This is a genomic window from Enterobacter sp. JBIWA008 (genome assembly GCF_019968765.1).
Lineage (GTDB): Bacteria > Pseudomonadota > Gammaproteobacteria > Enterobacterales > Enterobacteriaceae > Enterobacter.
Window position 1 is genome coordinate 1 of sequence record NZ_CP074152.1, and the last position, 57671, is coordinate 57671.

Sequence of the window (57671 nt, forward strand, 5' to 3'; positions counted from 1 at the left end):
GTGAATGACAATCAGATTTCTGTTCACTGGTCAGATCTACCGAAAGATGAGCTAACCCGTTTCTGGCAGGATGTCGATGCCGGCACTCAGGGTAATTTCCTCATTGCACCGGTAAAAAAACTGACCCGCCGCAAACGCGGTGAGCATTCTACAAAAGCCAAATGTGAGAACCCGGCCTGGTATCGCCCGGAGCATTATAAAAAGCTCTCCGGACAGCTCGGTCATGCATACAATCGCCTGGTGAAAAAAGACAAAGAAACCGGGCAGGTCAGCCTGCGCATGCATGTTTCTCGTCACCCTCTCTATGTCGCCGGCCGCCGTAAGGCAGGACGTAAATATGGCTTCCGTCCGGAACGTCAGCGCCTGCTAGATGCGCTCTGGCCAGTGCTCATCAGCTTCTGTGATGCCGGCAAGCATACCGTCGGCATGTGTATCTCCCGTCTTGCAAAAGAGCTGAGTGCAAAGGACGCCAAAGGCAATGTCATTCCGGAAACGGAGGTGACGGTGTCACGCCTTTCACGGCTTATTGAGGAACAGGTACGGTTTGGCGTTCTTGGCCTTGTGGAAGAACGCACCTGGGATCGTGAATCCCGCTCCTGGCTGCCAACGTATGTCTATATCACCCCCGTGGGATTTCAGATGCTGGGCGTCGATATGGGCAAGCTGTTTAAAGAGCAGGAGAAGAAGCTCCGCCAGAGCGCCGAGCGTGAGCAGCTGATCCGGGAAGGGGTAATGAGCGAACATGATGATGTTCAACCCCATTGCGCGCGGAAATGCTGGTCCGGCCGTAAGCGCCGGGAGGCACTCGTTTACCGCCGCAAAAAAGGCGCGGAGCGTAAACGTGCCAACAATCTGATTAAGCTGCCGGCAGATGAACGACTCCATGCAATATCTGAATGGATTTACCGCACCCTGCCGCCTGACGAAGCGTACTGGTGCACATCTGAGCGCCTGAAGGCTCTGGCCATCCAGCATCTTTACCAGCTGGATCTGGCGCTTTCTCCACCTGACTAGTCACAGACGAAACAACAGTTTTCTGTTTACAGGCCCCTCTCCGGGGCTTTTCGTGCTGGTTTTTTTCGGCCATTCTGCTCATTTTTCATCCTTTACTCCTTTCTCCTTCCGGTCACTATGACGTTCTGCCGGTCGTTATGGTTCGCAATGGCCATCGTCTCTTTTTTTTACACAGAAATCCGCAAACAAATAAGTGAAGTAACGCGGAAATGAATAAAAGAGATTCCGCAAAACAATCTTACTTCAGCTTTTTTATCTCTCTGTTCATTACATTCCAGAGTAGATCTTTGTCTTCGGCAACTCTGTGGATAACGTAAAATGCCTTCGCATGCAGCGGCCTCACGGCCGCGCGCTCAGAAGGAAATCAAAAGTACCTCCCGTCGCAAGCGCCGGGCACCGTTCTCGCCAGAACCAGGCACCGCATACATACCTGACCCCTGCTAAACCGACGCCGCCCCGGCCCGAAGGGCCGGAACACCCTCGCTTTAAGAGAGATGTTGTAACTAGAAGTAAGAGCTGCTGCAGTTAGCGTCGCGGCAAGCCCGCTATACACGCTCGTAAGCGCCTCACGGCGCTAACGCGGAGATACAGCCCGTCAGCGGCCTCTGGCCTCGACGGGCTCACTCCGACCGCGCACGTCACCATCAGGCGTGGCGGTTACAGGATATGGCTTTGCAGGGTAAGGGATGGGATAGGCAGAATCTTTCAAACCGCAGCGGCTTACGCCGGTCACGGCGCCCATCGGCATTCTCTCCCTGTCTAGCCTCAGCTGGCGCCTCCATGCCGCGATGCGGCATCAGTGAGTTCTGCAGGACAGCGTGCCCATTTTTTGTTGTCAAAATCGTTTCGGGAATATGCTTTCAGAAACAGATAAGCGAGACGATAAAATGGACACGTTGCTTTTACCCGGCCAGAATCCCCGTGCCTGGGCGGAAACCATGATCAACCTGGAGGCCAGGAAACTGGTTAACACGGCAAACACGGTGGCGGCTATGCATCTCCAGGATGGTTTTATCCGGATTCAGTTTGTGGATGAGATCAGGGCATTCATCATGGCCCAGTTTGAGGCCGCACGCCGGGCAAAAACGGATGATGACTGTATGGCCTGTCTGCGTGCCTTACGGGCTGAAAATACCAGCCTGCTGGAGCAGTCCCGATCGCTCAGAACCGGCTATGCAAAACTTTATGCTGAGGTGAAGGTTGTCCGGGACGATAACAAAATTGTGGGCTACATCATTTCAGCGGTCGACGTCGTGGTGGCCGGTGCGGCCATCTTTGGTGGGACGTCATGATGTCCTCAATGACGCCGGTGGGCGTGGTGGCCGGCGCGGTGATTGTCGTAAATGGCTTTAACACGATTTCACGGGAAGCCGCGCACAACCTCCTCGGTGATAAGCAGACGGAGGGAATATTCGCTGACGGCTCGATGGAGATCGCTGAATTTCTTGGCTTCAGCCGGCAGCAGGGGCTGGGGACGTATAAGGCTGTCACACTATTCAGCGAAGTCTACGGCGCGTATGGCCTGAGACTGAAACCCGAAGCACAACGGCTGTGGTACTGGACCAGGCCCGATTTCTTCAGGAAAGTATCCGGAACGCCACGTCCCGCAATGGCGCTTAAAATTGCGGGATGGGGAGTTAAAGCCAAAGTGGCGCTTGATTTACTGACTATTGAACCTTCCGGGAAATAGTCTTCTGCAGGCGGAATGCTTTCCAGCCCAGTACAGGTGGGAAGGTCACCCAGGCAATGATCAGGACAACAAGGGAACTCATGCTCCCGGAAAGAATGTGTGTCCTGCTGCCGGGAATGAGGGTGACCAGCATAACCAGAACCAGCGCGACAGTGATCCATACCGACACCCGGAAGCGCCGTGAGAGCGCATCGATGAGATGCTGCATGGTGCCTCCGCCTGCTGCAAGCCGGCCCTGTAAATTGTCCACTTCGCTTTTGCTGAAACCTGCCTCAAGCAGCTCTTTCTCACTGATAGCCATCACGTCCTCCCTAATCAGGCGAAAGTATACTGTACCATACCAATAATCCCTAGGTGACCGGCGTAAGCATAATAAAAGAAATTACGCGGCATGAAACGTCTGCGGCCCTCCGGACAGATTTGCCTGCAGAATGAAACCCCTGCCAGGGGGAATGCCAGAGTAGGCAGCGTGGCCAGTAATAATGTTTCTGCGGGCATATCCAGGAGATGTGATAACCCGTTTAAACAAATCAGTGACAGCACGGCAGTGATGGCTGCCAGCCGCTGCACTCCGGGTGTATCGCTGCCAGAAACCGTTGCCATACTGATGGCCAGCGTTATTCCTGCCAGCCCGTAACTTGCCGGCTGCAGGGGCCAAATCATAAGGGCCAGGAGCAGATACCCGGCAAGCATTCCTTTCCGGCCGTGCCGGTACTGCAGGGCAAGCAGCTGCGTGACGCCTGCAAACACGAACAGAATGTTCAGGGCCCACCAGGGCTGTTGATTTTGGAAGGCCAGGCTGAACACCGGCTGCGTTATGACTGCCCAGATCCACAGACGATAGGCTCTCTTCTGCAGTCGTTCCGGGGTACGCTGTACGTTCATAGCCCATATAAGCGTGAACAGGGGGAAGGCCATCCGGCCAAGCGCATACATCACCGGCAAGGCTGACGACAGAAACACCGTATTGGTGTGGTCGATAATCATGGCCAGAAGTGCGAGAAGTTTGACCATATCGAGTGCAGCGGGACTGAGCTGGCTGGCGTTCCGGATAGCGGGAAGAACGTCGGGTAATGAATGATTCATGCTGTATATTCCCCTGGCGACACGCGGTTAACAGCCAGCCCTGAACATAATGCCAGAATGCCCTGCCGGTTTGCGTTGTGACCCTGACCCTGAGTTTCTCCAGAATCTTGCGCACCGCAAATTCTGATTTATCACGCAGCACGCGCATTGCACCTGCCACATCCTTATTCTGAATACAGATATTTAAAATATGAAAATCGTTCATGACACTCCCTTCCTTACTATATATATCGGCAAAGATATTGATATATTTAAATTAAGGAGTGTAATTGTTTATTATTTTACCATAGTTTGTAGGAGCAGCTTTTTATAATTATAAAACATGCTGCTGCAAAATAACTTCATATACATCTCAACCTAAACCTAAACCTAAACCTAAACCTAAACCGATTATTCCTGGCTGATATCCGAAGAGGGAGCAGGATGAAGCTTTGCATAATCTTCTCGAAGCGATTTTGCCGCGGGTTTCCAGGCTTTAGCCCACTCATCATCCATTCTTCCTACACCAACAAACTTCAGTGCGACAGCATAGGGAGTGCGCCCTTGCTGTTTTGAAAGCCACAGGATGTGATCATCAATTCTGTCATCAGGTATATCGTCGATAATGGAATGGATAACATCGAGGTCCTCTGCCAGCCACGGCTTTCCAGTTCGGGGAAACACCAGGTCCGGTTCGCGCGGTTTCTTTACCTTCTCGTTTTTGGCGATCTGTCTGGCTTCTTTCTCCGCAGAAATGAGTCGTAGTCGCTCCTTAAGCCCACCCAGTGTGGCAACCGTTTTAGTTAAATTTTCTCGCTGTTCGCGAGTAATACTTTGCTCATCACAGATCAGGTCGTTCAGGGTATCGATGAGTGCATCCACCCGATTTTCTGTTAATTTCATTTCCAGTTCTCGCTTAAGGCTACAACTCAGCATTCTATTAGATATCTATCTGATTTCGCATCCGTGTTGATCTCATAAATGCAGCCCATAGTCTCGATCACTGAGCATGGAAGCCTGATGCTAAAATGATATACTGATGTAAGAACAAATCTTACATAATGAAACGGAGGGGTTATGGCCCGTACAATGACGGTGGACGTGGGTGATGAGCTGCGTGAATTTATCGATTCCCTGGTTAAGGCCGGTGATTACCGTACCCAGAGCGAGGTCATGCGTGACGCGCTGCGTCTGCTGCGCGAGAAGCAGGCCGAATCGCGCCTTCAGGAACTGCGCGATCTGCTGGCCGAAGGGATCAGCAGCGGCGAGCCGAAACCATGGAACAAGGATGCCTTCCTGAATAATGTCAGGGCCAGGGTGGCAAATGAAAGAGATTGAGCTGACACCGAAAGCTGAAGAAGATCTGGAAGCAATCTGGGACTACAGCTTCCGACAGTTCGGGATTGTTCAGGCGGATGCGTATATCGGGCGTATAGCCGCAGTGTTAGATGTGCTGGCCATGCATGATATCGGCACGCATCGCGCAGAGCTGGGAGAGGATATCTGCTCGCTGCCGGTGGAACAGCACATGATCTATTTTGTGTCATCACATTCGATGGTTACGATCATACGTATTCTCAGCCAGTCTCAGGATACGGCGCGGCATGAACCCTGGAGATAACTGAATAGATAGAATGGCAATTAAATCAAATACTTAGTTCGTGTAATCTATCTTATGTTAAATAACCTCCATAGGTCTTTTACTTCATGGTTCACTCGTGCGGCCACAGAAACAAGCATGCTTTGCAGTTTTATATACCTCCCTTTTTTCACGTGCACACCTCACCCACCTCAGGATTGTCATAGCCTGTTGCGCCGTCTGGATAAGTTCCGAGCCGAGTATACCGAGATCACCATCAATCTCACCTGCTACTTTTAATGCCGATTGACCGCGGTGGTTTATGAGGCCTTCCTAAGATGCCTCTGTGCCTTCCCCTCAAGTTTCATCGATCTGTACATTTATCCTTCTTCTCGCAGCGAAGATCCGATGTCTGGTGGTTCCGGATCTTCACTCCCCGCCCCGGCGACCAGCGGCCACCGCAGGCCATATCTTGTGGTCAATTTCGCTTTCCTTGCGGGATGACACACCATATATTGTGTCTGACATTTCCCCTCACCCTCACATGCTCCACACCAGAAAACGCCGCTTTGCTTATTCTCTAATCATGGTACACTTCCGGAAATCGTGAAATAACGGAAAAGTCGGATCACCATGAAACGGCCATCCGGTAATTTAACACCGTTGTTATATGGCTGCTTATTATCAGGTAAGTGATTTTTACTATAAGCGATAATGAGAAGTGCAATAAATTACGTCAGGGAAAGATAGTTGCAGGTTGGGACTATTAGCGAGGAATTATGTATCCGGGAATAGAAAATGTATGGGGGGCGCTCACTGGCACCTTCAAGCATAAACATTTGTGGCTGGATTACAGAATCTGGCCATCGAAGTACCAGACAAATTTGAGGGCAACAAATTTCCCCGGGCAACCGGTGATTGTCACCGGCCCTGGATTGACTATTGCTGAATGGCTGCCTGGCTACAACTGCTGGTTCCTTGCTGACCTGTCTCAAACAGCAAGAACCGCATTCCATGAACAGTCCGATGAAATTTATCTTTGCCCGCCTTCTGATACTTATCTAGATCACAACAGTATTTATAGTGGTCTCATTTTCATGGGACTGTAACTGGTATTAAGGGAAAAATAATGGCTGGCGGGATTTCTCAATAGAGGAAGGGTTATGTGTGATTTATGCAGGGCGGACAGGAATTACTTCCATACGCCGGAATGTGTGTATGACCAGCTGGTCAGTGAGTACCCTGTGATGTGGCTGCGGGACTCGACCCGGATAGGCGCCTGCTACACCCTCCGTGAGCTGCTGTCGCCGGAAGGGATAGTGCTGGCCATACAGAACGCGCCTCCCGTGACGGGATGGCGGCTGCGTATGCGGTATAACGAGGCCACAGATGAAGAGATCGACCCGCAGCGCGGGGACTGTACCGAGCTGATCTCCAGGACGGACGCCCTGCTTGCCTTCCGGTCGCTGCAGGATGATACCGCGTCAGCTTAGACGATCGGACAACGCAACAACCCTTAACCCGGTTAACAGGAAACCAGATGAACAGAACCGATGATGAACCACAGACAGGAACGGACGAGATGGCCACCGCATTGCGCACCATGCGAAAGTACGGCAGTAATATCATCAACGTTACGCAGTTTATGGATACTAATGCTTACGTGAAATCCGATCCGCGGATGCCGAGAGCGCGGCTGCGTCGTTACCTGGGACAGTACGGCCTGCGCGGTGAGGCGCTGAGCACGGAGGTCAGACGTATCGTCGCTGGCCCTGAGCGACCGGATAACACGCTGAAAGCCGGAATCTTCTATACGTGGCCCTATGGCTGGGAGCCTGCGGATTTCACGCCGATGATGCGACGTATCTTTCGCGGAAAGCGTACCCGTCACCTGATGATGTTTGATGAACTGCCTCAGTTGTTTGGCAAATTAGGATAAGCCGGAGTGAACCGGGAAATAATGGCTGCGCAGGCAGCCGGTGAGCTCGTAGAGCAGCTGCATGACAATAGAGGCATAAAATGATGCCAGCACTGCCAGGCCATACCGGGGCTTTTTCCTCTGCTCAGTTGCCGGTGGCCATCGATTACCCGGCCGCGCTGGCACTGCGCCAGATGGCGCTCGTTCAGGACGAACTGCCGAAATATCTGCTGGCACCGGAAGTAAGTGCCCTGCTCCACTATGTACCCGATCTCCACCGCAAGATGTTGCTGGCCACTCTCTGGAATACCGGCGCGCGCATTAACGAAGCGCTGGCCCTGACACGGAGTGATTTTTCGCTGGCACCGCCCTACCCGTTCGTGCAGCTGGCCACGCTCAAACAGCGTGCGGAGAAAGCGGCCCGAACGGCCGGCCGTGCTCCGGCCGGTAGCCTGCCTCATCGTATCGTTCCGCTTTCCGATCCGCAGTATGCCCGCCAGCTGGAAATGATGGTGGCCACCCTGAAAATTCCGCTGGAGCGCCGTAATAAACGCACCGGCAGAACTGAGAAGGCACGCATCTGGGAAATCACCGACAGGACGGTCCGGACCTGGATAAGTGAAGCCGTTGATGCGGCTGCAGCCGACGGGGTGACGTTTTCGGTGCCGGTCACCCCGCACACGTTCCGGCACAGCTACGGGATGCACATGCTGTATGCCGGCATCCCGCTGAAGGTGCTGCAGAGCCTGATGGGACACAAGTCGATTAGCTCAACGGAAGTTTATACGAAGGTGTTTGCGCTCGATGTGGCTGCACGTCACCGGGTGCAGTTCCAGATGCCGGGCGATGAGGCGGTGGCCATGTTGAAGGGTAACTTTTAAGTAGTCAGTTTATATCTAATGTTACAAGCTGGCGCGCCCTTAGTTTTTTTTAAGAAACAGATAATAGGCAATTATTCCAGCACCTATATATACAAGTGCATAAAAGAGAAAGTTATTCATTTAAATCACCATTAAAATATGGCCGCATTCGCGGCCAAAGATAAAAGCTAGTAGAACTAGTTATACCTGATTTGAGAGTTAAGCACTTCTTCAATCTCATCAGATGAGATTGTGTCAATGGTGACGTCATTTTCATGCTTACAGCGCCAGCAAGTAAATTTAGCAGCGTAGGTGTAAGAGGTTAAATTGTTTTCAACTACGCCATTGTAATAACTATCAATATCTGGGTCATTATTGGCATCACACTTCTCACATAAAATTCCCATTTTATATCCTTTAAATCAAATAGTTACAGGTGATAGACTGCTACATCAGAACATCATTTCAACTATTAGGCGGAACGCGTGAACCAGGTCATGTCACCTATCACTCATATGGTATCAATCCTGCGTTTTGCCAGCCAGTAGAACAGGACGGCAACACCTTCCCAAATGAAGTAATGTTGCGGGAATGTGCACTCTTGAGAGGCAGTAGCACATCAATCATTATTTAATGATATCATGATACAATGATTTCATTTTCTTGGGTAAAAGCGATTCGATACTGTCTACAGATGTTCGAGTTGCATCCCATGATAACCAACCAGTTTCGCCATAATTTGCGTTGTACCATCTTTCCTTTACTATCCGATGCTCCTGATAATCAGGAGTATTCATCCCCCATATTTCCACAGGGATAGGTAAATGGTTATCTGTAGAAACATCAGTGAGGCAAAAATCCGCGAGATATTCATGAGTGGATGAATCATAACGTAAGGGTTTGTAAAACGATCGCTCCAGCTCGAACAGCTTTTGTTCAAACGCCCCTTCATTCAATGAATCAAGCGGTATGTAGCGATCACTTACCATCATCAGGGCCAGCTGTCTCACCTGGGCTGATTTTGCGCCAGGAACATCCGTAACAGCTATTACAAATACCTTCATACCTTTTATCCAGCCATTCACCGCAATTGGAAATCTGTCTAACGCAGACTTCCATCTGGCATCATCAAGTCCCAGAAAAGGCATGCCGGAAAAGTCACGTACAGGAAGTCGATTTAATCCATCCATGTAACTTTCAGAGAACTTTGCAAGCTCAGCAATAACTACAAGACGTTGTTTATTAACTTTCGCACGTTCGACAGTCATGCTGTTTCTTCTGCTATCGCTGGAGTTCGTGTAGGCCGGAGTGAGCAGAACGTCAGATAACTTTGTTTTGCCTGCTTCTATCTTTTCTGCCTGCTTAAACAAGTGATAACCCAGTTTGGTGGATGAACGCATACCGTCCATTTTAGGTACCCATGTGTTATAGCTGGTTGTCTCCCAGAGAAAATGTAGAAGACCAAGAATAGAAACAGTGTCGCGTTTATTGTTCCGTGAAGCATCACCAGAACGCAGAGAACTATCTATGGGACTTGACGGACCGGTTACCTGCAACGGGTAATCAAGCTTAATATTGATTGTTCCATCCGGCTTCTCTTTCAATGCGTCCTGTGTATAACACCCCTGCGGCCCTTCAGGACTGAGGCTACTATAGAATCTGCAGTCCTCTCTGTGTTTTATACCCGTGAGTGGGAATCGAGCTAAATGATGTTTCTCCACTCTGAGCCTCACAGAGAGTGGCAATTCTTTACCCGTACATAAGCAAGCGGCATATGAATTACAGTCTCGCGACTTTTTAAGAGCCACCTGGAACGGTGTCGTATTCGATGAATCATCCTGCCTGTCGCCACCAAAATAAGCAGGCGCAGAGTTATCTCCAAAGTAGATTTTCAATGTGTACTGTTTCATAAACTATCCTCGCGCACTTAATCATGAAATCATTACATCATGCTTTCATTGTTTGATAATGTATTACTATCAGTCAGTTACGTAAATCACGCTATAATTATATCATTAAATCATGATTTCATCTTGTTAAGTTGTTCGATTTTGGGCAATATGAGAAGTGGGATGTATGTGTTTAATGAAATCATGATTTAATGAAGGTGGTATATATGGGAAAGGTTATATCGATCGTTGGTCAGAAAGGCGGAGGTTCAAAAAGTACCAAAGCCAGAACACTTGCTGTTGGGTTTACTGAAGCTGGATGGAAGACTCATCTGGCGGACATAGACACGAAGCAACAAACCTCTCTGAAGTGGACAGAACGACGCGAGAACAATGGTCTAAGCCAAATTGACTGCGCTCTTTACCGCCGGGTAGATACAGCTGTCAAAATGAAAGATAGCTGCCATTTGCTTATCATCGATGGTCGTCCTGCAGCAGAGACAACATCACTGGATGTGGCTGATGAATCTGATCTCGTTATCATAACCACTGGGACCACAATTGATGATCTGGAACCCTCTCTGGAACTTGCCCGCGAATTGATTAAAAAGGGCATTGAGAAAAGCAAAATCGTATTCATTGTCGCAAAGTCACCATCTCAGTCACAGGGCGAAAAAGCTCAGGAGACTATCAAGGCGTGGGGCTTCAAAGTTCTCAATACAATCATTCCATTCAAAACCAGTTACGGTGAGGCTCTGGATGCGGGGCGTGCCCTCCATGAAACTCCTTTCAAATCCTTAAACGAAACAGCAAAACAAATGATCGAAGAAATTCATGATATCATTAATTCATGATAGCATGATTTAAAGATTTCATTATTTTGGATATGAGGAGTTCTATGAAAGCCCCAGGAAAATCAATAAAACTTGCGCCTCCTAAGGAGGATGAGCCAACTCTGGATGTTACCGGAAAGGGAGCTGCGCCGGATTCGTCGGTTAAACCTATCCAAATCAAAGTGCCGGTATCTAAGCATAAAGAGATGAAAGCTTACGCGGCAGAACAGGGAATATCGATGACAGATATGCTCCTTGCAGGATATGAAATGTATCGCAATAAAATGAAATGATGAAATCATGATTTCATTTCCAGGTTAACCACTCAGACCCCCGCCTTCATGAAAGGATGAAATCATTATTTCATCCTTTCATCTAAGTATATGCACTCTAATCGCCTGTCACCTCGCTTACTAAAAAGTACAAAGCAACTTAATGATTGCATGAAAGCATGAAAGCATGAAAGCATGACTTCATGCTTTTTTTTAATGGCTGCTACAGATTTTCTTATCTAGTCATATCTCTTTGCCGCACAGCTGGGACTCAAGATTAATCTTTGCAGACTCCGGCCGCAGATCATTCAGCCATAGAATCGGTGTTCTATGGGAAACAGGTCAACTTTGTAGCCCCCCGGAATATGGGAAACAGGTCAACTACACAGACATCCCGGAATATGGGAAACAGGTCAACTTTGCGGACGGCCCGTAATGTGGGAAACAGGTCAACTTCGCAGACGGCCCGGACTGTGGGAAGCAGGTCAACTTCGCAGACGGCCCGGACTGTGGGAAACACATCAACTTCGCAGGCGGCACGAACTGTGGGAAACAGGTCAACTTCGCAGATGGCCCGCATTGTGGGAAACAGGTCAACTTCGCAGACGGCCCGGACTGTGGGAAACACATCAACTTCGCAGACGGCACGAACCGTGGGAAACAGGTCAACTTAATAACTGGCCGGGACTGTGGGAAAGAAGTCAACTTAGAGGGCAGCCCGAACAGTGGGAAACAGGTCAAGTTCGGCATGTAATGTGGGAAATACAGCAAGTTTAGTATCCCCCCAAAAGTAATAAACAGTCCAAGGGGGGATATAGGATAAATTTCAGATTATTGTTTTTTATCAAGAAAATTAAACAGTAAGCGACCATCTTCTTCGGTTGTATAACTTACCTTTAAGGGCGTCTTCTCATTAATTTTCTTCAGCGCAGGTTCCAGGAAGGTACGTTTCATTTCCGCAATATTGTTCTTCTGCGAGGTTGGAAGCATAAACCTTTCACATAACCAGTCATGTGTGGTGATCCAGACACCAGTGCTCCGGAACTGACACAGGCTTTCATAAAGCCGGATGACACGAACACTATTGAGCTGGCCGCAGTCATAGAGAGAATAGGTTGTGAACTGGGAGGTTAAGCCAACAAGGAATGGCATGACCTTGTAGTTAAACTCAATCTGCCAGGAACCCCGGCCTCTCTTCATTCCTGCTTCAGCAAGCCAAGGACGTTTAACTTCTTCAAACTCACCTTCTTTTGGATAGAAGGTAACCGTTGATTCGCCCAAAGCATTTACCCCAGCCTTTACATCACGACTGGCGACAGACGTAGCGACATTGAAGTATTTGACGTAATCGGAAACGCTAATTTTGAAGAGAGGTAATACGTCAGAATCATCATCCTGACTGTCGTTGAAATAGGCCTGCATAAGGCATAACCACAGCACACGTTTTGCCTGAAGAGGCAAGTAATATGCGGCTTCGGTCAATTCGTTAGATTGCTTTATACTGGCGCGTTTTTTAAACGTTTTAGTAGCTGGCAAGAGTGCTTGAGTATCCATTCCAAGGCCTATGGGTAAATTATTATTCACCCATAATGACAGTGAAAACAGAAATTGCAAGCTATCACGTTACTTATCCACCGGGAAAATATGCAATTTATCCACAAGTGGATAATTGAGATCTAAACTTGACCTGTTTCCCATAGCTTGTTGATGCATATCCCATAGCTTGTTGCTATGGAACCCACAGATACGTGATTAATTACCCATAATATGTTAACCAGTTGCCCATAATGAACTCCTCTCAGGGCGCGCTGCATGCGGCTTTCAGGCTCCCTAAAAGGAGTAAAATAAAGAAAAAAGAATTAAAAAAGACTTTATAAAAATATGTCCGTGGATAAGTGGATAAACCTGAAAGAGCGAACCATTAGACTCCGAGCGTAAGCAGAACTTGTCCGTGCAGTTCCCTGGTGCTTCCTCGCTCACTCGCGGGCTTCGCCCTGTCGTTCGGCTGCGGCGAGCACTACTGGCTCTCTCTGAAAGGCGTAATTTAACCGATCCTCGCTATGGGGATATCTTTCCAGCGGGTAGTGTACGCAGGGGAGAGCATATCGCGTTTCATTTGCCATGCAGGCGCAATCCCTCGTCCTGCAAACCAGACCTGTCCCAGACCGGAATGATTAATGCCATCGAGAACCTTCATCAGCTCAGCGCTGTGAGGACGTGGCGGACGTTCGTCGAACAGCTGCAGCTTCGAAACGCCGGAGCCGGTGAAGTCATTCAGCATTACACCGGCTTTGGCATACCGGTGCCCATCCTTCCAGATACGCTCCAGAGCCGTTGTGGCGGCCGCAATAATGTCCCGGGTATCCTGAGTGGGAGTAAGCAGTTTCTCCGTGGCCACGTTGCCGTAGTAAGGCTCTTTAACGGCGAACGGGGACGTTTTGATGAAAACGGAAATATGCCGGCAGTACTGGCGCTCTTTCCGCAGCTTTTCAGAGGCCCGCTCTGCGTACTGACAGACAGCCTGGCGGAGCGAATCGTATTCAGTGACTTTCTCGCCAAAACTGCGGCTGCAGACAATCTGTTGTTTCGTAGGCGGGGCTTCCTCAAGCGACATGCAGCTTTCCCCGTTCAGTTCGCGCACCGTTCGCTCGAGAACGACGGAGAAATTTTTCCGGATGAAGGCCGGGTTCGTCAGGGCCAGATCTAGCGCGGTCCTGATGCCAAGAAGATTGAGCTTGCGTGCAATACGGTTTCCCACGCCCCAGATCTCTTCGACCGGCTGTAGTGAAAGCAGTTTCCGCGTTCGCTGAGGATTCCCCCTGGTCAGGGCGAGCACGCCACGAAACTGTTTCCACTCCTTTGAGGCCCACTGGGCTGATTTTGCCAGGGGTTTGGTCGGACCGGCACCCACGCCGATGGTCAGACGGGTACAGTCATACACGTGCTGGCGCAGCTGCCGGCCAAAGTCCTCCAGGTCCATGCAGTGCTCAACGCCGGTCAGGTCGAGGAACATCTCGTCAATCGAATACTGTTCCACCCTGGGGGCCAGCTCCTCCAGGCAGTTCATGACGCGCGCTGACATCGAGGCATAAAGTTCATAGTTGCTTGAAAACGCGTATATTTTTTCCGGGTACTTTTCGTTTTTCATCTGAAACCACGGCGTGCCCATTTTGATCCAGGGCTTTGCCTCGGCACTTCTTGCGATGACGCAGCCATCGTTATTACTGAGCACCACAACCGGCTTTCCTTTCAAATCAGGGCGGAAAACACGTTCGCAGCTGGCATAAAAGCTGTTCACATCGGCCAGGGCAAACATCAGTACATCTCCCTCGGGCGGTGGATGATGTGCGTGACGACGCCAAAGATATCCAGATCGTCCGGGTCGGGATAAATCGGCGACCAGGCGGCGTTCATTGGCTGCAGCGTCAGTCGTGGCGTCAGCAGAAGCCGTTTAACCGTAAACTCCCCCTGCACGCTGGCCACAACAATATCGCCGTGCCGGGGCTTCTCTGCACTGTCCACAACCAGCAGATCGCCATTGTAAAGGCTGCCGTCGGACATGCTGTCACCGCTGGCACGGAGATAGTAAGTCGCGCTCGGGTGCCGTATGCAGTAATCATGGAGATCCAGGTCGGACTCGACATAGTCAGCGGCAGGGCTGGGAAAACCGCAGCTGGCCAGGTCTGCAAACAACGGATGGGCCTGTGGCGGGAGTGCTTTCCCGGTGCTGAAAAGCTGCAGTTTCATCTTTCCTCCTGACGTCTAAATATACTGGTTATGCATACAGTATATTTAACAGCGCGAGGATAATCCAGATCACCAGCTTCATGAACAGGGTGAGTAACCTAAGTTACTCAAAATGCTATTTATTCTCATTGTGAGATATTTAAATTACTCACAATGAGAAATAAGGCTTTTGTTTTGCCATTTTGCTCTTATAATATGTATCAAATTGAGTTTAATTAACGGAGCATAATGATGAATATTTACTGCGATGATGGTTCAACTAATGTTAAGCTGGCATGGTTTGAAGGAAACGAGCTGCAGACCCGGGTTTCAGCTAACTCCTTCCGGCATGGCTGGAAAGTGGCGGAATTCAGTGCCGCAACGTTCAACTATCAGGTGGGCACGCTGAAATACACCTGGGACAGCGTCAGCCGGGATGCCATCCCGACGACAAACGTGGAATACCAGTACGGTGATCTCAACCTGCTGGCCGTGCATCATGCCCTGCTGAACAGCGGACTTGAGCCGCAGCCGGTGAGCCTGACCGTGACGCTGCCCCTGAGCGAGTATTATGACGGGGACTGCCAGCGGAACGAGGAGAACATCCGACGCAAACGGGAAAACCTGATGCGTGAGCTGGTTCTGAATAAGGGCAGGGCATTTACCGTAACGGACGTGAAGGTGATGCCGGAATCACTGCCGGCGGCGTTCTCCCGTCTCGCCGAGCTGAAGCCCGGACCCGCTGAGACCACACTGATTATCGATCTCGGCGGAACCACGCTCGATGCCGGCGTGATTGTCGGACAGTTTGATGATATCAGTGCGGTACACGGCAATCCGTCTGTCGGCGTGTCACAGGTCACCCGCGCAGCTGCAGGCGCGCTGCGGGCTGCAGACAGCGAAACCAGCGCGCTTATTGCTGACACGGTCATCCGCAACCGCAATGATCGTCAGTATCTGCAGCGAGTGATCAACGATGCCGGAAAAATTGACGATGTTCTGAACAAAATTACAGAGGCAATCACTTCCCTGGGCGCGCGTGTCACCAGTGAGCTGACGGCCTTCAGGAACGTTAACCGGGTATTCCTGGTCGGGGGAGGGGCATCCCTCATTGAAGAGGCTATCCGTCAGGCCTGGCCTCTGGCTCCTGACCGTATCGAGGTTATAGGCGATCCGCAGCTGGCGCTGGCCAGAGAGATTGCCCTTTACAATAAAGAGGACTAAACGTGCCGGACGGCCAGTATTCTTTCTATCTTCACAGCGACGATCGCACCGACATCGCGGCGATGGCGACCATCAGCACCATCTCACAGCCCCTGCGCGGTGACTTCATCCGGACCGCCGCCACCGCCGGGGCGGTGATGTACCAGACGGATGCCCGTTTACCGGCGCTGATCCCGGTGTTCTTTGACGGGCATCTGAGCGCCATCCGGCTTTGTGCCGTGATGGCCCTGGTCTCCGGCACCTGGTCTTCACTCTCAGGACTTCCTGATGAGCCTGATGGTGGCGTGGCGGCTCTGGCCATGTCACCGGAGACGGAATACCAGCGCCGGCGTTACACCCTGACGCTTCAGGATGACCGGAGCAGTGAACGGGTTGAGCGTGTGCTGACGGGCGTGTCATCCCGCCTGCGCGGAGAGCTGCTGAGAAACCTGATTATCACCGGTCTGGCCCTGCATACGACCGCACCGGAGCTGCCGCGTCTGCTGGCCAGCATGCCGGTACCGCCCGGCACGGTCAGCGAGCTGCAGGTTCTGGTTCAGCAGATGGCCGGTACGGCTGACGTGAGTATGGCTGCAGTGCCGGAGAAACCAACAGAGCCTGCCGCACCGGTATCCGGTGAAGCGACCAGGATAAAGAAAAATATGCAACGGGCGTTCGGAGACTAAAACATGTCAGTGATTAAACAGAAGGCAGAGCAGTGCATTCATAACTTTCTGCGTGCCCGGAACGTGCCTGAATCTCAGTGGCCGGATCTGGTCAAAAAGACCGGCAGGGGAATGATACTGGCAGGCGTGGCCGTTGTGGTTCCCGGCGTTCTGGTTGATAACATCTCCCTGCCGGTGACAATTGCGATGCAGGTCTGCTACGCCTCACTGATCGGCCTCGGGGTTCTCCTGGCGTTTGACGATAAAAAGCCGAAGAACCGATCCTGACAGGAACATCATTCAGAATGGTAACCAGACAGCCCGGGAGGGACTGATGCAAAAGGTTAAGAGAGCGGGGGGGACGCTAGGGGAGGCCAGCAAGCTGTTGAACTGTCAGGAAAAAATGAGATGAACACAATGAGGAGGACAAATGAAGTGTAATACTGCAATTTTGTTTGTGGCGCTCACACTGGCAATACCCGGTGCGGTGAATGCCGGAGGTTCATATCTGGTTCTTAACCAGCAAAAGCAAAAGGAACGTGAAGACCAGTTCGAAGCCGTGGAACGTAATGCTTTGGCTCAGCCAGATGCATGGAAAGCATATCTACAGGTGTCTGACGCAGTGCCTGCTGATGCCCCCATCATGCTGCAAAACCGCTACCGCAGCCTCGCCATTTCACTGGCACTGAAGGCTGCAATGGCCTGTTCCCCAGACGCTCTCAAGCTCCTCGGGCGTAACGACGTGATAGAGTTTCGCGTACTCCGATCATCGTTAGTCTCAGCCTGCAAAACAGCTAAATAAGTTTCGTGCCAGCTGCCCACTTCCAGATTCCAATCTTCGGCTGGCATTCTCTCAATCCTGTAAGGGGCGCTGAAAAAAAGGACACCATCCGGGGAGGGGTGTCCTGAAGCCATGCAATTCGTTACAGGTGAAAACCCTTAAGATGTTTTCAGCGCTGATAATCACACAATCACTTCACACTTTCACCTGCCATATATCCGACTCAAAAAAAAGACGTCTCCGGTCGGGGACGTCCTGAAATCAAAGGCACACATGTAAGATAACGGCGCGAATCCATTATCAGTGTGCATTCTGCCATACCCTGTCTGACTCATCAGCTACCAGAACCGGTAACAAAGGATGTCGGTTCCCTCCGCCTTATTGCCGCCAGCCGGCGGCGTGTTCAACGCCGTGCCTTCACGCTAACCCGGCCGCTGTGGTCGCAAGGGTTCACGTTGTCTCCGTCCTCACCCGTTCGCACCTTTCACGGTGCATTCAGCCCGTGAAAGGCTTGCGCTGCGGCTTGCGGCGTCGCCCCTGCGCCCTCCGCTTTTCGCCGGGTTTTTGTGGCGGCACGGCGCAAGAGGGTGCCGCATATCAGAGAGGAGTGTGTCTATGTCCCGTTTTATTCTGGGTGACTGCGTGCAGGTGATGTCCCGTTTTCCGGCGCGTGCCGTCGATTTTATTCTTACCGATCCACCGTACCTGGTTGGCTATAAGGACCGTACCGGCCGCACCCTGGCCGGGGACAACTCTGCCGAATGGCTCCAGCCCGCCTGTCATGAAATGTACCGCGTGCTGAAAAATGACGGCCTGATGGTGAGTTTCTATGCCTGGAACCGCGCGGATCTGTTTCTTAATGCGTGGAAAACGGCCGGTTTCCGGGTGGTTGGCCATATCGTCTTTGCCAAGAGCTACGCCTCAAAATCGACGTTCGTGGGTTACACCCATGAGAGTGCCTACCTGCTGGCAAAGGGAAGGCCGCAAACCCCGGACCGTCCCATCCCGGACGTGATCCCCTGGAAATACACGGGCAACCGACATCACCCGACGGAGAAGCCGGTGCAGAGCCTGCGGCCGCTGATTGAATCGCTCACGCGTCCGGGGGCTATTGTCCTTGACCCGTTCGCCGGCAGCGGCTCCACCTGCGTGGCCGCCGCCGAAGCCAGCCGCCGCTATATCGGGATCGAGATGCTTGAGCAGTACCACGCCGCCAGCGTTCGACGTCTGGCACAGGTTGAACGGGCAAGAAGGATGCCGGCGGCCAATGACGGCGCGTTTTACCCCGACTATCCGGAGGCGGCATGAACTACCCGGGCCTTGAACACCTGCGCGCGGACGTGGCCGCGCTCAGCAATGCCATGTGTGACGTGCGGATGCTGCTGAACCGCCTCGAATCGCAGCACCGGCACGACGCGGCAACGCTTACCGAACGTATGGCTGCGCAGACTCTGCGCCGGATCAACACCCTGCTTCTTGAAGCCTACCGCGAAGCCCTGGTGCTGGACGAAACCTTTCAGGACTGACTGACCCTGCCGGGCTGATGCCCGGCCTGTAGCCCCTTACAAGAGAGAACAAACGATGTACGGAACCCGCGAAGAACTTTGTGTACAGCTTGAAAACATGTTCACGTTTGACGAACCCCTGGTCCTGCTGGTCTGGACGGAAGAGGGGATTAGCGTGGCCTGCCGTGAAGCCCAGCCAGAACCGGACGGGGCTGAAATCCGGAATCTGATGAAGGCGATCGGCGAAATGAAAATGACGCAATACCGCCAGGAGGGGGTAAATAATCTGACTGTCAGCGATCTCCTGGCCCGTCAGCGGGAAGTGGCAAACCGTCAGGTGAGTGTTCCGGCGGTACTCCTGTCCCGCGTTCTGCGTAACTATGAATGTGAGCTGGAAAACCGGATCGGTATGGCCTGGGAAGCCGGGCGGCAGGAGCCTGAATCCGTCAGGAATGAGCTGAAGGACGTTCACGCATTACAGGAGACGCTGGCCGCGTAAGGGAAAGAGCCGGGGTAACGCCCCGGCAACCGGTGGACATCCACAGCGAAAAGGATGTCAGTGCCTTCCGCTTCTATCCGCCGCTGCCCTCCGGGCCACGTCGGGACAATGAAACTCCCCTGAAGCTCCGTGCGGTGACGGCATGCGCCGTGACTTCACTGTAGCCCGGCCGCATCGGCCACAAGGGTTCGCTGACGCCTCCGTCCTCACCCGTTCGCACCCTTCACGGTGCATTCAGCCCGTGAAGGCTTTGCGCTGCGGCTTGCGGCGTCGCCCCTGTGTCCTCCGCTTTTCGCCGGTCTGTCGTGTCGTCACGGCGATGCCGGAACCGAGAATATGTTAACCGTGGAGGATCTATGAACCAGACCGTGACCTGTGATGCTGTTCGTCTTGAGGGTGCGCAGCGCCTGACTTTCCTGCCTGATTTGTTTGGCGGCGATTTTATGACGTCCGAGGCATCCGTGTACGCCTATGCCCAGCGTTACTGCCCTGAGTATCAGGGGGGATTCTGGCAGTTTTACCGGCTGCCGGAAGGCGGCGGATATATGGCGCCTGACGTGGAGAGCCTGACCCTGTGCAATCCGGACAGGGAGCCCGTCACATCGCGAACAGCGCCTGTGGTTACGCAAGTCGTAACTGAAAATCACAGCACGGTGACAGACACTGTCACCGAAGACAAAAAAGAGAACGTCGTTTCACTTCGGTCTTCTCCTCCTTCAGTAACTCGTCAAAAAGAGACTGCGCCCCTCAAACCGGAAATACCTGCAGCACTGCAAAAAATCCGCAGCAGAACCCAGCTGGATGCTCCCTCCGAGCCAGCTGCAGTCGGCGCACTGGGGATGCTGAAACGGCGGCTCAATACCGGAGCCACCTCAGGCGGAGGCGAAGATCAGGCCAGCGAGAATGCGGGCGAATCAATGAACCTGGATATGAAGGTGACGGCACTGCCTGACGGCGGCCTGAGTCTGACGACGGCAGGGAAGTCAGTGACACCGCAGACCCAGGATGAAGCCCACAGCACCCACCGTCAGCTGGCGCAGGAAGAAGAGAACATTTTACTTCACCGTCACGCGGACGACCCGGGTTACGACGAAAACGACCATCACTATTACGAGAGAGAGCATGACCTATGATGTCTGTCGCCCCAGTAGCGTCAGCCGGTGAGGCTGCAGGCTACTACAGCAATTCCGATAACTACTATTTTCTGGGGAGCCTGCAGAGTCTCTGGATGGGGGAAGGTACAAAAGAGCTGGGTCTTGAGGGCAATGTTCGTGGCGATGATCTGACGGCCGTGCTCGAGGGCCGCCTGCCGGACGGCTCACGGCTTGGCAAGGAGGTTAACGGACAGCACGTCCACCGCCCCGGCCATGACCTGACTTTTTCCGCCCCCAAAAGCGTGTCCATTCTGGCACTCATCGGCAACGATAAAGAAATGGTGGAAGCACATAACCATGCCGTCCGCGTGGCGGCCGGCTATGTGGAGAAGCTCATCTCGGCCCGCGACACGAAAGACGGCGTTACGTCCATCGTACACACCGGCAAGATGGTGGCGGCCGCCTATACGCATGATACCTCGCGCAATCTTGATCCGCAGCTGCACACCCATCTCCTGATTGCCAACATGACGGAGTATGCGGGCAAATGGAAAGCTCTGGCCACGGACTATATCCATAACGCCGGCTTTATCGAAACCGTCATGAAGCACCAGGTCACCCTCGGGAAAATCTATCGCAGCGCGCTGCGCGAGCGGGTTGAAGCGCTCGGCCATGAAGTGGAAGAAGTAGGCAAGCATGGGATGTGGGAGATCAAGGGCGTTCCGGAAGAAGTCAGGGACGAATATTCATCACGGGGCCGGGAAATTCAGGGGGCCGTGGGGGCTGAAGCCACGCTGCGCAGCCGGGATGTGGCCGCCAAAGACACCCGCAGGGCGAAAGTTGACCCTTCACGGATGCGCCTGATGGAGCGCTGGCTGGGCCAGATGAAGGAGAAGGGATTTGACCTGAAGGCGTATCAGGAGAGCGTGGTGCCGCGTGATGCAGGTCTTCGTGAGACCGCGCCTCAGCCGGAGCGAGGTCACCAGGCTAAGCCGGTTCCAGCCGGGCCTGAACAGGCTTCTCTGCAGACGTCGTCCACGGCAGAAAAGAGCGTCGACACACCTGCTCAACCCGCAGAACGGGAGAGCCAGTCCCGTCAGCCAGTACCACAACAGACTGACACGCTGAGTCAGCCGGCACAGACCGGTCCCGAAAAGACACCGGCGACCAGGAGCTTACCTGCCGCGCAGCTGGACACTGAAATACCCCGTCCGGAACTGACTGAGGCTGTCCGGCTGGCCATCTCGCAGCTCAGCGACAGTAAAACGCGCTTCACCTTTGGCGAGCTGATGATGACCACCGCTGAGCTGAGTGAACGGCTGCCGGAGATTAAGGATATTCGTGTGGCCATTGATGCAGCGCTGAAGGACGGCATGATTGTGCCGCTGGACAGTGAGAAAGGGGTTTTCACCTCCCGTATTCACCTGCTGGATGAACTCTCGATCCAGGCGCTGAGTCAGGAGCATCTCAAATCCACAAAAGTCGTCAGTTTCACCCGCCCGGCGCAGTACGCGCCGGCGGCGCTTGAAGTTGTGGAGGCCGTGCTGAACGGACTCACCGATGGCCAGAAAAAGGCGACCAACCCGGATGCGGATGTGATCGCCAGGGTCAGAGGTGAGGAAAACACCGATGGACAGGAAATAAAAGCCGCTGCAGGCGTCAGAAGCGAGCTGGAAGGTGCTGACAAGACCGCTGGTGAACAGTCGCGGGCATCGCGTGTGATTGCAGATCTGGCAAACGCTGAACGAGACATGCTCAGGGCGGCAGAAAATACTGAACGCGGCCGCATGCCGGAGCGTGAAGAACAGACCCTCACTCGAACCATTCAGAAAGAACGTTAATCCCCCTTTTAATCATGAGAATCAGGCTATGAAAGCAAACAAATTAGCAGCATTAATAGTTACAACATACATTGGCTTTATTTCAATGGTACACGCTTCGGCCCCTCAGCCCTTATTCAGCCCGGAGCAGGAGGCACGTATCGGCGAAATCGCTGCTGACTACCTGGTGTCGCACCCGGAGATACTGGTGACGGTCAGTGGTAAGCTGCAGGAACAGCAGGAGACACGTAAGCAGAAGATGTTTGCACTCAGCGTGATGGAGAATCAGGCGAACCTTCTGCATGATCCGGACACCCCGGCTTACGGGCCTGATAATGCAAAGGTCGCGGTGATTGAATTCTTTGATTACCAGTGCGTGTTCTGCAGCCGCTTCGCGCCGGAGCTGGAGAAGGTCATGAAAGCGCAGCCTGACGTCCGCTACCTCTTTAAGGAGTGGCCAATATTTGGTGGTCGCTGGGAAGCTTCACTTCAGGCTGCACAGCAGGGGCTGACGGTCTGGCAACAGAAAGGGCCGCAGGCCTATGTCACCTATCACAATGCCATCTACGCCACCGGCCATAATGAAGGCAAACTGACGGCGCAGGATATTCACGGAGCAGCGGCGAAGGCGGGACTGGCCGCCCCAGCTCCTGGCGACCATACCGCGTCCCTTGAGAAAAACAGTAACCTGGCAGAGGCGCTGGGACTCACCGGAACGCCGGGGATCATCGTCATGCCCGTTAGTGGGGCGACTCCCGACACCATCACGGTTTTCCCGGAAGCCGTTACCGCTGAAAGACTCCAGGCAGCAATCCGGAAAGCCTCACGCGCACAGTGACCCCGATCCTGTAGATTGTCTCCCGCCAGAGACTGATCTTCAGATTCCGCGCGTAAATGCCATCTTCCCGTTCCGTTCTCCTGCGCTTCCTCGATCAGGCCTGCCGGCCTGATACTGGGGCGAGCGCTGCCGGTTATAGTCCCTTAAGGACAATTAAGGTTAAGTTTGGAAGCCCGACGCGAGCATGAAAGTGTGGACGGAAAACTACCGGCCATCCAGCTGTTCCAAACCACCCCGGTTCAGAAGTAGAAGCAGGATAACCGGCAAGGCTCACTTTAACTGAAGTAAACCAGTGACGCCATTTCAGACTAAATACTAATCTTTTATCACTCAATCTTATGGGACATTGAACTTAAATGTCGTGAACCACAGCGAAACAGTACATGGATGAGCTAGGTATAGTTAGTATGTGATTTTTTGCAAAAAGTGCTTTCCACGCATTTTACGCATAAAAATTTTTATATGGTTTAAACGCCGTAGAAAGCTCTCAGAGCGATTTTCTGTCTTTTGTAACGGGAATCTTGTTTTACAACTGATGTTGTTTCCTAGAGCCACTGGTTGCAAATACAAGCATAATACAAAGCATTCATGGAACAATGATGTTTAATGAACAGCAGTGAATAGCTATGAATAGGAGTGAGCTTGCGGGGAGTTGTTAGCCACAATAGTATAGTAATCATCAATACTAACCAGACAGCTATTCGTTATGGGTTGGATGGTGTATTGAGACCGGATGGTTACAGGGTTTCAGGTAACTGAATCGCATCCCGCAGCCAGCGATGGTTCGGCCAGTTCCGAAGTAATTGCGACCTGCCCCGTTCATTGATTCGTCATTGATTCGTCATTGAATGGCTGAGGCCCCCGAAAGGGGGCCGCCTCTTTCAACGTCTGTCCTTCCGCCTGTTGCTTGCCTCTTTGGGTTTACCCGAGTTCCGTGGTTTTTTGTCTGTATCCATAGCCACTTTGAACAAACTTAATGGCTTATTAGGTATGACTACCCCAGGAGCTCCAGGGCCTGTACGAACGAAGAATGCTGACAAGATATGCATCCTCAGCAAGCGGTTCTCTTTAAAAAACGCCACACAAATTTTATAGGGCTCTACCTGTTGGGTGGCGCTGTTCATCATATGCAATGTGAAATACTTCTCAACATCGGTGTGATAAAGCGACATTGTTGGGAGGTTTACGAGGATATTGCGGATCTGTTTCGATGCTTCATAACGTTCCAGGCAGATGTTTTTCTCTTCCCTACCATCTTTGTAGAGAACGGGTATATTGTATGCCGTCTCCTCTTTTGCAAAACAGTGAAGCCCATAAGTTACTACGAACGTATAAGTGGCTTTTTCACCTTTGAAGGTGACTTCATGTGCATCAAGATGAGACAGAGAGAACGTGTTTCCACCATGCTCGAAGGGTGGCCAACTCTGAACGGAATCAATATGATATTTTGCCACTTTACGCCTCGTCCATGTACTAATTGCATTCTATCACCGTTCCAAAACATCCGGTAATTTGTATTTCCAAACAACAATAAGCCATTGATTTAAATAATTTTTTGTAAAGTGAAATACTTGTTTTGACTTAGTGTCAGTGGATTTATGGTTACAGTTAATGGAATAGTTCGTAACAGGGGGAGTATTCTTTCATCTCCGCAAAGTAAGGAGATGCTATGAAACCTCAAGACTCCAGCTAAGAGGTAATATGGAATAACTGGGTGTATCGCGTTACCGGGCAGAATTCTGCATATTATTCCCAACCCCCATGCAATCTGATTCGCATCATTAACTTAATAACTTAATAACTTAATAACTTAATAACTGTCAGATCAGGTCAAGGCGATCGCGGGCCGTGCGCAGGCGCGCTTCGCCGCGGCGATCGTACTGCTGGGTGGTGGTGACGCTGGCATGCCCCATCGCGTCCTTTACCGTGATGAGATCCTCGCCGTTATCCAGCATGGCGGTGGCAAAAGTTCGCCTTAAATCGTGCGGGGCGCATTTTGCAATCCCCGCCTGGCGCTGGCGGACCTGCAGGACGTGATACACCGCCTGGTCGGTCAGCCGGTCGTTCGTCAGGGTGTCAAAGCGGCGGATACGGGTGAACAACGGCCCGTCTTTTTCTCCCCGTACGTCATCGATCCACGTCCTTAGCCGCTGCCAGGTGCCGGCCGGCATATAGGCCAGCCTCTCCTTGTTGCCCTTGCCCAGCACCCGGAGCGCCCGCTCATCTGTGACAACGTCACTCAAATCCAGCCCTACCGCCTCCGAACGGCGCAGGCCGCAGCCGAGAATGACGGCCTGCATCGCCGCATCACGGATGCCGATACTGGAACCATCAGTTTCACAGGCTCCAAATAGCGCCCGGATCTCTTCATTCGGCAGGGCCCGGCCGCGGGGCAGGCGGCTGCCGCGCAGGTTGCGCACCGCCCGGATGTGCTGGAAGCTTTCCACGTCCATCAGCTTTAGCATCCAGGCTTCCTTCGCCACCCCCTTAAGTGCCGAAAGATAGGTGTTGACGGTCGCCGTGGCCCGGCCGGTGTCGCGCAGCAGCTCGGTCACGGCCATCACGTGATGACGGCGCAGGCTGCCCCAGCTGCAGGACTCCAGGGACGCGGCGCCGAGCAGGCCGGCGACAATACCGAGGAACGATGCCATCGTCTGCCGGCTGCGGGGGGAATTGAGGGAAAGCAAGTAGGCCCGGGCGGGACTGACCGGAGCATTCTCACCGGACAGCGCCGGCAGGAAATCCACATCTGAGGGAATAGCCACCGGCGACGGGATCAGCTCTGGTTCATCGTCAGGCATCAGTGTCATCAGGGCTCCGTCCAGGCCGGAAAGCCTCCGGCGCGCTGCGTGAAAAATCAGGGGAAATGATTCTGTAACAGCGTACCGCAGAGAGTCTACTTTTTCAAACGTACATTTTAATAAGTAAATAATCAGCAAAAGACAACGTACTTTTTACTCATCGAACCAACGAGAGGTAAAAGGTGTAACAACAAAGCGAACATTACAAAATAGCTATAAACGCGCCACGTGATGTGACTGTCCAGAGTAACTACATATCGATTGAGCAGTTTAGATTGAATCTAGCATCTTTATTCATAAAAAGAACACCCTTGTATAAACTTATGAAAAAACATCAACTCGATATGGGAAGTATTATAGACATAACTGTGAAAGCTGAACTACTATTATCAGTGATATAATATTTTTAACAATTATGAAAAGGTAAACAGCATGAAGATGATAGATAAAACAATAAGTCAGTTTATTGATTATTATAGCGCAATAAATATGCGCCCTCCTCATATACTCAATGAGATATATCACCCTGACGTAATTTTAACTGATCCTTTCGGGTGCTATTACGGTTTGAATAAATTAAAAAAAGCGTTGTCTCCGCTGGTGTTAAACATTAATGTACATTATCTGCTAACAGATGAACCACTGAAAAATGATCGTTCTTTCGCCATAACATGGACATTATACTGGTCACATCCAGTGTTAACGTTCAATGCAATTGAAGAACTAAATGGCTGCACATACGCATGCATATATAAAGGGAAAATAATCTCACAAGAAAATTATTATGACCTAGGTGAATTTCTTTATGAAAAAATACCAATTTTAAAGTGTGCTATCAAAAAAAATCAAGATAAATCATATGGATGAAGATCCTGATGCTGCGTCCAATAGCGATCATGGTTAGTTAAATGCTTTGGAGTCAGAGCGTATAAACAGTCATATATTTGAAACAATGTTAATTTTACTTCCTATAACTTCGAATAAGGAAATATTCCACATGAGAATTAATACGTCATTCATAGACAGAAGATCAATAAATTTCTCAGGGTAATAAGGAGATTTATTAAGGCTAAGATATGTGTAATCTCTGTTTAAGTAATAAACTGATCTACTTGGTTTTATGATCTATAAAAAATGCCCCGTACTTGATTATGATCATTAGCGTGGAACACAAGTGAATGCATATTTACATTATCATATAAAAGCACCTACATCGCAACTAAAGAAAAGGGGAAATTGTACGTTCTAAACCTATAGTTGATGAAAGATCGATATACAAGTGATCCAACTGCACAATCACATGAGCCACTATGGTTGAATTGGAAGCCTTAAACTATAGGGCAGGGTCGTCTACCAGGGGGGGGTGGGCAGTCCATAAATGATTCTGAGGCGCCTAACCTGTGGTGATTCATCAAACCTATAAACCCTCTGTGAGCACCAGTACTCAAGGGTCTTACGAATCAAATAACAACACTAAATAATAGTTTTAAGTTACAAAAAAACAATTGAAGTTTTTTTTAGTGATTTACACGGGTGGGAAATAGAATTATGATTTAGATATTGAATTGTTAATATAGTGAAGTTTAATTATTAAAAATTACAGAGATAATCATAAAGGATTTTATAACTTATGTGTATTCCTGCTTACGTAAAATAATTCTGTTTATCATAAAAATATTGGTGGCGCATTAATGGGTTAAACACATTTACGTGCCAACAAATAGGAAGAAATCAACCTAGTTACAACTTACATTTTAAGCTTATTTAGTTGGCAGTTTCAAATATGAATGAAGGTTTTAATTAAAACCGGGGAATTATTAAACACAAACCTATATGGTAATTTATTAATGATGAACAACAAATTATATAAATTATTTTTGATGCTTATATTTGCCATTAGTCAAGTTTTTTTCGTATCGGCTTTTGCTGAATCTGAAATTTACCCATCAAAAATGATAAGGTTGATAGTTCCTTTTCCTCCAGGTGGTGGTGCTGATATTTCTGGTCGTATAATGGCACAGCATTTATCTCGTGAGTTGAAGGTTAAAGTTATTGTTGAAAATAAACCTGGTGCAGGCGGGAATATAGGGGCGTTTTATGTATCAAAAGCTCGTTCAGATGGTTACACACTTTTGGTAAGCACATTAGGCCCCAGTGTTACTAACAAAATAATTTATCCAAAAGCAGGATTTGATCCTGAGCTCGACCTTATCCCTGTTGCTCTTTATTCCAGAACACCGATGGCTTTAGTTGTAAATAAGTCCTCTCCATTTAACAGTGTACAAGACTTAGTGAACACTTCCAAAAATAGTGATGCAGGACTTGTTTATGGTAGTGGAGGTCGGGGCTCTACTTCACATTTGGGTATTGAGTTGTTAAAAGAGATGACTGGTATGAAACTTACCCATATCCCGTATAAGGGAAGCGCACCCGCATTGATCGATCTCATAGGCGGTCGTTTAGATTTTACGCTAGATAGTCTTCCTTCTGTAACTCCACATATTCACTCAGGCAATATAAAAATTCTTGCAGTTGCCGAAAAATGGCGCCTCAAGGATCTACCAGATGTGCCAGTTCTTTCTGAGATTCCTGATTTATATAACTATGAAGCGTCAGGATGGGTTGGTTTATTTGCTCCAAAAAACACTCCCCCTGAAGTAATATCGGTTATCGCGCGTGCTTTGACTCAGCCAGTCGATAAGATATGGATCAAGGGTAGATTAGAAAATATAGGAGCTATTTATGTTGGTGCTGACACACAGGAATTTAAAGTTTTTTTAAATAATGAAGTTAAAAAGTGGACGCCGCTTGCTGAAAAAAACAGCTCAAAATAATTTCATGTAACTCGAATGGATGGTTTGTAATATGAGTTTAAAAGTGTGTTTACCCTGGAAAAAACCTGGAAAAATAGAAAAAATTACTCGGAATGCTAAAGAGACTGCACATCTTATCGGGCATTTAGCACTATTTAATTCGCTTGAAAAGGTTTGCCGTGAATATGGCGAAGGGAAAATATCTTGCCCTCCACGCACCTATATATCCTTGCCTGAACACGGACATCTTTTTTCGATGGTTGCTAGTGCCCATGATATAACTGTACACAAACTAATCCTCGTTAATCCCAACAACCGCAAGCGAGATTTACCGCTAGTACATAGTGAGGTAAGGGTTTACGATTCAAAAAGTGGCGAATCAATATTATTACTGGATGGGCCTACAGTAACAGAAAGGCGTACAGCGGTATTAAGTGCAGTTGGTATGCGGCATCTCTGTTCTGCTCCGCCTTCTGAGGGAATGTTAATCGGTACGGGAAAACTGGCAATAAGTCACTTACAGGCATTTAATATATTGTTTCCTAATATGAGTTTTTGGATTAAAGCAACAAGTGAGGCTAAAGCTAAAGAGTTTTGCCGTAAACATTCTTCGATTGGTGTGGAATTACGCCCATGCACTAGTAACGTTGTCCCTGAGTCTGTAGATGTAGTTATAACTATGACTAGCAGTACTAATCCTGTTTATTCTGAACCAGCAATCGCTGGACGATTGCTTATTGGTGTAGGAACATGTAATCCAAATGCTTCTGAGATTTTTGCTGATACAGTACGTTCCAGTCAGGTGGTTATAGATGAAAAAACAGGCGGCATAAATGAGGCGGGTGATTTGCTTCAAGCGAAAATTGATTGGTCGGAGGTTCATTCGCTTTCCGATATTTTGACATCTCAACCTGATTTTTCACGCCCCATTTTTTTTAAGACTGTCGGTTGTGCCGCCTGGGATTTAGCAGCAGCTAGAGTTGCTATTGATACAGCTAGATAATTTTTAGCCATAAAATTATGGATAACCCTGATGTATGTATTTTTAATTATTTATAGAATTCTATAAAAGGCGATTGCCAAACAGTCCCTTAACTAAATAAAAAAGAAGAGGACGCCAGAAATGACAAGTCAATAGTATAACACAAAATCTTAACCAATTCTTTTAGATATGTTTTGAAATATAACTTTAACAATAGAGATGGACAGAAAAATTGAAAAGTAAAAAAAGAGAGTGGGCTTCATCAGTGGTTATATTTTCAATCGCTATCATTACTCTGTATGGCGGACTTAGCTACCCGAGAGGAACATTAGAAAATATGGGGCCGGGTTTTTTTCCTTTAATTATAGGTGGGAGCATGGTTGTCATAAGTATAATCATGGTTGCAGTACCTATAAGTCAAGATAAGATCGAAAAAGTCTCCACGCAAGAATTACGAGCTTTCTTCTTCCTTGTTGGTGGTTTTTTAGCTTTCGTGATATTGGGCATTTATTGTGGTCTAGTACCTGCAACTTTCTCGATAGTGTTCATATCAGCACTAGGGGATAAAAATAATTCTCCGTTATCTGCGTTGATACTGTCCTTGGCAAGTGTTATTGCAATGTTACTCTTTGCATTTGCTCTTCAAATTCAGCTTCCATTTTTCCGCGAGATGTAAGTTTTTATGAATAATATTATTAGCCTTTTTGACGGCTTTCTTGTAGCATTAGAGCCAATTAATTTACTATACTCCTTTATAGGGGTTTTTCTTGGAAATGTCGTAGGGGTCTTGCCTGGGATTGGTCCGCTTGCTGCTATTTCTATTCTATTGCCGATTACTTATAATCTAGATCCTACTGCTGCTCTGATGATGTTAGCTGGTCTATATTATGGGGCTCAATATGGCGGGGCAATAACATCTATTTTATTGAATATTCCTGGTGTTACATCGCATGCAGTTACTTGTTTTGATGGATATCCTATGGCCAAAAAAGGTCTTGCTGCACAAGCATTGTTGATTTCAATGTTTGCATCTTTTATCGGCGCATCTGTAGGTATTATTCTCATAATATTATTCACTCCTTTTTTAACAGGTATTGCATTCAAATTTGGAGCGGTAGAATATACTTCTATTTTAATGCTTGGTCTCTTGCTGGCATCGACTGTTTCTGTGAGCTCGCCATTAAAAGGTATTGCGATGATGCTTTTAGGTTTGGTTGCTGGACTCATCGGTACAGATATTAATTCTGGAATTGTTAGGTTTTCGTTTGGGTTTGCAGAACTCAATGATGGGATTGCAGTTGTTGCGATCGCTATGGGACTTTTTGGAATTTCCGATGTCCTGCGTAATGCTAACCGCGATAATAATCGGGAAACCGTCGACTCCAATATATCTATAAAGTCAATGCGACTAAATCGAAATGGGAGAAAAAAGTCAATAATGCCGATTCTCAGAGGCTCAGTAATAGGTTCATTATTTGGTATATTGCCTGGAACGGGCTCAACTATAGCATCATTTATGTCCTATGCAATTGAAAAAAAAATATCATTATCGCCAAGGCGTTTTGGCCATGGAGCAATTGAAGGTGTTGCAGGTCCAGAAGCGGCGAACAGTGCTGCTGCACAAACTGCGTTTATTCCGACTATGAGTATCGGTGTTCCAGGAGATGCTGTAATGGCGCTTATGCTTGGTGCGCTAATGATCCAAAATATTCAGCCAGGTCCTCAATTAATAAACGAGTATCCGTTAATTTTTTGGGGGCTTATAGCCAGTTTCTGGGTTGGGAATTTATTACTTTTAATTCTTAATGTACCTCTAATTGGATGCTGGACTAAGATGCTATCTATTCCTTATAGACTAATATTTCCTATTGTACTCTTCTTAATATGTATCGGTGTATATAGCACGAATGCAAATATTTTTGATGTTTTGATTGCGCTGGCTATTGGCGTTTTTAGTTATTCTTTATCTCGCCTAGGATTTCAACCTGCTCCTTTACTTCTGGGCTTTGTTCTTGGTCCAATATTCGAAGAGAATTTACGGCGAGCTATGCTGCTATCACGAGGAGATGTCGCTGTATTTTTAACTAATCCTATTAGTGTGATGTGTTTATTTATTGTTGTGATTGTATTGATTTATAATGTTCGGAGGAAATTAATCCTCAGCTATGACGTTAAATAACTAATTAAGCTAGTTAGTTTATTTACATCAAAATGGAAAAGACGTTCTGGATCAAAGGAAGAACCAGTTTAATCGGTTGTATTTAGAACGTTGGTCGGAGGTGCTATATTCAGGACCAATATCTGCAGATTCCTAAAAAGAGTTCTAGAGCTTAATTTTTCTTCTAATGACTGACCTGATAAAAGGACATATATATTAATGGAAATTTCAACAGAAAAAATTTCTAACGGCATCGTTCTGACGCTTCGTTCTCCCTCCGACAGTACAAAAAGCCCGGTGATCATTTTGTGCCATGGCTTCTGTGGTATCAGAGAATTTTTGCTACCTGATTTTGCTGAAGCATTTACCCGCGCCGGATTCTCCACCATCACGTTTGATTATCGTGGTTTTGGGGACAGTGACGGCGAACGCGGACGCCTGGTCCCTGCTATGCAAATTGACGATATTATCTCCGTTGTTAACTGGGCAAGAGAACAGCCATCCCTTGATGCCCAGCGTATTGGCCTGTGGGGAACATCATTTGGAGGATGCCACGTATTTGGTGCGGCGGTCAGAAGCCAGGGAGTTAAATGTATTGTCAGTCAGTTGGCTTTTGCAGACGGTGAAGGAATAGTTACCGGGAATATGAATAAGGAAGAGAAAGAAGCTTTTGTTTCAACCCTTGACAAGATGGCTGAAAAGCAGAAGAGCACCGGTAAAGAAATGTTCGTGGGGGTCAATCGGGTACTGAGCGATACAGAATCGAAGTCATTTTTTGAAGAAAATATAACGCAACATCCAAAGATGGACATTAAAATACCATTCCTTACGGTGCGCGAAACTTTTCTGTATAAACCCGCATTTAATGCCTCACTGGTGACGTGCCCAACCCTGATCGTTATTGCTGGTCAGGATACGGTTAATCCACCGGAGCAGGGACGAGCCTTATTTGACGCTGTGGGTGCCAAAGAAAAAAGGCTATATGAGGTAAGCAGTGCACGTCATTACGATTTTTATGCAGGAGAGCATCTTAAGCAGGTTATCAGCATTCAGACAGAATGGTTTAAAACGCACTTGTAATTTTAGATGTCCATTAACGGCGGGTTCAACAGAGCCCACCGTTATGACAAACGTCAAATGCCGCATCCGCATTTTGTAGCTTCAGCTTTCGCTGAGTCTTATTTCACGGTGTTTTTGCCACCGGCCCTCTTTTTTGACATGTACACATGCCAGTAATCACATCCGGCGGTCAGTATCAGGCTGCGCCACTGCGATTTGATGGTGATGGGCGGCTGCGAGACGACGTCTGACCAGACGCCCAAGAGAAATGAATGTGAAGATGCCATTTCATTCGACTTCCGTTGGAAAGGATAGCACAGAAAACGCCGATATACAGCCCGCACTTGCGGGCGGCGTACCGCATGTTATCTAGAGCCAAGTGCCAGAGCGCACGGTTGTTCTTCCAGACCGTCGGTATAATGCTTTCCTATCTCACTTTCTGTCCGTGGCAGATCGCTCTGGCAACCGCATAGCTGCTTTCTCCGATGTTAAGTTAAGTCAGTATAAGCCTGCGGAACGCTTCATCATCAATCAAATGTTTTGTTAATTCCGCCCACTTCAATTATTGCCTGAATCAGTCTGGAGGGGCTTTCACTTTTCAGTAATGAACATACCTGCACCGAGGACCGGGCTTTTCTCTGCTTCAGGAAACTAAAGCTGGTAGGTTCAACGTTCAATTCTCGCTGAAGATGAGTGGGAACACTCATCTGCCGGAAACCGTATGCTGTAGTTCTGTGAGTCGGGTTATGAGGAGTACACGTCCGCATAAACGGCGTGCCAGCAAGCCTCAACTCCCATCACCACAAAATACTTTTTGCGCTGCAGTACCGCTTTGAAGCAAAAAATCGCCCTATTCACGTATTTTTTCAATATCTTAGATAACATATCCCACGGAGTAAACTTTATCCGCCAGTACAGCATGACCACGTCGCTTCTCTGGTGCTGAACACCAATGCAGTCCTGCTGGCTTTCTACGGACTGGCTTTCGTTGCTTTGTCCGAGGCTGAGCACGATATTTAACGGCAGTTCGCTTCCGTCTATCGTCAGATTGGTTTTGTGCCAAAACCACCGCGAGTGCGACCCCGCTCAATATCTCTGGATATGTCAGTATGTTCTTTTTAGCCCTGGCAGCACATCTGATGAGTGCACGGATATTGCTGCTATCCAGCGCTGTCGCTGACCAGTCAACGAAACCATAAGCTTCAGGAGATAAAAGCAACTTATTGAAAGTAATGTTCATCACCGCTGACTTTGAACGCGGGCTGTAAACGGCCTTACCTGGACCATATCGCTCAGGAAATCGGGTCATGGTGCGACCGAACACAGAATACAGAACATATAATGAATATACGGTTTTCTGCCCAAGAGAGTGCTGCCCCGGTGTTGCTGGTTCAGTAGTCTGGATGAGAGCCCATGCTTCACAGGAAAGAACGTAACGAGCAATAGTTCAATATGTTGTGAAAAAAGGCTGTGACAATTAAGAGGCTCAGCCTGGATTATCCGTGGCAATTCACTCAGCCACTTCCTGTGATTCTCGATGCAACTGCCGTACAGCCAGAGCCGCTCGCAGAAGATACGTAAAACGATGTGCCCGGATTACCGCACCCATCAGTAACGCTTATGGTGCTCTGCCGCACTCATGGACAGCCTTGTATCCTGGGTTCGGTGTCTGGTCCGCACTCCACGTTCAGCGGCGATGTTCTGTGCATGAGCCTAAAGAGCGCAAAGAACTGACCGCACCGGGTGAAGTAAATCACAGCCAGCCTTTTATCTTCCTTGATGCAACGCATGACTCTGGCGGGTCGGTAAGGATGGAAACCTCAACCACAGGCTCATCTTTAATAATTTTTTGGGAGATGTCGAAGCTCAATCAGTTTTCCTCTTTCCATGGTAATGTACTGCCCAGCCTGCAGGCTCCTGATAACCTTGTACAGAGTGCTGCGGGAGACGGTTGAACGCTCGCTGATATACCGGTGAAACGATTCCTGCTTCAGGAGGCCCCCGTCACCGTTGCTCAGGGCAAGAAGATGGTGGCGAACGATGTGGTAATTGCTGCCGAACGCACTGATGGCGAGATTATCCCGCACATGCCGCGCATTGTCCGCAAGAATGCTGAAGACATCATGCCACATCCCCGACAGCTCAATTTCCGCAGCAAGGTCAGAAGACAGCACCTGAATAAGACGAGCTGAATCCTGGACGGCCAAGGTTGTATCAGGTTCATGACCACAGAGCAGCTCAAGACCAAGCACCGCGGGCGCCGTGAAGTCGGCGATAATGTAGCCATTACTTTTAAGGCGAAGGGAGGCTCGCCCCTCCTCGAGAAAGAAGACAGTGGGATGGGCGCGCAGTGTCATGGCTATATCTTCCCGCCCGGAGACCATAATGCTCCTTTGTTCCCGGAGGGAGCGAATGATGTTCTCAAGTTTCTGCTGCGGAGTGATTTCAGTATTCATCATAATAAAGTTTATTCGCTTGGTTTAGGGAGTGGAGTACCTGGGCTTTCAGGTACTCCGGTGTTGCCTTTAGTTCGTGGCACCCGCCGTAATAGTGTACGGGGCGGTGCTGATGCCTCCGTCGGCCAGCATGAAGCCGCCCGTCATTAAGGCGCCCTCCTCCGTCGCGGTCGTCGCGATGAAGATGGTGGTCCAGACGCCGTCGTCGACCTGCGTCCAGGTTGAGCCCTCGGCCTGCACGGCGCCCTCGAGGTTCACCAGAATCCCCAGAACTGTAGGATCTATGTTCGTCGGGTTGTTAAACGCGTCGCGCGGGGTGAAGATGACGGTCATCTCGTCTCCAACCCTGAACGTGCCGTTAGCGCCGCCGCTGACGGCAAGGGTGGAGGTGGCCGCAGAAACCGCGCCCGCCGCGACGGAGTACTCGGCGGAGGTGATGCTTCCGTCGCCCAGCGTGATGCCGGCCGTCAGGCCGGTGTCCGCCGTCGTCGCGGTGAAGGTGCGGGTCCAGACGCCGTCGGCCTGCGTCCAGGCTGAGCCCGCGGCCGGCGCGGCGCCCGCCACGGTGATGGTGTCCGCAGTCTCAGCCGTGATGGTCGCCGGGTTATACTGCGCGTCGCGCGGGATGAAGGTGACGGTCATCTCGTCTCCAACCCTGAACGTGCCGTTAGCGCCGCCGCTGACGGCAAGGGTGGAGGTGGCCGCAGAAACCGCGCCCGCCGTGATGGTGTACGCGGCGGAGGTGACGGTTCTGTCGCCCAGCGTGACGCTGGCCGTCAGGCCGGTGCCCGCCCTCGTCGCGGTGAAGGTGCGGGTCCAGACGCCGCCGGCCTGCGTCCAGGCTGAGCCCGCGGCCGGCGCGGCGCCCGCCACGGTGATGGTGTCCGCAGTCTCAGCCGTGATGGTCGCCGGGTTATCCTGCGCGTCGCGCGGGGTGAAGGTGACGGTCATCTCGTCTCCGGCAGTGAACGTGCCGTTAGCGCCGCCGCTGACGGCAAGGGTGGAGTTGGCCGCAGAAGCCGCGCCCGCCGTGATGGTGTACGCGGCGGAGGTGACGGTTCTGTCGCCCAGCGTGACGCTGGCCGTCAGGCCGGTGCCCGCCCTCGTCGCGGTGAAGGTGCGGGTCCAGACGCCGCCGGCCTGCGTCCAGGCTGAGCCCTCGGCCGGCGCGGCGCCCGCCACGGTGATGGTGTCCGCAGTCTCAGCCGTGATGGTCGCCGGGTTATCCTGCGCGTCGCGCGGGGTGAAGGTGACGGTCATCTCGTCTCCGGCAGTGAACGTGCCGTTAGCGCCGCCGCTGACGGCAAGGGTGGAGTTGGCCGCAGAAGCCGCGCCCGCCGTGATGGTGTACGCGGCGGAGGTGATGCTTCCGTCGCCCAGCGTGATGCCGGCCGTCAGGCCGGTGTCCGCCGTCGTCGCGGTGAAGGTGCGGGTCCAGACGCCGTCGGCCTGCGTCCAGGCTGAGCCCTCGGCCGGCGCGGCGCCCGCCACGGTGATGGTGTCCGCAGTCTCAGCCGTGATGGTCGCCGGGTTATCCTGCGCGTCGCGCGGGGTGAAGGTGACGGTCATCTCGTCTCCGGCAGTGAACGTGCCGTTAGCGCCGCCGCTGACGGCAAGGGTGGAGTTGGCCGCAGAAGCCGCGCCCGCCGTGATGGTGTACGCGGCGGAGGTGATGCTTCCGTCGCCCAGCGTGATGCCGGCCGTCAGGCCGGTGTCCGCCGTCGTCGCGGTGAAGGTGCGGGTCCAGACGCCGTCGGCCTGCGTCCAGGCTGAGCCCTCGGCCGGCGCGGCGCCCGCCACGGTGATGGTGTCCGCAGTCTCAGCCGTGATGGTCGCCGGGTTATCCTGCGCGTCGCGCGGGGTGAAGGTGACGGTCATCTCGTCTCCGGCAGTGAACGTGCCGTTAGCGCCGCCGCTGACGGCAAGGGTGGAGTTGGCCGCAGAAGCCGCGCCCGCCGTGATGGTGTACGCGGCGGAGGTGACGGTTCTGTCGCCCAGCGTGACGCTGGCCGTCAGGCCGGTGCCCGCCCTCGTCGCGGTGAAGGTGCGGGTCCAGACGCCGCCGGCCTGCGTCCAGGCTGAGCCCTCGGCCGGCGCGGCGCCCGCCACGGTGATGGTGTCCGCAGTCTCAGCCGTGATGGTCGCCGGGTTATCCTGCGCGTCGCGCGGGGTGAAGGTGACGGTCATCTCGTCTCCGGCAGTGAACGTGCCGTTAGCGCCGCCGCTGACGGCAAGGGTGGAGTTGGCCGCAGAAGCCGCGCCCGCCGTGATGGTGTACGCGGCGGAGGTGACGGTTCTGTCGCCCAGCGTGACGCTGGCCGTCAGGCCGGTGCCCGCCCTCGTCGCGGTGAAGGTGCGGGTCCAGACGCCGCCGGCCTGCGTCCAGGCTGAGCCCTCGGCCGGCGCGGCGCCCGCCACGGTGATGGTGTCCGCAGTCTCAGCCGTGATGGTCGCCGGGTTATCCTGCGCGTCGCGCGGGGTGAAGGTGACGGTCATCTCGTCTCCGGCAGTGAACGTGCCGTTAGCGCCGCCGCTGACGGCAAGGGTGGAGTTGGCCGCAGAAGCCGCGCCCGCCGTGATGGTGTACGCGGCGGAGGTGACGGTTCTGTCGCCCAGCGTGACGCTGGCCGTCAGGCCGGTGCCCGCCCTCGTCGCGGTGAAGGTGCGGGTCCAGACGCCGCCGGCCTGCGTCCAGGCTGAGCCCTCGGCCGGCGCGGCGCCCGCCACGGTGATGGTGTCCGCAGTCTCAGCCGTGATGGTCGCCGGGTTATCCTGCGCGTCGCGCGGGGTGAAGGTGACGGTCATCTCGTCTCCGGCAGTGAACGTGCCGTTAGCGCCGCCGCTGACGGCAAGGGTGGAGTTGGCCGCAGAAGCCGCGCCCGCCGTGATGGTGTACGCGGCGGAGGTGACGGTTCTGTCGCCCAGCGTGACGCTGGCCGTCAGGCCGGTGCCCGCCCTCGTCGCGGTGAAGGTGCGGGTCCAGACGCCGCCGGCCTGCGTCCAGGCTGAGCCCTCCTTCTCCTGTAGCCCCGGACCAGTAAATGTGGCAGAGGCAAGATCCACCTCCGTCACACTGTTGCCGGATGCATCCTTCAGAGTCAGTGTCAGTACCACGTCCTCATGACTGGCATAACCTGTACGGTCTGTTTTCAGGGTTGAAGTGGTCTGCGAGACAGAGCCCGCTTTCACGGTGACGGTGGCCTGCGGCTGCGCCAGCTGGATGCCGTTCACAATAGCGCTCACCGTCACTACGCCCGTCCGCGTGGCGCGCATAGTGGCAGTGTAAACCCCGCCAGCAGACTCCTGCACGTCAGAGAAGGTGACGCCGTCCTGACCGCTGCTGAATCTCACCTTCTGGCCGTTAATCGGAATGCTCGCCTCATCACGCAGCGTAAGCATTACAGGCACCTGCGTATCTGTGTCGGTAACAGGCTGCCCGACCACCAGTGAGGAGTTAGCATCACTCAGAGTCTGGCTGATGTTGACAGTGATGGTGCCGGCGCTGTAGCCGCGCACATACGGAGTCAGCGTGAAGTGCTCCTCCTTCGTTCCCGGAGTAACCGTCAGGTCATAGCTGCCGGCAGAGATACGTACGAAATGCCCCACCCGGGCGAGACCGCGTGCAGCCCGCGCTGCGTTTTTGTTGGTATTATCGCTGCGTTCCGTAACAATCTCACTTTCGTCCACGTCAACCGGATTGCCGGCTGCATCGCGCAGGGTGAGGGTGACTTTCTGCGCACTGGTGCCGTCCGGGACCAGATTAAGCGACGAAAGGCTCAGGCCCGACAGTGCGGGACTGATGGCTGCCTGTGAAACGACAACGCGGGTGCTGGACGCGGCAGAGCGGTTGCCCCGGCTGTCCACGGCAACGCCGCGTACCGTATAGGTATTGCCGTGGACAGCTCTTCCCGGCTGCCAGGCCGGTAGTATAACAGCGTGAGAATACGGGCCGGAAGACATGATAATCCCTCCGGCCGCCTCCAGCTCTGGCGACTGCCACTCAATGCGCTCAGCAGGATGCCGGCTCTTTATCTCCACGCTCAGGGGCTTCTGCTCGCCAGCGTAGCCAGTGACCTGCTCCTGGGTCTTCAGGAATATGACCTCTTTCTTTTTGTACTCGAGGACAATGTTGCTGTTGCGCTCGACAAGGTCATGGCGAGCACCGCTCAGACTACGCAGTGCGGCGACGGAGTCAGGACTGGTCTGATGCGTCCAGGATACACCCGGGGTGTAGCGCAGCTCAAGACCCAGGCGGGAGTCGCTGGCCGAGCCCTTGCCCTGACGCTGCCCGGCGTTCAGGGTGAGCAGCGGGAACGGCGTCCAGTTCAGGCCTGCAGTGGCGGCATAAGGGTCCTTCTGGCGGTTGCTGTGTCCGAACAGGCCCACCTCTTTACCGTAGTAGCGCTCAAAGCCCAGCGAGGCGCCGAGCTGCGGCAGGGAAGGAAGCCAGCCGCGGGCGGTAATGTCCCAGCCGTTTGCAGGACGCTCAAGGTAGTCGGTGACGTCCGGGGAGTCCTTCCAGCCCGATAGGCGCATGTAGCTGTTGGCGCCAAGGCGGAGGTTGTCGCGCCAGTATTCAATACCGAGCCCCGCCCGGGTGTGGCTGCGGGAGAGGTCGTGGTCGATAAAGGCGCTGGCGCCGAGCATGCTGTCGGGCCCGAAGCTGCGCACGCCGAGGCCGAGGGAGGACTGCGTGCGGTCGTCCGCCCGGCGGATACCGCCCTGGGCAAAGGTGAGCAGGTCAGGCGAGTCGTGCAGTGGCACCAGCAGGTCGAGAGAGGAGCCCTTCAGTGAGAAGTCCTTATCAACGTCAATGGTGGTGCGCGCCGTGCCGAACTGGCTGAGCCACTGCTGGACTTCGGCACTGGCGTACCCGCTGGCGCTTGCACTGGCGAGTGATGCAGCGGCATCGGTATCCGGGGCGTTGCTCAAAAAGGTCCCTGCCCGGGATGCGGCCCGGGCAAGGCGTGCGGCTGCCTGATTGTCGTTCACGTCGGCGGTCGCGGTGGTGTCGCGGTTTGACTGAGCGGCAGAGGCAATAGCCGGGGTAAAGGCAACAGATAATGGAGATAAAAACTGCACCAAAAGTGTGGCGAGTGCGGTTTTCCGAATAAGATTTTTTTTCACAGTTTAATATTCTTCCTGAGAGGATGAATGACTGCGGCACTTTATAATTGAGGCGTTTTTTATTGGAATGTAATTTTGTTAATTATGCTTATATTAGTTTTATGTGTGTCAAAGGTTTATTTTTTTTGGATATAAAAACCAGTGGAATGAGTTTTTGGATATAAAAACCAGTGGAATGAGTGCAGGTTGTGGACGGGGCATGGTGACAGGCGGAGTTTATGGTGTATGGAAAAAAAAACCGCCCGGGGAGGGCGGAAAAACCACATCCAGAAAAACAGGGTATGCACTGCAATACAATGTTCAGAAGTATCATGACAGGCTATGCTGGCAATTGACAGGCTATGATGGGATGGCTGGAGTGCAAAATAACACGTATCACTCTGTACATGACGGAGGGGGGCGGAAACCGAGATCAAATATTAGCCATTTATATCACAACCTTTTATCTCTGCAACCGGCTGAACCGTACCGGGTTTCAGGGAGACTAAACTCTCAGTGAAAGGAGAGCCGAAATGTTATCCAAACGAGCCAACTGTTATATACCCCCCTTTGATGAAGGGGGGGCCGTGCGGCTTTGGCCAGCCATTCTGGTTGTGTTATCAGACGCAGCAGCTCTCCTATCCGTCGAGACGGGCTGTTGCTGTCGATGTGGCAAGCTTGCGTTGCATTTCGCTGATTCTCAAAGGTCTTCACCTCATTAGGTCAGTTAGTTCACTTCGCAAACACCTTTAAACTGCTTCCCTTCGCCGTGTAAGGGGCTTTCCCCATCGCTGACTGCTACGGAAGCTCCGCCAGCCAGCGCGTCCGGGCACACCTTAAATAATATTGGTGCCCCAGACCTGATTTGCCCGTAGAACAGTAAACTGCCGCTGCACGCGATTAAAGACAACCACCGAAGGTCCGCCGACGACACGACGCGGAGCTTTATAGCCGTGTACGGCTTTACTTCGGTTCAGGTGCATAATACGACCCATCGGGTTTTTGCAGCAGGTTTCTCCGATTACTTTCAGTACTCCATCAACCCGACGATAGATAGTTAGTGATAGTTTTAATACTAAGCTGTGTCGCTTAATTGTATAATCTTCTGTAAAACAGTTGGTTGCAACCCAGTTTCACCATCGACAGATAGTTCCTCGCCTGAGGGCGTCATTCCAGCGGTCAAAAAGCGCCTCAATTACCTGATTGCCAATGCTGACACATTGTGCAGGTGTTGTTGCACTGGCAAGTGCAGAGGTGGATAAAACGAGGATGGCGCCTGGCAGAAAGAAAAAATAATTCATTTTCTGGCCTCAATTTAAAGACAGCATGTGGAAACCGGACTACTGCTGCCAGTATTACAGTCACAGTGCGGTGGCGTACAGGGGGCAACACATCATGGCTCTGCACTTAGCTGGGCAGTTTTTTGCCATACGGGCTTTTCAGCTATCCTTAAAGTGGGCACCAGGTGCAGGATGTAAACCGACTCAGCCACAGCCAAGGTAAATAAAATATGCCATTATGAGCGCCGCCTGTTATTGATAAAGGCTGATGAAAAAATTTCCACACCGTCGGTACCTGGCGCCACTGCATAAAAACCCCTATTTGGACGGAAAAGGTGCAGAAAAAACATGCCCCCCTCGTGCCGTTACTGGCTATCGTCCGGACGAAGCATCCAGGTGCTGCCGCCGAAAATCGTACCTCCCACCGTTAGTTCCCTGGTTTCAGCTTCCGTCAGGGGAGCCTTAACTTACTAGAAGTCTGTGTGCCTCAATATCAACTCGTTGCGTTCCCCTGGCAGTTCCTGAATGTAGCCATCCGGGATGCGACGGCCTGATTGTCGTTCACGTCGGCGGTCGCGGTGGTGTCGCGGTTTGGCTGAACGGTAGAGGCAATAGCCGGGGTAAAGGCAACAGATAATAGAGAGAGGAGCTGAACCAAAAGTGTGGCGATGCTCCTCGCTCCGACCTGATGTAGCCCCCTGAAACACCAGACAGTAGCTGTATCTCCAGATAAGAGATAGGCTTGAATATATGTCTAACACTAACGCCAATTTTGAGATGACCGGGATCCTGTTAGGGCAAGAAGCCCGCAAACGTAAGACACCTCAGGAGAAAATCGCTATTATTCAGGAGACGATGGAGCCAGGAGTGAATGTCTCCCACGTCGCTCGTCTGCATGGTATCCAGCCCAGCCTGCTGTTCAAGTGGAAGAAACAATACCAGGAAGGCAGCCTCACTGCCGTTGCGGCCGGGGAGGAAGTCGTTCTGCAGCAGCACTGAAACAGGTTCGGGAACTACAGCGTCTTCTGGGCAAGAAGACAATGGAAGTTGAGATCCTGAAAGAAGCAGTGGAGTACGGTCAGTCGCGAAAATGGATAGCGCACGCGCCCTTGCTGCCAAAGGACGGGGAATAGCCCTGGTCAGCCGCACCATGGGCGTGTCGCGTGCGCAGCTGTCACTGCGGATGAACCGTTCTGCCGACTGGCTGGACAGGCGCGGTAACCGGCGTAATGACGAAGCTGACGCTGAAATACTGTCGGCTATCCTCAACATTATCAGCGATATGCCGAGTTATGGTTATCGACGCGTGTGGGGCATCCTGCGCAAGCAACGTCGCTCAGAGGGACAGCCACCTGTGAATGCCAAACGTCTTTACAGGATAATGAGCGAGCATAACCTGCTTTTACTGCACGACAAACCTGAGCGGCCGAAGCGCGAGCATAAGGGCAAAATCGCCGTTGCAGAAAGCGATATGCGCTGGTGTTCAGATGGCTTCGAGTTCGGCTGCGACACCGGCGAAAAACTGCGGGTCACGTTCGCGCTGGACTGCTGTGACCGTGAGGCCATAGACTGGGCAGCAAGCACGGGAGGTTATGAGAGTTCGACCGTGCAGGATGTGATGCTGAGGTCGGTGGAAAAGCGCTTCGGCGACAGGTTGCCCGACACACCGGTGCAGTGGCTGACGGATAACGGTTCAGCGTATACCGCGCATGAAACGCGGAGGTTCTCCAGAGAGCTGAATCTGGAACCCTGCACAACAGCAGTGAGCAGCCCACAGAGTAATGGCATGCCCAAACCGGATGTGAGAACAGCTCTGCGAAACCTTGCAGCAGCGTTCACGCGTTACAATGAAAACCACCCGCATAGCGCGCTGGGATATCACTCCCCAAGGGAATACCGGCGGCAGCTGGCATCGTTAACTTAAGATACAAAAGCTGTCCGGAGATGGCGGGTCAAGATCACTCCTCGCTCCGACAGAACCGTTGCTGATGCTATGCAGCTCAAGTACCTTACTTCGTAATACAGTTCTGCCGTCAGGCTTTTCAGGACGGTTTTCCAGTATTTGTAGCTGCTGCGATAGACCCCGAACACATGTCAGAGAGTGGCCACAGGATCACGCTCCCTGAGCTTCCCGATTATCGAGAACTGTTCATGGCGTTTGACATCAAGAACGCGGCTGTAGATTAAATTTGTCAACGCAGCAGTCATGTGAAAACATGCAATTGTGGAGGATTGTAGGAAGGGACGGACATTTACAGCAAAGGAAAAAGCATTTTTTTGAACTGTGAAAGAACGGAAAAGGCTGCAATGAGACAGCTAATATCCTGGGTTCGGAACTACGAATCATCTTCACTATGTTAAGATATACTGGTGGTATAAAACCTTGGCTGTAGCTCACCTGACGCTATCTGAGCACGAGGAAATACTAGCTGATTTGTCAGCCAAAAAGAGCATTCGTGCGATAGTTGCTGCGCTTAATTGTAGTCCTTCGACTATCTCGGCTGAAGTTCAGCCGTAATCAAGGCAGGCGCTATTACAAAACTGTTGATGCTAATAACCGGGCAAATAAGATAGCAAAAAGAACAAAACCGTGCTTACTGGAACAGAATTTACCGATGTGAGCGCTTGGTAGTGATTAGCTTATGTGGCGTTCATCATAAATGTATTCGCCGGTATTATCATGGCTGTAAGTTTTCACACGTTACCTTGAGCGGCATTATCATCGGCTGCCTGAGTGTATTCCAGCATATTTTTAAACTCATTTAAAGGTACAGGCATACTAAAATAATAACCCTGAAAATGTGTCACCCCCATTGCTTTCAACATCTCTTTTTGTGACTCGTTCTCTACACCTTCAGCTATGATAGAGCAGCCGAGCTTACTACCCAAATTAATAATATTGGAAATAACAAGCTGGGAGGTTTTATCATTTTCAACTCCAAAAGTAAACATCTTATCGATTTTAAGATAGTTAGGTGAGAAAAGTTTTACATAGCTGTAGTTGGCATTTCCTGTTCCGAAGTCATCCAATGACAATCCAATATGACGTTCTTTTAATGACTGTATAATCTCCTGTGTTTCTAGGCTGTCGGTAATTATTTCTCTTTCGGTTACCTCTAAGACAATACGGAAATGATACGGTGAAACATACCGTGAAAAAAACTCACATAATGAAATTATGTCTTTATTTTTAAAATGCCATGCGCTTACGTTAAAACAAATAATGAGAGGAGTATGGCCTGCGATACTGATTTCTTTCAATTCCTTTGCCGTATTCACAAAGCATGTACTAGTAAGTTCTTTAATCGTGCCGTTCTCTTCCGCTAGTTTGATAAATATATCTGGTGCGATAAAATTCTTACCGTTCTCTAACCAGCGAAGAAGTATCTCACCGCCAGCGATCTGCTCATGCTCTGCATCATAAATAGGCTGGATCCAGGGTGAAATTTCATCTTTTTTTATCGCATTATGAAGACGTGCATCAAGCGTTTTACGATAAAGTACGTATCGACCCATAAGAAAGCTGGTCAGAACAGAAAAAAAGATAACTAAAGCTATTGAATCCCAAGAATACTGCAGGAAAGTCGAAAGTGTGTATATCTGTGATATATCCGCTATGACTGAGAAAGGATACAGTGAAGAATGTCGAGAGATCGTTTTCTCAACTCTCGGCTGGGTAATAACGATACCATCCTTGCCCATAAATTTATTACCAACCTGAATATAAAAATGAGATTTACTGTCAATTAGCTTCAGTATATTGTACAGATAATACCCATCGACACCGGCCAGTACAGAATTACCATAGCTCGTAAGGTTACGATAGACAATAAGAGAGCGGTAAGGTGTCAGTTCGTTTCCATTAAGTAGTAACAGTTTTCCCTGAGTGTAATCTTTTCCATCTACGTCAAAATATCTGCTGCCGTAGACAGTTGTACAGTAAATCTGATTGTACTTAGCAAGATTAATAGAACGGACATCAGGAATTGCAGCAACATGTGCCCGAAGATCTGAAAGAACCGAATCTGTGCAGGCACTTCCAGTATACATGGCGCCTTTTTCAGTGGCTGACTTTGCATGCCCTAATATTGCCTCAATTCTCACTACGGCCTGCTCAAGCTGATTGTGTGTCTGTTGCTCAAGGGTTGATTCCATTTTCCAATAACTGAATGCGAGACCTGAAAAAAAGATCACAAAGAAAACAATTGCATTAAAAGGCCATATCGGGCGTTCTAAATTTTTCATATTATCTGGCATCTTAATATAAAGGGCGGTTGTACTTAATAAAGTAGCATAAAAATATGTATGTTGCAGGTTTACAGGATAAAGAATAGTAATTCAGGTTGCCTGATAATATGTAGCCTAATGAAATATTAGGGTATTATGCTACATGTCAGCCTGTTTTCGACCTGTACATCCATCACCACCGCCTCAGTTAGTTTCCTCTGCTGTTACCCCCAGTCACCCGCTCCGTACATCCGGCTCCACTCTGGCTTATCTGCATTCGTCATTCAGATTCTTATAGTGTCTCCCGTCCTCCAGTCACTGCCGCCTTTGTGATATTATATGCTGTTATAATAACTTCTATTGGTTTTATAAATTAATATTTAAATAATTAAAATATTATCTTTCAATGCATGCCATATCCTTCCTATTATCTTTTCGGCAACTGTAGTGCGGCCTAATGCCACGACCCGTAGCCGAATTGCAGCATGCAAAGCCACTCTGCGCCTGCCTTGCGGTTTTTTCAGGCAGATTTGAGGAACACTTCAATCTTGCCCGTTGGGCGTTTCATTTTGTGGATGCGCCCTGAATTTTCCGTACGGCAATCCTGCTTTTTCCTGGCATCAAGCGCCACAAAGATGCGGAACTGCCGGTTTTATTGGCTGGATGCAGGAATGCTGCTTACTGCTTTTACTGACTGGAGTTTCTGGTGGAAAACACCAATATTACCCGCGCGCCACTGTTCCTCGCGCTTATTTTCGTGATGCTTTCCGCAAGCTCAGCGGAGCCACAAACCAAACTGGAGCAGAAGACCACCACCTACTCTGTCGGCCTCAGTGCAACCCGTCTAATCTACACGCCGGGCTCGCCAGGGGCTTCTGTCACTATCAATAACCTGAACGATTGCCCTGTTCTTGCCCAGAGCGAAGTTTCTCCTGATGATGGTGGGAGTTGTGTGCAGTTCTCGGTTACCCCTCCCCTGTTCAGACCTGACGCAGGCCGGCAGATCCGTGTGAGCATCATAATGACCGGCGACAGCAGCGCTAAGGATCGTGAATCCATCAGCTGGTTCTGCGTGACAGGTATCCTGCCTGAGAAAGGGGGCGTCTGGGATGAGCGCAATTATTATTGGAGTGAGCCCGGGAGCATCTTAAAAATAAAAGGATAGCAATGAAAATATTAAACCATCCATGTTAAAAAAGATAAAGACAAAAGAAATAAACAAAAAATAATTTTTCTTTTGAATGCCTTTCACAAAAACAAACAGAGTTTTTAAGCCTGACATTGCGTGGTGCTACAGATAGAACTATCAGCAAAGTAATGAATATTCCTGTAAAAAAAGAAAGCGCATACCGTCGTAATGTGCGAATAAAAATGGAGTTGTAAAATAGGGCTCATTTTTTTCAGTTTTTCAATTTCATGAGGGTAATATAGCGTTCTTGTGCTATAATGCATGGAAAAGATTGAAAAAAAACAAATTTAAATTATACTTGAGGGTGTATACTTCAATAGTAGAATTCGTTATGAACATTATCATCAATAACCAAGTTGTTTTTAACCAAGATGAATTTACACTAACCCTTGTCAGTCAGCCTGAAAACTATATTAAGTTGCAACCAATAACATCGTTAGTCCTTTCTGAGCTACTTGAGAAAAGTAATAACACCATATCCCGGGAGGAATTGCTTGAAAATATCTGGGTTGGCAGGGGGTACGCACCATCCAATGCTAGTTTAAATAATAGCATTGCAGCCATAAGAAAAAGCTACCACACATTGACTAACGATGAGTTGCATTTAAAAACAATACCTAAGATTGGATACGAATTTTATTGTGATAAGTATATATATAATAATAATGATCATGAAATTCCAGATATATTGGAAAATAAAAACAAAAGTCGTTACAAGCCCAGTGCATATGCACACACAATCATAACTTGCTTATCATTGTTTTCTTTGGTTTTTTTTGCTTTGTATTTTTATTTTGAAAGTATTATTTTTGTTGGATTTAAAGACAAACCTTATAGTGAGGTTGAGAGAATAGGTATTTGTACTATTTATGGTTATAACTCATCCGTACCTAAAAAAACCTTTGATAATAACATTAAAAATGAGCTGAATCTTGATGAATGTTACAGCGCTAAAGATGAAAACGCAGTTGACATCTATTTAGATTTCAATACACAAGGCGGCAAATATATTTTTTATACCGAATGTAAAAATAAGGTGGGCGAAGATTTCGAACAATGCATGAATTACAAGGTATCGCACTCAACAAGGTGATTCAAATGAACAAAAGTGGGTTTTTTTTATTTCAAATAACAGTGATATTGATTGCTGTAGTTTTCTTTTACACATATTATTTATTTGTGGGAAGAACATTTACCTGCGTCGCAGATGTTAATTTTATAGTAAATAAAAACAATGAAATAATTAAATTGGATAGTGATTACGATTTTGTTTTGGAACCTAACAGAAAGGCTTCAATTCATATAAATGGCACGCTAACATTTAATGATAGAAACTATGATCTAAATAGGGCCTACTTTATGGAATACTCAAGAAAAAACAATAGCTTTTATTATGAAATGCACATAGTGAACAAAAGTAAACATAAACTTGATAACACTCCTGATGAATTATTTGAGGCATATTTCATGGCGCAAAATTTAAGCGCACCTTTTTATCTTAAAGTGTCGAAGATACGTAATAATTTATACTTGACTGAAGGGCTTAAAAGAACATATTTTACCTGTTTGAGAACGTAATCAGTATTAATCGTCGAATTAACTTAGATGGCGCGTTTGCCTTAATAAATTGAACTATGATACATGAAATCATGTGTGAGGGCGCGCCACTGGACAAAGTAATTGACTCAAAAACCAACCTCTGATTCATCATATACGCAGTAAAATAATGTCATCCGCTGCAGAGGAAGCTTAAGACAGATGGCCAAGTCACTAAGAACTTCACCTAACGAAAATCAGTTTTACCATTGCTCACCGAAAGACTCCTGTTACCGGGCTGGAGAATCCGAGCGTTTGCTAATCAGCGCCTGAGCAGGAGTATTGCCCGGTTAAAATAACGAATTAAAGTCTTCGCTAGATAGCGGAAACGGAAATGTACAATATAAAGCAACTGTGCGGCAGCTGCGAGACTATGATGGCCTGGTAACAGATGCCCTTTTCATGGTACGTGCACTGCACAAAAGACAAAGGCAGGTATGTCAGAAAGTGTTCTTATCGCCTGGAAACATGACACGCTACTGAAATACAAGCCTGAAATATTTTTTATTCAAAATAATAATGTGAAATCATGATTGTGTTTTTTTAAGAGATAGAATGAATCATTTTTCAAATTGGAGTTATATATGAAAGATTTAAAAATTGAATTGACTGTAAATTTAAAAGACTATATCTATGCGCCTGATGCAGGGATTAATCCTGATACAGGAGAAGACCTCACGGAAAAATTGACCACGTTACTGGATGTTAGTAATTCTGCAAAAAAAGGGATCTTCTTTCCGTCTGGAGTTTATCATTTTTCTAATGATGTAATCATGAAGTCCTACAATTCGCTTAAAGGTTCTTTCAGCGGCACTGTCTTCCGCGGTATTTCTGATAGTGGTAATGCTGTGATGTTTGGTGACAGCACATATGTTAATGCAGTCACCACGTTAAGCATCGAAAACATTATTTTTGATAATGCTATTGTGAACTTCTACGGACGTAAAACGAATATAAACATAAGTCATAATGTGTTTATCAACACCATAACATCTATAGATGTCGCGCAGCTAACATGCTCTACGCAACCCTATATAATTAAAGGTAACGTTTTCATGCGTGGTAGGGGTTATGCGGGGGTTGGTCTTAGTACTTATGGAAACTCTCCTGGATTAGTTATCGAACAAAATTTCCTTGGCTCAGTGGCACATATCGATAAAGCAAAACCGTGGCTCGATGATGAAACCCAGATGATGCTCGCAATTTTACTTAAGTTGCGCAACGCAGGTTCTATTTCATTCGACGACGAACAGGGGGATTTTGTTGCTGGCTGGTACTCCACCAGTAATCTGAAGAAAGCCCTATTTCGTAAAAACTTCTTCGTAGGTAGTCAGGAAATGTATCTCTTAAATCCAGCAACAGGTAAAGAGGATATTAGCCGTGACCATAACATATATATCAAGCAGTATGACCAAGTTGAAGTCGTACAAAATTATTTTGGGGGTTGGCCTTGCAATGATCATCCTTCTGGTCAGTTAAAGTTTCGTAACGCTAAGGGTCTGATTTTTGCAGGAAACTATCTGGAAGGTATTTCCTTCAATGCACGACCATATGACGATGTTAATAATGTCTGGTGGATTATGCAGGACACCTATATTTTTAATAACTACATCAATAATGGGATGGTTAGTTACTGGCAAAATTTTGGTGATAGTGTAGAAAAAGCAATTAGGATTTTAAACTATCTGGTGTTCTCTAATGAGTTCATTAATCGCGGAGGTTCTCAGGTATTAATTTCATCACCATCAAGAACTTTTTCACCCAATCAATTTCTGTGTGCAGAAAACCGTTTCGTTGATACTGGGAAGCTAGTGCCGACAATCGGAGTTTTTGTTGAGAAAGATATAAATACATTGCGAGAAATGTTGCCTGACTATGCTTCTAAGTATCTTGAAGTTAAGCCAATAATGCCTTAAATGTTTAATTTAATCTTGCGCTCCCAGGGGTATGAATTATTAGTGCAGGTTTTTCACTGAGTACCTGCACTAATATACACTCATTCTTATATACTACGTAAATTACAGCAGTAATGAATAGCTTTGTTTTTGCTCATCACTACGATATGCGTTGCACTTGAGGATGAATATATTTTGTCTGATATCTATTAAACGTGATATCGGGATTTTAATGTCCATTTAAAAATTTAACGAAAATGATTATCTCAAAAACTTCGTGTAATACATTTTTTATCTCAGAAGCTCATCACTATCACTGTCGAAGAAAATGAGTGGTAGCTGCTAATGGCAGGGGATGAATCATGGCTGTGTTCTATCATGACAGTAGCTACAGCACACTCCATATTAGAACCCGAGAGTTACAGTCCCCCTTTTCCCTTTCTAGCGGATATCCATATAAATACTTTCAATAAGTATCAATGGTGAACACAAAAATTTACTGACAACTATCAACAGCAGTATCCGCTTGTGGAGGAAGGCTCTCAACTGTTCGAGAGCACGTTGGCGCGATGGTCGTCCATGATGAGAGTCACCTCCCCCTGAGTCAGTATATGAAAACATTACCAGAAAGTCTTTTAATCTAACCCCATGAATTTAATCGATATAAAAAACCAGCCCGACGATCAAGTGAAACATATAAAACTAATTTAACGTGGGGTGGAAAATTTTGTACTTGTTTTATTTTCTTTGCAGCTAAAGTTAGCTTGTTCAGTATTTTTAGTTCATGCCACATCTGGCAACCCTCAACACCAATGTACTGTTGAATGGCTTTCATTTACTGAATACCTTGATGCTAACATTACTTAAGGAAGAAAAATGAAACTTAATAAGTTAACGGCCGCGCTCAGCTTTTTATTCATGACGGTTTCTGCACATTCAGCGTATGCTGAAACCGAAACAAACTCATTTAACGTAAAAATCGCTGTAAGCAGCCTTTGTAAAATTGATAATATTCAGGATGTTGATTTTGGTACCGTATCAGAAGCTATTGAGGGTGATGTGGTTAAGGATACGATGCTAAAAATCAAATGCAATGACCAGAAGCCTTATACTATATCACTGACTCCTTCAAATGATTCAGCGGTTGGACAAGGAAAAATGAAATCATCAGAAGGCCATGAAATCAATTACGGCTTGTATTCTAACGAGGCTGCCACGGTACCATGGGGAAGTATGAACCTTCAGCAGCACACTGGTAATGGCATTAAGCAGAATTACCCTGTTTATGTTAAAGTAGCCGGATCTGAATTTGATGCGCCATCAGGCTCCTATCACGATATAGTCAAGGTTCAGGTACACTACTAAAAATGTTACTTTTTATCATGAAAGTATTTAAAATCATGGTAACTTTGTCCGCTGGACTGATGATGTTATTTACCAGTTCAGCGGCAGTAGCGACCGGGTTGCAGGTCACCCCCCTTTCGGTAGAACTTGCAGAAAACACCAAAGCGACTGAAATGTGGCTCCTGAACACGAAATCAACGCCTATTGATGCTCAGATGAGACTATACCAGTGGGATCAAAGAGAAAATAAAGATGTACTTCTTCCCACTTCGTCCCTGATTATCAGTCCACCTTTCACTAAAATTCCTCCGGGTGGAAAACAACTGGTTCGCGTGATTAGGGGGAAGCAGTCAGACAATTCTTCACCCTTGGAAGCCTACAGGATTGTGGTAAACGAACTCCCGGCACCATCAACAAAAGAGAAAGGCGTTGATTTTGTAATGGAGTACTCGCTTCCTGTTTTCGTGCTTCACAGACCTGTAGATAAAACGTCACAAACAACTCTTATATCCATTATTAAGAAAGAAGGGAAACCCTTTATCAGGGTTGCAAACACAGGATCATATATCAGCCATCTTTATGATATTCATTACATTGCTCCTACAGGTAAAAAGTACCCGCTCCGCCTGAATGGACTTGGCTATGTCCTGCCTGGAAAAACAATGGAATGGGATAGCGGTTTGAACTCCACAGTCATACATAACGGAGGGAGTATTCAATTTATGCAGAGCGGAATCAAACATACACAGTTAATAAATTTACGATAAACACAAATATGGTTTTTCCTTCATCTTTCATGTCTAGGCTACTGGCGGGTAGCCTCCTTTTCATATGCTCTAGCTCGATTACTGAAGCAACAGAACATACTTCAGCTGCGCGCCGACAAGAACCTGATGTTTCTGATGAAGCCCTCCATACAGTTTATCTTGATGTCATCATAAATGGCGTCTCTAGGGGCTTTTACCCCTTCGACATACAGGGTGAGAGAATCTTTGCTAATAGTGAAGTGCTCAGCGAAATTGGATTAACACGCGCTTTTTATAATAAAGATACTGTCGAGCTATCTGCTTACCAAGGCGTAAGTATTGAATTTAATCCTCATTTACAGTTGATTAAACTGGAAACTGCAGACAGCAACACGACACTTGACAGAGTGTTCTACGGTATTTCAGACCAGTTTATCCCCGCAGAACCAACTAGTGGTGGAGCTGTGCTTAACTACCAGTTGTTACACAATATGGATAAACAAAATTCCAGCTCGGGGATATTCAGTGAACTCCGTGGCATGAGCAGCATGGCAACTTTTTCTACTAGCATGGTTAACTCATTTGACTACGGCGACGACAGAAAAATTACAACCAAGCGCCTTGATACACGCCTTGATTCTTTATGGCAGGAAACTAACTTCACACTTCAGGCCGGAGATGCAGTGACAGATAATCTTTCGTGGACTCGTCCTTACCGTTTCGCCGGCATTAAAATCTCTAACACGACACCGCTTAGTCCCGGGAGGACAAAAGTAGCACCGCTTGAATTTGAGTTCACGCCTAAAGCCCCTTCCGAAATTGATCTTTTACTCGATGGTTCAAATTCTTTCAGGCAACGTATACCTGGTGGCCCGTTTACCCTGCTGACAATTCCACCGTCAAAAGGCTTCAGTAACGCTGAACTATGGATAACTGATAGACAAACTGGCGAAAAAAAACTAATTACGAAGCCAGTCTATTTCTCTGCAAACCAGCTCAAAGCAGGTGCATCGGAATGGAGTATAGATACAGGTTTTTATCGTAGCCATTATGGTGTTAAATCAAATGCCTATGATGATCAGCTTTTAATCAATGCGAATGGCCGGTATGGGCTCAACCGGAATATCTCTCTGGAAAATCATGCTGAAGTAGCTCAGTCGTTCAGGAATGCAGGTGCTGGCGTGGTGGTCACCCCCCATCCTTATCTCGGAGAGCTTTCATGGAATCGTTCATTCAGTAATTATAATGGATATACCGGTGAACGAAGTGCAGCTACTCATCAGTGGAACAATCGTTTCTTTTATTCAAAGTTTTCATGGGAAACATTCAGCAAAGTGTTTAAAGACATCCCATCCCTTTACGGTAATGATATTGCTAAGCGCAATATCACAGCTTCCATGGGGATCGGTACAGACAACTTCGGTTTTTTTTCGCTAAGTCATACCGATACAATGACTCACACTGACTCACAATATCGGACATTATCGTTATCGTGGCAGAAAGGGATTGCAGACTTCCTGTCTCTTTACATTACGCACCGGATAACTACCGGAAACTGGAATGATGCATCATATTTTGCAGGGGTGTCGGTTCCTCTTGGCAATACGTATGTGGCATATAACTCGCGATACAACGATGGTGCTGTTTTTCATAGTCTCAGCTTGAGTGATAATTCACGGGGTGAAAGCGGGTTCTCATGGAAAGGAAGAATGAGCAGTGCTCCTGCATATAACTTTGCTGACGGAGATATTGAGTACCAGGGGACGTATGCGACCTTCAGCGGTAATGTCTCAACTGAGGGGAGCATCTCGCTTGGAATGGCTGGCTCGCTGTCTTATCTTAATAATAACCTCTACGCAGGTAGACCTATTCAGGATGCGTTTGCCAGCGTTTCCACCTCAGGAATTGGGGGAGTTCCCGTTTATGTGGATAACCGCCTGGCCGGTATAACAAACAGTTCGGGTTATCTTTTCCTTCCCCAACTTTCGTCATTTCAGCAGAATAAAATAAGTATTGATACTCTTTCATTACCTGCTGATTATGAATTTTCCGATATTGAGAAAGTAATTGTTCCGGCTGACAAATCAGGAAACATCATCAGGTTTGATATAAAACCCGCACGTGCCTCCATACTTGTGCTTACGAATCATCATGGTGAATACTTGCCTGCGGGCACAGTTTTAAAAGTCAATTCAGGTAAAGAAGAATTCATCGTAGGTTTTGAGGGACAGGTCTATATTAAAGGGCTAAATAATGAAAATTCTTTCATTGCACACTTAGCCGATGCAGGGGGAGGAATTCCGGGTTTATGCAGCGGTCAGTTCTCCCATCATTCCGACAGCAGAGACGCTGTTCAAACTTACAGGGTGACATGTCTGTAATTGCGTCAATAGGAGATATTTCGTGATTTCATTTTATTCATTACGTTTTTTCAGACTTTTGATCGTCATTTTTTCTCTTCCCGTTTACGGGGACAATATAATTTGTAAGGCTGAAATAAGCGATTTTGATTTTGGTAATATTGTTACCGTGCAGCCGCTATCGAAACAGTCGGCATTCGGATATGTAAAATTCTCCTGTACTAACAGAGATACAATACCGCTGTATGTAGGTCTTTGTTTAAATAGCACACCTTCTTCAAAAGATTTGACAATCGATTCACTTTCCGATAAAGATTACAGTATAATTTTCAGAGACAGAACGACCGGTCTTCCCTGGAGTGAAGGGAGCGCTCCTATACATATTTCGCGTATAGTGAATCCCCGTACAGATATGACTGAAAAAATTCCTGTTTCCGCAGAAATGAATATCGATCCGATCACTTTATCGGGGGGACCAGTAAGCCTGAGGTTTACACTTCAGTCCTCTTCCCTTTCATGGTACGCAAGTTCCGTGCCGTTTAGTAACAGTTGTAAAGAGTCTCTCCCTGCGGATCAGATTTCATTCAACGTCAGAGCAAATATTCCCAAACGTTGTGATGTGACAGCAGACAGTCTTGATTTTGGCAAGATTATTGATATGTCAAGATCGAAAATATTTTCGCAGAGTACAATTAATATAAAATGTACAAATGAAATCATTTATAGTGTATCACTACGCTCTCTTAATGGGAGCAGCACAGGATTTATGATGAATTACGGAACTAACAATAAAATCCCATATACGCTATTCAAAGATTCTGCACGAAACGAACGCTGGGCTGAAGGATTAAATGCGAAAATCGATCGCGGAACAGGGAAATGGCAACAGCATCAGGTTTATGGCCAAGTGAACCTTTCTCCATCAGACGAACCCTCCTCGGGCGATTATACTGATACGGTAATTGTATCCATAAGTTACTGAATGCAAAATGATGTGCACTCGCAGGCAGAGATAAAAACAGTCTTCGCTATCGATATAACATCATCCTCAACCCATTCAGAATGCGAAACCCCATCAGCTCCCCGTAAAAATATAATCCAAGCCTGAATAACACAAGTATAGATGGCAAAGCAATTAATTTAAAAGAATTAAAAAATGCGCCATCGAATATACTGATAGATTATTCTTGGCGCATGAGAATTAATTTAATTGCATCTCAATTATTTATAACTTCCATACACTGCATTTATAGCTATTTTTGCAGCATTTTTAATTACTGCTTCGTCATGTTTGTCGTTTTGATTAGGACGTGTTGTGTAGACAGCCATAACTGCAGGTGAATTAGCGTCTGGCCATAAAATAGCAACATCATTGGCTGTACCATAAAAACCACAGGTGCCTGTTTTATCGCCAACATCCCACTTATCTGGAACCGCAGCTCTAATTCGCGCATTACCAGTAGTGTTGCCTTTAAGCCATTCCTGCAGCAATGATTTATTTTTAGCATCGAGTACTGAACCAAAAGCAATATTTTTAAGGCTCATTGCCACTGCTTTTGGAGTTGAAGTATCTCGTTCATCGCCTGGAATAGCTGAGTTTAATTCTAATTCCCAACGATCAAGCCTGAAGTCAGTGTCTCCCGTTGACCGCATAAATGCAGTCAAACCCTCAGGACCTCCTATGTATCTTTCCATTAATAGATTAGAAGCTCCATTGTCACTATACTGAATTGCTGCCTTGGCCAAAGTCCGCACGCTTGCTCCTGTTTTGCGGTATTTTTCTGACACAGGAGAATGCTTTTCCATAACACGTCCAGAATATTCCATCATATCATCAAGAGAAACAGATTTCTCCTGAGTTTTTTTTAATACGGATGCAGCTAGGAATGCCTTAAATGAACTACATAAAGGAAATCTCTCATCTTGTCTGTAGGAAAATTCTTTCCCATTTTTTGTGTTTAAAATATAAACACCTATCCGCCCCCCAAAAGAAGTTTCCAATTCCCTCATTTGCTCAACACTATTACTTTCCTGAGAGGCGAATGAGTTCAATGGAAGACAGAGCAAAAAAATAAATGTACTTGCACTTTTTCTTAAAAAAAACATATATAACACCTCTAGATGGTTCAATAAATAATTTTGAGATATTAACTCATCATCTTTTTGTATGTTGAAAGCTTAACTAAGAATGTAAGCATAAAAAGAGATTTGCATATTCCCATGGGAAATTAAATTGGCAGTTTTATTGCGCTAGTGTTTAATGAAACACTCCAAGGATAATATTTCGTTAACTGTTAAAATATAAGGTTTAGGGATTGGTAAATGATAAATCATTCCCATTCATATAGACAAAAGTTAAAACCTTACACCTCTCATGAATCTTCAGTTGCTTAACACCTTGAATTTTA

46 protein-coding genes and 9 pseudogenes are annotated in these 57671 nt (G+C 48.7%); 36 read left to right on the plus strand and 19 right to left on the minus strand.

Features of this window, described 5'->3' with window-relative positions:
- Together repA and KGP24_RS24365 are read left to right on the plus strand one after the other, a co-directional pair.
- The gene (gene repA / locus KGP24_RS24360; RefSeq protein ID WP_181368425.1) at positions 1 to 1014 is read left to right on the plus strand and encodes a plasmid replication initiator RepA; all 1014 of its coding nucleotides are present in this window, start codon (positions 1 to 3) and stop codon (positions 1012 to 1014) included.
- A gap of 887 nt (positions 1015 to 1901) precedes the next feature.
- Positions 1902 to 2704: pseudogene (locus tag KGP24_RS24365) on the plus strand (DUF4225 domain-containing protein).
- On the opposite strand, the gene KGP24_RS24370 reads toward KGP24_RS24365, so the two are convergent.
- From KGP24_RS24370 to KGP24_RS24380, 3 genes are all read right to left on the minus strand, one after another.
- Positions 2682 to 3005, minus strand: a complete 324-nt coding sequence (locus tag KGP24_RS24370) for a hypothetical protein (protein WP_223538127.1) — start codon at positions 3003 to 3005, stop codon at positions 2682 to 2684. The pseudogene KGP24_RS24365 and the gene KGP24_RS24370 overlap by 23 nt on opposite strands.
- 14 nt (positions 3006 to 3019) lie before the next feature.
- Complete coding sequence (locus tag KGP24_RS24375) at positions 3020 to 3790, minus strand: TraX family protein (protein WP_223563583.1); 771 nt, start codon at positions 3788 to 3790, stop codon at positions 3020 to 3022.
- Positions 3791 to 4180: 390 nt separating this feature from the next.
- Complete coding sequence (locus KGP24_RS24380) at positions 4181 to 4705, minus strand: hypothetical protein (RefSeq protein ID WP_316045621.1); 525 nt, start codon at positions 4703 to 4705, stop codon at positions 4181 to 4183.
- Positions 4706 to 4846: 141 nt separating this feature from the next.
- Here KGP24_RS24380 and KGP24_RS24385 point away from each other — a divergent pair, with 141 nt between their 5' ends.
- The 6 genes from KGP24_RS24385 to KGP24_RS24410 all read left to right on the plus strand — a co-directional run bounded on the left by KGP24_RS24385 (position 4847) and on the right by KGP24_RS24410 (position 8147).
- On the plus strand, positions 4847 to 5107 hold the full coding sequence (locus KGP24_RS24385) for a type II toxin-antitoxin system ParD family antitoxin (protein WP_223563584.1): 261 nt from the start codon (positions 4847 to 4849) through the stop codon (positions 5105 to 5107).
- On the plus strand, positions 5094 to 5390 hold the full coding sequence (locus tag KGP24_RS24390; protein WP_223538134.1) for a type II toxin-antitoxin system RelE/ParE family toxin: 297 nt from the start codon (positions 5094 to 5096) through the stop codon (positions 5388 to 5390). The genes KGP24_RS24385 and KGP24_RS24390 overlap by 14 nt, the downstream gene beginning before the upstream one ends.
- A 737-nt stretch (positions 5391 to 6127) precedes the next feature.
- Positions 6128 to 6457: a hypothetical protein gene (locus tag KGP24_RS24395; protein ID WP_223538136.1), complete on the plus strand. Its 330-nt coding sequence runs from the start codon at positions 6128 to 6130 to the stop codon at positions 6455 to 6457.
- A 54-nt stretch (positions 6458 to 6511) separates the two neighbouring features.
- The gene (locus tag KGP24_RS24400; RefSeq protein ID WP_223538138.1) at positions 6512 to 6841 is read left to right on the plus strand and encodes a hypothetical protein; all 330 of its coding nucleotides are present in this window, start codon (positions 6512 to 6514) and stop codon (positions 6839 to 6841) included.
- 47 nt (positions 6842 to 6888) lie between these two features.
- Complete coding sequence (locus tag KGP24_RS24405) at positions 6889 to 7287, plus strand: hypothetical protein (RefSeq protein ID WP_161496803.1); 399 nt, start codon at positions 6889 to 6891, stop codon at positions 7285 to 7287.
- A gap of 80 nt (positions 7288 to 7367) precedes the next feature.
- Positions 7368 to 8147, plus strand: a complete 780-nt coding sequence (locus KGP24_RS24410) for a site-specific integrase (protein WP_045890715.1) — start codon at positions 7368 to 7370, stop codon at positions 8145 to 8147.
- Positions 8148 to 8323: 176 nt separating this feature from the next.
- Here the strand turns inward: KGP24_RS24410 and KGP24_RS24415 are convergent, their stop codons facing one another.
- A complete protein-coding gene (locus KGP24_RS24415; RefSeq protein WP_045890712.1) occupies positions 8324 to 8533 on the minus strand; it encodes a hypothetical protein in 210 nt (69 codons plus the stop codon).
- A gap of 219 nt (positions 8534 to 8752) precedes the next feature.
- Entirely contained in the window at positions 8753 to 10036 is a 1284-nt protein-coding gene (locus tag KGP24_RS24420; protein WP_223563684.1) for a DUF1173 family protein, read from the minus strand.
- Positions 10037 to 10242: 206 nt separating this feature from the next.
- Here KGP24_RS24420 and KGP24_RS24425 point away from each other — a divergent pair, with 206 nt between their 5' ends.
- Together KGP24_RS24425 and KGP24_RS24430 are read left to right on the plus strand one after the other, a co-directional pair.
- Complete coding sequence (locus KGP24_RS24425) at positions 10243 to 10869, plus strand: ParA family protein (RefSeq protein ID WP_032300957.1); 627 nt, start codon at positions 10243 to 10245, stop codon at positions 10867 to 10869.
- A gap of 44 nt (positions 10870 to 10913) precedes the next feature.
- Positions 10914 to 11141 (plus strand): hypothetical protein, encoded by a 228-nt coding sequence (locus KGP24_RS24430; protein ID WP_032663682.1) that lies wholly within the window; start codon positions 10914 to 10916, stop codon positions 11139 to 11141.
- A gap of 810 nt (positions 11142 to 11951) precedes the next feature.
- Here KGP24_RS24430 and KGP24_RS24435 read toward each other — a convergent pair.
- The 3 genes from KGP24_RS24435 to umuD form a co-directional block, all read right to left on the minus strand.
- Positions 11952 to 12674, minus strand: a complete 723-nt coding sequence (locus tag KGP24_RS24435; protein WP_029403849.1) for a replication initiation protein — start codon at positions 12672 to 12674, stop codon at positions 11952 to 11954.
- 490 nt (positions 12675 to 13164) lie between these two features.
- Positions 13165 to 14436: a Y-family DNA polymerase gene (locus tag KGP24_RS24440; protein ID WP_223538143.1), complete on the minus strand. Its 1272-nt coding sequence runs from the start codon at positions 14434 to 14436 to the stop codon at positions 13165 to 13167.
- Complete coding sequence (gene umuD, locus KGP24_RS24445) at positions 14436 to 14867, minus strand: translesion error-prone DNA polymerase V autoproteolytic subunit (RefSeq protein WP_045337362.1); 432 nt, start codon at positions 14865 to 14867, stop codon at positions 14436 to 14438. Before umuD ends, KGP24_RS24440 begins: the two co-directional genes overlap by 1 nt.
- A gap of 231 nt (positions 14868 to 15098) precedes the next feature.
- Between umuD and parM the strand changes: the two genes are divergently transcribed.
- The 10 genes and pseudogenes from parM (at position 15099) to KGP24_RS24495 (ending at position 23251) form a co-directional block, all read left to right on the plus strand.
- Positions 15099 to 16070 carry a plasmid segregation protein ParM domain-containing protein gene (gene parM, locus KGP24_RS24450; RefSeq protein ID WP_080336844.1) on the plus strand — a complete coding sequence of 324 codons (972 nt, stop codon included), beginning with the start codon at positions 15099 to 15101 and terminating at the stop codon, positions 16068 to 16070.
- Positions 16071 to 16072: 2 nt separating this feature from the next.
- Positions 16073 to 16735: a plasmid partitioning/stability family protein gene (locus tag KGP24_RS24455; RefSeq protein ID WP_223538146.1), complete on the plus strand. Its 663-nt coding sequence runs from the start codon at positions 16073 to 16075 to the stop codon at positions 16733 to 16735.
- 3 nt (positions 16736 to 16738) lie between these two features.
- Positions 16739 to 17002: a hypothetical protein gene (locus KGP24_RS24460; protein WP_058691307.1), complete on the plus strand. Its 264-nt coding sequence runs from the start codon at positions 16739 to 16741 to the stop codon at positions 17000 to 17002.
- A gap of 142 nt (positions 17003 to 17144) precedes the next feature.
- Entirely contained in the window at positions 17145 to 17516 is a 372-nt protein-coding gene (locus KGP24_RS24465; protein ID WP_223538149.1) for a hypothetical protein, read from the plus strand.
- Positions 17517 to 18110: 594 nt separating this feature from the next.
- Positions 18111 to 18803: a DNA methylase gene (locus tag KGP24_RS24470; RefSeq protein WP_223563685.1), complete on the plus strand. Its 693-nt coding sequence runs from the start codon at positions 18111 to 18113 to the stop codon at positions 18801 to 18803.
- A complete protein-coding gene (locus KGP24_RS24475; RefSeq protein WP_013087144.1) occupies positions 18800 to 19021 on the plus strand; it encodes a hypothetical protein in 222 nt (73 codons plus the stop codon). Before KGP24_RS24470 ends, KGP24_RS24475 begins: the two co-directional genes overlap by 4 nt.
- Positions 19022 to 19076: 55 nt before the next feature.
- Positions 19077 to 19499 (plus strand): DUF1380 family protein, encoded by a 423-nt coding sequence (locus tag KGP24_RS24480; RefSeq protein ID WP_154878171.1) that lies wholly within the window; start codon positions 19077 to 19079, stop codon positions 19497 to 19499.
- Positions 19500 to 19855: 356 nt separating this feature from the next.
- Positions 19856 to 20056: pseudogene (locus KGP24_RS24485) on the plus strand (antirestriction protein); the annotation flags it as partial.
- 572 nt (positions 20057 to 20628) lie between these two features.
- A pseudogene (gene mobF / locus KGP24_RS24490) lies at positions 20629 to 22131 on the plus strand (MobF family relaxase); the annotation flags it as partial.
- Between the two features lie 331 nt (positions 22132 to 22462).
- Complete coding sequence (locus KGP24_RS24495) at positions 22463 to 23251, plus strand: DsbA family protein (RefSeq protein WP_223538160.1); 789 nt, start codon at positions 22463 to 22465, stop codon at positions 23249 to 23251.
- An 881-nt stretch (positions 23252 to 24132) separates the two neighbouring features.
- Here the strand turns inward: KGP24_RS24495 and KGP24_RS24500 are convergent.
- Together KGP24_RS24500 and KGP24_RS24505 are read right to left on the minus strand one after the other, a co-directional pair.
- Entirely contained in the window at positions 24133 to 24705 is a 573-nt protein-coding gene (locus KGP24_RS24500; protein ID WP_181368474.1) for a hypothetical protein, read from the minus strand.
- Between the two features lie 366 nt (positions 24706 to 25071).
- On the minus strand, positions 25072 to 26061 hold the full coding sequence (locus tag KGP24_RS24505; protein WP_223563686.1) for a tyrosine-type recombinase/integrase: 990 nt from the start codon (positions 26059 to 26061) through the stop codon (positions 25072 to 25074).
- Positions 26062 to 26484: 423 nt separating this feature from the next.
- Between KGP24_RS24505 and KGP24_RS24510 the strand changes: the two genes are divergently transcribed.
- The 6 genes from KGP24_RS24510 to KGP24_RS24535 all read left to right on the plus strand — a co-directional run bounded on the left by KGP24_RS24510 (position 26485) and on the right by KGP24_RS24535 (position 33085).
- The gene (locus KGP24_RS24510; protein ID WP_223538166.1) at positions 26485 to 26919 is read left to right on the plus strand and encodes a nuclear transport factor 2 family protein; all 435 of its coding nucleotides are present in this window, start codon (positions 26485 to 26487) and stop codon (positions 26917 to 26919) included.
- A 980-nt stretch (positions 26920 to 27899) separates the two neighbouring features.
- Positions 27900 to 28886, plus strand: coding sequence for a tripartite tricarboxylate transporter substrate binding protein (locus KGP24_RS24515; protein ID WP_223538169.1), 987 nt, complete (start codon positions 27900 to 27902; stop codon positions 28884 to 28886).
- Between the two features lie 31 nt (positions 28887 to 28917).
- On the plus strand, positions 28918 to 29868 hold the full coding sequence (locus KGP24_RS24520) for a delta(1)-pyrroline-2-carboxylate reductase family protein (RefSeq protein ID WP_223538172.1): 951 nt from the start codon (positions 28918 to 28920) through the stop codon (positions 29866 to 29868).
- A 211-nt stretch (positions 29869 to 30079) separates the two neighbouring features.
- Positions 30080 to 30523, plus strand: coding sequence for a tripartite tricarboxylate transporter TctB family protein (locus KGP24_RS24525; protein ID WP_127728944.1), 444 nt, complete (start codon positions 30080 to 30082; stop codon positions 30521 to 30523).
- Between the two features lie 6 nt (positions 30524 to 30529).
- The gene (locus KGP24_RS24530; RefSeq protein WP_143347836.1) at positions 30530 to 32026 is read left to right on the plus strand and encodes a tripartite tricarboxylate transporter permease; all 1497 of its coding nucleotides are present in this window, start codon (positions 30530 to 30532) and stop codon (positions 32024 to 32026) included.
- 198 nt (positions 32027 to 32224) lie between these two features.
- On the plus strand, positions 32225 to 33085 hold the full coding sequence (locus KGP24_RS24535; RefSeq protein ID WP_223538175.1) for an alpha/beta hydrolase: 861 nt from the start codon (positions 32225 to 32227) through the stop codon (positions 33083 to 33085).
- 356 nt (positions 33086 to 33441) lie between these two features.
- Here KGP24_RS24535 and KGP24_RS24540 read toward each other — a convergent pair.
- The 5 genes and pseudogenes from KGP24_RS24540 to KGP24_RS24560 form a co-directional block, all read right to left on the minus strand.
- Positions 33442 to 33711 (minus strand): annotated as a pseudogene (locus KGP24_RS24540) (Tn3 family transposase); the annotation flags it as partial.
- A 337-nt stretch (positions 33712 to 34048) separates the two neighbouring features.
- Positions 34049 to 34146 (minus strand): annotated as a pseudogene (locus tag KGP24_RS24545) (IS5/IS1182 family transposase); the annotation flags it as partial.
- A 756-nt stretch (positions 34147 to 34902) separates the two neighbouring features.
- Complete coding sequence (locus tag KGP24_RS24550; protein ID WP_172689137.1) at positions 34903 to 35523, minus strand: helix-turn-helix domain-containing protein; 621 nt, start codon at positions 35521 to 35523, stop codon at positions 34903 to 34905.
- Positions 35524 to 35589: 66 nt separating this feature from the next.
- On the minus strand, positions 35590 to 40647 hold the full coding sequence (locus tag KGP24_RS24555; RefSeq protein ID WP_223563687.1) for an inverse autotransporter beta domain-containing protein: 5058 nt from the start codon (positions 40645 to 40647) through the stop codon (positions 35590 to 35592).
- Between the two features lie 821 nt (positions 40648 to 41468).
- Positions 41469 to 41678: pseudogene (locus tag KGP24_RS24560) on the minus strand (IS3 family transposase); the annotation flags it as partial.
- Between the two features lie 1005 nt (positions 41679 to 42683).
- Between KGP24_RS24560 and KGP24_RS24565 the strand changes: the two are divergent.
- Positions 42684 to 43830, plus strand: a pseudogene (locus tag KGP24_RS24565) (IS3 family transposase).
- 36 nt (positions 43831 to 43866) lie between these two features.
- Here KGP24_RS24565 and KGP24_RS24570 read toward each other — a convergent pair.
- Positions 43867 to 44087 (minus strand): annotated as a pseudogene (locus KGP24_RS24570) (IS3 family transposase); the annotation flags it as partial.
- A gap of 43 nt (positions 44088 to 44130) precedes the next feature.
- Here KGP24_RS24570 and KGP24_RS24575 point away from each other — a divergent pair.
- Positions 44131 to 44524 (plus strand): annotated as a pseudogene (locus KGP24_RS24575) (helix-turn-helix domain-containing protein); the annotation flags it as partial.
- A 76-nt stretch (positions 44525 to 44600) separates the two neighbouring features.
- Here KGP24_RS24575 and KGP24_RS24580 read toward each other — a convergent pair.
- Complete coding sequence (locus KGP24_RS24580) at positions 44601 to 46151, minus strand: cyclic diguanylate phosphodiesterase (protein WP_223538078.1); 1551 nt, start codon at positions 46149 to 46151, stop codon at positions 44601 to 44603.
- Between the two features lie 688 nt (positions 46152 to 46839).
- Between KGP24_RS24580 and KGP24_RS24585 the strand changes: the two genes are divergently transcribed.
- The 4 genes from KGP24_RS24585 (at position 46840) to KGP24_RS24600 (ending at position 50834) form a co-directional block, all read left to right on the plus strand.
- Positions 46840 to 47298 (plus strand): fimbria/pilus periplasmic chaperone, encoded by a 459-nt coding sequence (locus KGP24_RS24585; RefSeq protein ID WP_223538081.1) that lies wholly within the window; start codon positions 46840 to 46842, stop codon positions 47296 to 47298.
- Positions 47299 to 47653: 355 nt separating this feature from the next.
- A complete protein-coding gene (locus KGP24_RS24590) occupies positions 47654 to 48415 on the plus strand; it encodes a winged helix-turn-helix domain-containing protein (protein ID WP_223538083.1) in 762 nt (253 codons plus the stop codon).
- Positions 48416 to 48420: 5 nt separating this feature from the next.
- Complete coding sequence (locus tag KGP24_RS24595; RefSeq protein ID WP_223538085.1) at positions 48421 to 48900, plus strand: FidL-like protein; 480 nt, start codon at positions 48421 to 48423, stop codon at positions 48898 to 48900.
- Positions 48901 to 49502: 602 nt separating this feature from the next.
- Positions 49503 to 50834, plus strand: coding sequence for a glycosyl hydrolase family 28-related protein (locus tag KGP24_RS24600; protein ID WP_223538088.1), 1332 nt, complete (start codon positions 49503 to 49505; stop codon positions 50832 to 50834).
- A gap of 619 nt (positions 50835 to 51453) precedes the next feature.
- On the opposite strand, the gene KGP24_RS24605 is transcribed toward KGP24_RS24600, so the two are convergent.
- Complete coding sequence (locus tag KGP24_RS24605) at positions 51454 to 51648, minus strand: hypothetical protein (RefSeq protein WP_223563681.1); 195 nt, start codon at positions 51646 to 51648, stop codon at positions 51454 to 51456.
- 41 nt (positions 51649 to 51689) lie between these two features.
- Between KGP24_RS24605 and KGP24_RS24610 the strand changes: the two genes are divergently transcribed.
- The 4 genes from KGP24_RS24610 to KGP24_RS24625 are packed head-to-tail and all read left to right on the plus strand — an operon-like array spanning position 51690 to position 56245.
- On the plus strand, positions 51690 to 52178 hold the full coding sequence (locus KGP24_RS24610) for a spore coat U domain-containing protein (RefSeq protein WP_223538094.1): 489 nt from the start codon (positions 51690 to 51692) through the stop codon (positions 52176 to 52178).
- A gap of 2 nt (positions 52179 to 52180) precedes the next feature.
- Positions 52181 to 52924, plus strand: a complete 744-nt coding sequence (locus tag KGP24_RS24615) for a fimbria/pilus periplasmic chaperone (RefSeq protein ID WP_223538097.1) — start codon at positions 52181 to 52183, stop codon at positions 52922 to 52924.
- A gap of 8 nt (positions 52925 to 52932) precedes the next feature.
- The gene (locus tag KGP24_RS24620) at positions 52933 to 55284 is read left to right on the plus strand and encodes a fimbria/pilus outer membrane usher protein (RefSeq protein WP_223538104.1); all 2352 of its coding nucleotides are present in this window, start codon (positions 52933 to 52935) and stop codon (positions 55282 to 55284) included.
- Between the two features lie 22 nt (positions 55285 to 55306).
- Entirely contained in the window at positions 55307 to 56245 is a 939-nt protein-coding gene (locus tag KGP24_RS24625) for a spore coat U domain-containing protein (RefSeq protein WP_223538107.1), read from the plus strand.
- 239 nt (positions 56246 to 56484) lie between these two features.
- Here the strand turns inward: KGP24_RS24625 and KGP24_RS24630 are convergent, their stop codons facing one another.
- Positions 56485 to 57369: a carbapenem-hydrolyzing class A beta-lactamase FRI-11 gene (locus tag KGP24_RS24630; RefSeq protein WP_223174987.1), complete on the minus strand. Its 885-nt coding sequence runs from the start codon at positions 57367 to 57369 to the stop codon at positions 56485 to 56487.
- Positions 57370 to 57671 lie beyond the last annotated feature (302 nt).

Excerpts from the sequence above, each read along its gene's own strand:
- KGP24_RS24370 (WP_223538127.1), bottom strand. The coding sequence starts at position 3,005 with ATGGCTATCAGTGAGAAAGAGCTGCTTGAGGCAGGTTTCAGCAAAAGC.
- KGP24_RS24375 (WP_223563583.1), bottom strand. The coding sequence starts at position 3,790 with ATGAATCATTCATTACCCGACGTTCTTCCCGCTATCCGGAACGCCAGC.
- KGP24_RS24380 (WP_316045621.1), bottom strand. The coding sequence starts at position 4,705 with ATGCTGAGTTGTAGCCTTAAGCGAGAACTGGAAATGAAATTAACAGAA.
- KGP24_RS24385 (WP_223563584.1), top strand. The coding sequence starts at position 4,847 with ATGGCCCGTACAATGACGGTGGACGTGGGTGATGAGCTGCGTGAATTT.
- KGP24_RS24390 (WP_223538134.1), top strand. The coding sequence starts at position 5,094 with ATGAAAGAGATTGAGCTGACACCGAAAGCTGAAGAAGATCTGGAAGCA.
- KGP24_RS24395 (WP_223538136.1), top strand. The coding sequence starts at position 6,128 with ATGTATCCGGGAATAGAAAATGTATGGGGGGCGCTCACTGGCACCTTC.
- KGP24_RS24400 (WP_223538138.1), top strand. The coding sequence starts at position 6,512 with ATGTGTGATTTATGCAGGGCGGACAGGAATTACTTCCATACGCCGGAA.
- KGP24_RS24405 (WP_161496803.1), top strand. The coding sequence starts at position 6,889 with ATGAACAGAACCGATGATGAACCACAGACAGGAACGGACGAGATGGCC.
- KGP24_RS24410 (WP_045890715.1), top strand. The coding sequence starts at position 7,368 with ATGATGCCAGCACTGCCAGGCCATACCGGGGCTTTTTCCTCTGCTCAG.
- KGP24_RS24415 (WP_045890712.1), bottom strand. The coding sequence starts at position 8,533 with ATGGGAATTTTATGTGAGAAGTGTGATGCCAATAATGACCCAGATATT.
- KGP24_RS24420 (WP_223563684.1), bottom strand. The coding sequence starts at position 10,036 with ATGAAACAGTACACATTGAAAATCTACTTTGGAGATAACTCTGCGCCT.
- KGP24_RS24425 (WP_032300957.1), top strand. The coding sequence starts at position 10,243 with ATGGGAAAGGTTATATCGATCGTTGGTCAGAAAGGCGGAGGTTCAAAA.
- KGP24_RS24430 (WP_032663682.1), top strand. The coding sequence starts at position 10,914 with ATGAAAGCCCCAGGAAAATCAATAAAACTTGCGCCTCCTAAGGAGGAT.
- KGP24_RS24435 (WP_029403849.1), bottom strand. The coding sequence starts at position 12,674 with ATGGATACTCAAGCACTCTTGCCAGCTACTAAAACGTTTAAAAAACGC.
- KGP24_RS24440 (WP_223538143.1), bottom strand. The coding sequence starts at position 14,436 with ATGTTTGCCCTGGCCGATGTGAACAGCTTTTATGCCAGCTGCGAACGT.
- umuD (WP_045337362.1), bottom strand. The coding sequence starts at position 14,867 with ATGAAACTGCAGCTTTTCAGCACCGGGAAAGCACTCCCGCCACAGGCC.
- parM (WP_080336844.1), top strand. The coding sequence starts at position 15,099 with ATGAATATTTACTGCGATGATGGTTCAACTAATGTTAAGCTGGCATGG.
- KGP24_RS24460 (WP_058691307.1), top strand. The coding sequence starts at position 16,739 with ATGTCAGTGATTAAACAGAAGGCAGAGCAGTGCATTCATAACTTTCTG.
- KGP24_RS24465 (WP_223538149.1), top strand. The coding sequence starts at position 17,145 with ATGAAGTGTAATACTGCAATTTTGTTTGTGGCGCTCACACTGGCAATA.
- KGP24_RS24470 (WP_223563685.1), top strand. The coding sequence starts at position 18,111 with ATGTCCCGTTTTATTCTGGGTGACTGCGTGCAGGTGATGTCCCGTTTT.
- KGP24_RS24475 (WP_013087144.1), top strand. The coding sequence starts at position 18,800 with ATGAACTACCCGGGCCTTGAACACCTGCGCGCGGACGTGGCCGCGCTC.
- KGP24_RS24480 (WP_154878171.1), top strand. The coding sequence starts at position 19,077 with ATGTACGGAACCCGCGAAGAACTTTGTGTACAGCTTGAAAACATGTTC.
- KGP24_RS24495 (WP_223538160.1), top strand. The coding sequence starts at position 22,463 with ATGAAAGCAAACAAATTAGCAGCATTAATAGTTACAACATACATTGGC.
- KGP24_RS24505 (WP_223563686.1), bottom strand. The coding sequence starts at position 26,061 with ATGACACTGATGCCTGACGATGAACCAGAGCTGATCCCGTCGCCGGTG.
- KGP24_RS24510 (WP_223538166.1), top strand. The coding sequence starts at position 26,485 with ATGAAGATGATAGATAAAACAATAAGTCAGTTTATTGATTATTATAGC.
- KGP24_RS24515 (WP_223538169.1), top strand. The coding sequence starts at position 27,900 with ATGATGAACAACAAATTATATAAATTATTTTTGATGCTTATATTTGCC.
- KGP24_RS24520 (WP_223538172.1), top strand. The coding sequence starts at position 28,918 with ATGAGTTTAAAAGTGTGTTTACCCTGGAAAAAACCTGGAAAAATAGAA.
- KGP24_RS24530 (WP_143347836.1), top strand. The coding sequence starts at position 30,530 with ATGAATAATATTATTAGCCTTTTTGACGGCTTTCTTGTAGCATTAGAG.
- KGP24_RS24535 (WP_223538175.1), top strand. The coding sequence starts at position 32,225 with ATGGAAATTTCAACAGAAAAAATTTCTAACGGCATCGTTCTGACGCTT.
- KGP24_RS24550 (WP_172689137.1), bottom strand. The coding sequence starts at position 35,523 with ATGATGAATACTGAAATCACTCCGCAGCAGAAACTTGAGAACATCATT.
- KGP24_RS24580 (WP_223538078.1), bottom strand. The coding sequence starts at position 46,151 with ATGAAAAATTTAGAACGCCCGATATGGCCTTTTAATGCAATTGTTTTC.
- KGP24_RS24590 (WP_223538083.1), top strand. The coding sequence starts at position 47,654 with ATGAACATTATCATCAATAACCAAGTTGTTTTTAACCAAGATGAATTT.
- KGP24_RS24595 (WP_223538085.1), top strand. The coding sequence starts at position 48,421 with ATGAACAAAAGTGGGTTTTTTTTATTTCAAATAACAGTGATATTGATT.
- KGP24_RS24600 (WP_223538088.1), top strand. The coding sequence starts at position 49,503 with ATGAAAGATTTAAAAATTGAATTGACTGTAAATTTAAAAGACTATATC.
- KGP24_RS24605 (WP_223563681.1), bottom strand. The coding sequence starts at position 51,648 with ATGAAAGCCATTCAACAGTACATTGGTGTTGAGGGTTGCCAGATGTGG.
- KGP24_RS24610 (WP_223538094.1), top strand. The coding sequence starts at position 51,690 with ATGAAACTTAATAAGTTAACGGCCGCGCTCAGCTTTTTATTCATGACG.
- KGP24_RS24615 (WP_223538097.1), top strand. The coding sequence starts at position 52,181 with ATGTTACTTTTTATCATGAAAGTATTTAAAATCATGGTAACTTTGTCC.
- KGP24_RS24620 (WP_223538104.1), top strand. The coding sequence starts at position 52,933 with ATGGTTTTTCCTTCATCTTTCATGTCTAGGCTACTGGCGGGTAGCCTC.
- KGP24_RS24630 (WP_223174987.1), bottom strand. The coding sequence starts at position 57,369 with ATGTTTTTTTTAAGAAAAAGTGCAAGTACATTTATTTTTTTGCTCTGT.